This window comes from Bacillus sp. AF62, from assembly GCF_050312695.1.
GTDB classification, from domain to species: Bacteria; Bacillota; Bacilli; order Bacillales; family Bacillaceae_G; genus Bacillus_A; species Bacillus_A cereus.
On the sequence record NZ_JBNPJZ010000045.1, the window covers coordinates 1 to 51,262 of the forward strand.

A 51,262-nucleotide genomic window follows, 5' to 3' on the forward strand; every position below is an offset into this window, starting at 1 on the left:
GTTACTTGTATAATTATGTATCATAGAAAATATCCTTTTTTGTACAGATTATACCATAGATTCTAAACAGGTTCTAAGCGCATTTAATCCCTCTTCTTCCTTTTTCTTCTACTTTATCATGCCATCCTATATAATAGGAATAGAATTTAAAAAGGGGAGTGCGAAGGTGACAAAAACGAAATGGCTAGTAGGTGGTGTCGTAACGTCTTTAATGACTGGCACTTTATTTGGCTGCGCACAAGATCTTCCCCCAAAACCGAATGATAATAGTTGTTCTGATTGGGATTGGGATGATGAACTTGGGGTATGGCAGTGTGATGATAGTAGTTCAGGTTATCGTGGGCATTACTTCTATGGTGGGCGATACTATCAAAATAAATCCACTTTTAAAAATTCATCGGCGTTTAAATCGTATCAATCGTCTGCTGAATTTAAAGGTGGAATTGGAAGCGGTTCAAAGGGAGGATTTGGGGGCTAAAATATGTCGCAATACATAAGGGATCGAAAAGAATTTTATTTAAAATATCCGAATTTTTGGTCGGATTTATATGAATGTGAGTATAGTTTGTTTCATGTTTTTTCTATAACAAATCAGACTTTGGACCAATTACACTTAGCGACTGAACGAATGGGGAAAATATTTTTTAAGACTGCTAGACTGCTGCGTAATTTAAGTGACGAACAGCTTCTAGATCTTGGCTTTCCATCCGCGAGTTTATCATTCATTAGAATGAAAGGGCTTTATCCTGAATCTGTAATTTCGCGATTTGATTTTGCTGTAACAGAGGATAATAAAATCAAAATGCTTGAGTTTAATAGTGATACACCAACTTTTATTGTGGAATGTTTTCAAATGAATGGGAAAGTATGTGAAAATCTAGGCTATGATGATCCAAACTCGGATCAAGAACGATTGCTATCTTCTGGTGTAACGAAAGCAGTAATGGAAGCGACAAAGGGATTAGATAATCCAAATGTTGTTTTTACAGCACATCATGAGCATATCGAGGATTGGAATACCACTATGTATTTAAGTCAGCTATGCCATGTTGAAAATAAAGTAGTGCCAATGTCAGAACTTAGAATTACAAAGGATGCTCTAGTCGATAAAGATGGGGCGAAGATTGATGTTTTATATCGCCAAACATATCCGATAGAAGATTTAATTGAGGATCAAGATCCTGAAACAGGAGATTTGGTAGGTGTGGAACTGTTACAACTTGTAAAAGCCGGAAAGCTTTTTATAATAAATCCTTTGTCAGCATTTTTACTTCAGCCAAAATCAATTCAGTGTCTTATTTGGGGGTTAGCAGAAGAAGAGGTCTTTTATACAAATGAGGAACAACAGTGGATTAAAGAATATATGTTACCTACATATTTAGAACCAGATTTATTTTTAGGAAAAGGTTCTTTCGTTCAAAAACCTTCATTTGGGAGAGAAGGAGATACAATTACGATTCGCGATAAAGACGAAAATATTATGCTTCAAAATGCACACGAAACGTATAAAGCGTCACTGCCGATATTTCAAAAGTATACCGAACTGCCAGTCGTATCCTTGGAAACAGAAAAAGGGATCGAGAAGCTGTCATATGTGTTTGGTTCGTTTTTAATTGCTGGAAAAGCGAGTAGTATCGGTATTCGTGCGGGAGAAAAGATTACAGGAAATGAATCGTACTATTTACCGGTAGGTATAAAAAGGAGGGGGAAAAATGATTAATTTTTTATTATATTTAGCAGTAACACTCGGCCTTTTATGTATAGGTCTGTTCTTGATGGAAGTGACAACGAAAGTAAAGGAATTTAAGTTAATGGCTCAAGGAAATAAGGCGGTAAGCTATGTGCTTGGAGGACGATTACTTGGGTTAGCTGTTGTTTTATATTCGACAGCAGCTAATTCAATTTCACTTCTTGATATGATTTCGTGGGGAGCAGTTGGGATTTTGGCTCAAATTATCGTCTTTTATTTAGCTGAGTGGCTTACACCACGCTTTAATATAAACAAAAGTCTCGAAGAAGATAATCAAGCAGTCGGTCTTTTTCTTATGTTTTTATCGCTTTCAATTGGGATTGTAATCGCTGGTTGTATAACTTATTAAAAACTTTACGTTTAAACGTAAAGTTTTTTATTTTATCCCGCTATTTGCCGGGCAGCCCGATTGGTGAGGGCTAATAATCAGTGGGGGATGAACAAAACCCCCACTGATTAAAGTTTCACTTTATATACGTTAGTTTGCCATACCTTTTGAAAAAATTGTAGGCTACGGTTGACATCTATTTTAAATAAGAGTAACATTTTCAATGTAATGAAAATAAGTCTCTGTTAGGTGAGGCTCCTGTATAGAGAAATGCTACTGCCCAAAAATGTCGAGAGACGCCAATGGGTCAACAGGAATGATCGAATTAAGGTTTTTCTTAACGTAGCTGGTAATGTACCTATGCTATACAGTGCTAAAACTCGGTGAGGGAGAGGTCCGTAGATTTCTAATTATATTAGAAATCGTTTATTTGTGTATGTAATGGCCGCTACTCTCTTAAGGGTAGGGGTCTTTTTTGTTACCAAGCTATGAGTAATTTCATAGTATAAACTATAAAATTAAACGAGGAGGTGAGGAGCATGTCAAATTCTGACTCGGTTCCGTTACCCATATACTTCAAATCAAAAATATATGATGTAGGCAGGAAACGATTTGTTCCTCCCTCTATATTTATCACAATGTAGCGTTTATAAAGCGCTAGACACTTTCACAGTAAAGTGGATAAATTGAGAAACAAAGCGTTTCTTCCTATGTTGTAAAGGAGGAGACGATAATATGTTATATGCAAACAAAACTGTGGGTAACACGTCATATAAACTAAATAAAAAATCAATAAAAGAACAAACAATGCTCCAAAAAAATAAAGATTTATTAATTGAAATTGCAACAAGAGATGTAAAATCTGTATTTGCATATTTTAAAACAACAAGAGACGGACTATCAATGAAAGAGGCGCAAAAACGTATTCAAGTATATGGCCGAAATGAACTAACTTCAAAAAGAGCAATTCTTGCAGAAGTAATGATGAAGCTTGGTGGCATGATTCCAGTTTTTTCAAAACAACGTGTGTGTGATGAATTACAACGTGAAACGATTACTGTATCTAGAGTAGAATGTTCTAGTAGTACAGGGCTAAATAGTGAACTGAAAATGATGGAGATACCAGTGCAAGAACTTGTACCTGGAGATATGATTTTTCTTTCGGCTGGAGATGCTGTGCCAGCTGATGTACGTATTATTTATGCAGATGATTTATTAGTGAATGAGTCTGTGTTAACGGGAAACGAAGCGAGTATAGAGAAGTTTGAAAGCTGCTATCACCTTGAACGTAAACGATTTATTCCATTAAAACGGATGAAAGATTATAATCCACTTGAGCTTGAAAATGTATGTTTTAAAGGTTCACATATCGTTAGTGGAAGTGCAAAGGCTGTCGTTGTTTCTACTGGAAAAAATACGTATTCAGGCATATTGCATACTTGTTGTAGTAGAAAGTCTTAATGTGTTAATGGTGCTAAATATACAAAAACAATGTATAATAGACAAAGTTGAGCAAAAACGTAGAATGGTAATCTATTTATATAACCTTACGTGATAACGTGAGGTTATTATTTTTTTAATAGGAGAGGAATTATGAAAAAAGTATTATTAGTTGATGGTATGGCACTATTATTTCGTGCTTTTTACGCAACAAGTGTCTACGGACAATTTATGAAACGACAAGATGGAACCCCTACGAATGGGATTCATGGTTATATGAAACACTTGTTAACAGCTACGCAAGCGATTGAACCAACACATATCGTTACATGCTGGGATATGGGAAGTACGACATTTAGAACAGAATCGTTCTCGAATTATAAAGCAAATCGTGCAGCGCCACCAGAAGAATTAATTCCTCAATTTGATTTAGTGCAAGAAATGACTGCGAAATTATCCATTCCAGTTATTGGTATGAAAGGCTATGAAGCCGATGATTGTATCGGTACGCTTGCAAAACAATACTGCAATGAAGCTGAAGTTTATATTTTAACTGGTGATACAGATTTACTTCAACTTGTTGATAAGAACGTTACAGTTATGCTTCTGCGTAAAGGAATTGGAAATTACGAATATTACACACCGGAGAAAATCATGGAAGAAAAAGGTGTAGAGCCGTGGCAAATCGTCCATGCAAAAGCTTTCATGGGAGATACAAGTGATAATTATCCAGGTGTAAAAGGTATCGGTGAAAAAACAGCGTATAAGCTTATTCAAGAGCACGGAACAGTATCCGCTGTACTAGAAAATGTAGAATCATTAACAAAAGCGCAGCGTACGAAGATTGAAAGTGATTTAGAGAACTTAAATATTTCGTTGCAATTAGCACAAATTCACTGTGAAGTTCCAATTTCATGTTTACTAGAAGAGGGATTACACACAATGGATGAAGAAAAACTTAGATTTGTTTGTGAAGAAATGAATTGGGGAAGACCTGAAATATTAATAAATATGCTATAAATAGTTTGGAAAGAGGGATGTTGCATAAGTCGAAATTTGACTTGGTGACACCTTCTTTTTGTTTTTGTAAAAAGTATTATAGTAAATAAAATTATGTCGAACTCAATTTTAAATATATAAATGTTTCGACAAGATATAATGATAAAAGTTGATGGGAATAGTAATTTTTATAATGAAGTGAATTAATTTCAACATAGTTTTAGAGAGTCTTTTTTTCGTGTTCACAAAGTTGTCAGAAAATAAATGGAATTTTCATATGAAGTTCAAATAGAATTCACAACAATCAATTATTATAAGGACACACAGATAATTCTTTATCTTTTATATAAACCATCCCCCAAGGAGGACAATGAAAATGAGAAAAAAAGTGAGAAAATCTTTTAAACAATTATTAATTGAAAATAAACAATCACTATTAAATAATAAAGAAAATATGAAAGAAATTGAAGAGAGAATTGAGAAACGACATGTAGCATAGAGTGGTGCTAGTAATTAAATAAGATAAAAAAGATAGCCTATATAGGCTATCTTTTTTATTTTATATTGAAAAAACGTTATTCATCTCTTTAATTTTGTAAATATGCCAGATATTTTTATAGTGTTTTTCTATCAATATTACTCATTTTTCGAGGTTGAAATTGGTATATACCAATTTTTGAGATTTCCTATTCATAATATTACAAAAAATGTTACAATACACTCAAATTTATACTATAAAATCATTTTAATATGAAAAATTGGAATGAAAAGAAAGGAGGGGAATATGAATAAAGATGTCGCTTTGAAATGATTAGTATCATTTCATTAGGAGTTGATGTAAAAAGATGAAGAGATACGAAGAATTGGATTCTATAAGAGGGATTTCTTCATTAATAGTAATGATCGGTCATCATTTAATGATTTTTTCAGCATTTCAAAATTACAGTTATGAAGATAATAAACCATTTGTTGTGTATCTATTAAAAGAAACGCCTGCTCGTCTTATTTTTAGTAGTGGTAACGAATCTGTTATTATCTTTTTTGTTTTGAGCGGATTTGTTTTGTATGAATCTATTCAAAAAACCTATAGTAGCTATGGGGCATACCTTTTAAAACGTATATGCAGAATATATATTCCCTATATTGTGGCAATAATTATAGCTATTATATGCCAGGCTACAATTAGTGAATATGGTATTTCTTATTTAAGTGAATGGTTTAATCGCTCATGGACGATTGAAAGTTCTCCAAGCTTAATAGCGCAACATATTTTATTGGTTGGGAAATATAATACAGATGCATATAACGGTGTGATTTGGTCACTTGTCCATGAAATGCGAATATCAATAATTTTTCTGTTAATTTTGATGATTTGTTTACGAAAAACGTTAAGGTGTTCATTACTATTATTGTTTAGTTTTAGTATATGTTCTGTCGTAATATTATTTTTGTTTCGCTCGGGCTTAACATTAACAAGCTATGCATTAACGTTGCATTATACGGTGCTGTTTTTATTGGGGGCACTAGTTGCGAAGTATAAAAATAATTTAATAGTTTTTTATAGTAATTGTACTAAAAACACGAAAATTGCATGGTTTTTATTTGCGATTTTACTTTTTATGTATGAAGGACTTATTGGAGAAATTAAAGTACTCAATAATTTTATATTTCGAGACTACGTAGTGGCGATAAGTGCAAGTCTATTTGTCATATTAAGTTTGTCAATATCAACTTTGTCATCCTTGCTACGCAATAAATACTTGTTATATTTGGGGAAGATTTCTTACAGTCTTTATTTATACCATATTATATCGTTGTTTTCCCTTATATACATGTTCCATGAAATATTACCGTTGCCTATTATTTTAATTTTTTCACTTATATTTTCGTTTATACTTGCAATACTTTCGTATATATATGTAGAAAAATTTGCATTCAGAGTCGGAAAGTATGTAACAAAACAAGTGGATAGAAAGAAGAGAGGGGTATCTGTAAAGAGTGACTTGCAGGATGTTATTCAGAAAAGGGCGGTGAAATAATTGAAGCAAGAAATGAGTATAAAAGATTTTCAACAATTATTGAAAAGAAGATTCGTAACGATTATTTTAACGATGTGTTGTTTAACCGCTTCTTTAGTTCTTATCTCTATGTATGTTTTAAAGCCGTCATATCAATATTCAACGCAAATTCTTGTTGGGAATTTAGATGAGTTTAATAAGGAAAATTCAACAAATAAAACACAAGAAAATAAGCAACTAGTAACATCGTATGTTGATATTTTAAAAAGCCCATTAATTATTTCAACAGTCAAAAAAACTTTGAAATTAGAGCAATCAAGTTATGAATTAGCACAAAAAATCTCGGTAGTGAATACGGACAATTCACAAATTGTAACTGTTACAGTAAAAGATTCTAATCCGAAAGTCGTGAAAGACATTGTAAAGACATTGGCAGAGCAATCACAACAAAGTTTTCAACAGTACACAAATGTACAAGGTGTGAAAGTGTTGACGGATCCTGAGTTACAGGAACAGGCTGAAAAATTGTTTCCGAAATTTCAACTGATCATTCCTATTTCTTTAATTGTTAGTTTTTTTGTTGGGATAGGTTTAGCTGTATTTCGAGATTATTTTGATGAACGTATATACACGGAACAAGATTTAGAGAAAATAACAACAGTCTCTGTTATTGGTCACATAAATGTGAAACCGAATAGAAAACAGAAATCTACAGAGATTGATAAACAATCATCTATATATCGAGGTGAACATGTCGATGTTTAGAACAAAGAAACAGCTGCCATTCGATTTGCATGATGATTTGATGAAAGAGCAGTTTTATACGGTGTATCACGAGCTGAAAAAATCTGGAAAACAACTATTCACAGTTAGTTCAACGAAGGACAGAGGGATTGTTGCCTCGCTTATAGTAAATATGGGTCTAGTGTTTGCAGAAATGAAGAAAAAGGTGTTACTTATTGATGTGAATTTTTCTGACCCTAAACTACATGTATTATTACAAAGTGATCACATGATAACCGTAAACGATATAATAAGCTCTTCCCCCTGCAATTATGAATCTTTTTCTAGTAATTTGTCTAAATACTTATATTGTATTCCTGCAAAAAAAACAGTACACACAGGGACGCCCTTAGTTGCTATGGATGAATTTGATAATGCGATTGTTAAGTGGAAAGAAGATTTTGATTACATTTTCTTTTATTGTTCTGAAGTATTTGATCTTCCTGCTACGCACATTATTGCAGAGAAATGCGATGGAGTGGTCTTAGCGGTTAAAAAGCGAAAAGATTCACTACGTACAGTGCAAAAAGTAATAGCGGATATAAATAGGAAAGAATGTGAATTAATAGGTATAATTTTATATTCTTGAATGTGGGGGTAACGATTCATGATTCGTGAAACAAATCAAGCCAAGTTGTATACGATTCCGGCTCAAGAAAAGCCTAGCATATTGAATCGAAGTGTAAAACGCTTGTTTGATATTATATTTTCACTCATATTGTTACTATTAACGATACCAATTATGTTGTTCTTTTGTATTATGATTACTTTAGAAACATCAGGTGCTCCAATTTACTTTCAAGAACGTTTAGGTATAAACGGGAAGAAGTTTAATGTATTTAAATTAAGATCGATGGTAAAGGATGCTGAAATAAATGGCCCGCAATGGGCAAAAGAACATGATTCAAGAATTACAAAAGTTGGATTGTTCATAAGGAAAACGAGAATTGATGAATTACCGCAACTTTTAAATATTTTAAGAGGAGATATGTCTTTTGTAGGCCCTAGACCAGAGAGAGAGTTTTTTTATAATGAGTTTGATACGTTTATTCCAGAATTTAAGGATCGTTTAATGGTAAAACCAGGATTAACAGGATGGGCACAAATAAATGGAGGATATAATCTTGATCCAAAGGAAAAGTTGAGGCTGGACATGGAGTATATTGAAATGAAAACATTTCGGATGGACATCCGTATTTTATGTAAAACCGTTTTAATTGTATTGAACGGTAATGGTGCAAGATAAATATATATGTAAACAAACAACATATGTAAGTAGGTTACTTGCAAAGGAGAACTTGTATGGGTAGATCTATTCTAAACAATATTATCCATCTATTTTATAGTACGATTTTAGCTAACCTTCTTCAGGCCGTCAGTTTAATTGTTTTAGCAAACTTTTTTAACGCACAACATTATGGGATGTTTAGTGTTGCCATAGCAGTGACGTTTGTTATGTTATTTTTTACAGACTTAGGACTTAGTAATACGTTTCTTCGAGAAGGGGCAAAGGATGGAGCAGATTTAGAGAAGATTTTATCATCGTATATAAAAATAAGGATGATTCTACTTATTCTTATTTCTATAATCGGTTATATTGTTATTCATTATATGTATGCGGATAAAAATTTAATTTATATGATGATAAACGTAATGTTTTTCATGTTAATAGGATTAACTTGGCAAAACATAGGAATTGCCTATTTTCAACTGACGGAACGTATGAAGTATATAGCGCTCATTAAAGTTGTATCAGCATCGGTTGTCATTATAATTACATGTTTTTGTATTTTCGGAGAGTTACCGGTGTATGTAACGGCTCGCTTATATGCTTTTGGGTATATGATCGGTGGTTTATTCAGTATATATATCATGAGAAGAAAGACGAAAATGAATATGAAAGTCGTAATTCATAAAGCTTTATTTTGGCAATTAACTCCCTTTATTATTAGCGGTTTTTTAATAATGAGTACGCCACAATTAGCACCTATCTTGCTTAACTATACATTGCCATTAAGTATGGTAGGTGTTTTTGCAGTGGCGTACCGGATGCCGGCAGCTTTATATCAAGTACCAGGGGTAATTGCAGGTGCATTTTTTCCAGTTCTCTTTAAGCATTATAACCAGAATAATATAGAAGAGCATACGAAATTAAATTTGCTTCAAATTAAATCAATGGCGATTGTAGGAATATGTATGACGATCGGTTTATATCATTTAGCACCATACTTTATTTCTATATTTTTTCATGAAGAATGGCGCAATGCAGTAGAACCACTCCAAATATTATCATTTCTTATTGTGCTACAAAGTTTAAATATTGCTATTGCTGACGGTTTAACGACAAGTGGATGTCAAAATAAGAGGACTGTTGTGCAGTGTGTAGCATTGGTGATCGGTGGAGTTATGCTTTATAGCTTTAGTAGTCTTGGTGGAGTGATAGGAGCGGCATACGCTATGGTTTTATTTGAAATAGTCGCTTTAGTGGGATATATAGCGGTAAGTGTAGTGAAGAAAAAAATTGTATTCCAAATTGTAATACCGTATACAATTTATTTTGGTGTAACCTTTATTGGAGTGCAATATATATTACATACATATCATTTAATTGCGCTTGTTCTTAATATACTAATTGTAGTAGCTGCCATATTCCTATATGATTATGAGCTAAAAAAACTTCTTCTTTCTTTTATAAGAAAAATACGCAAAAAGGATTATATTACGAAACAGGGGATATAGCCTATGGAAAATAATATGAAAGTATCGATGGGATGGATTATTCTTCTAATATTATTTGTTATGTTAAGTAAATACAATTTATATATTGGATTTTCATTGAAAATATATATGATTTTTTTAGTCATATATTTTTGTTTAACAATTAAAGACTTTCATATTCAAAAGTTATATTTTCATGAAGTTATATTTTTACTGTTTTATTTCATTTATTGTTTGAGTGGAATTCTTTCTATGTATTTAAATGCTAGTATTCGTATGATTTTTGGCGTGCTACTTGTTTTAGGATGCTATTTTATAATGAGGAATTTATTGGGCAATACTGAAATAGTGGTACTTGAATCATCTATTGCTTATGTAGGAGTAGTATTTAATGTAGTAAGTCTAATACTCTATATAATCGGTTTACAATACTTTAGTTTATACGGTGGAGAAGAGAGAGAAATTTTTGCCGGGTTATTAGTTGATAGAGGATATCCACGGTTAATTGGATTGCTAGATGATCCTAACATTTTTATTTTCTATAATACAATATTTTTTATGTACTATATGACGAATTTACAAAATATAACTAACATCCTAGGGTTAATTTTATGTGTTACGACGAGTTTATTAACCTTTTCAAGGGGCGGTATATTAGCGCTTGTACTTGTCGTATTTGTATATATATGTATATCTAGTTTCACCAAAAAAATAAAAATAATTATGAGTTTAGTATTGTTTAGTGTAGTTATTTTTAGTTTATCGAATAGTGTAATGGGGGGCCAATTAGATGACATATTAAATAAACGAATTTCTGATTTTTCCCATGATAATGGAAGTGGTAGGTTTACATTATGGGAAGCTGCTTTTAAATATTATTTATCCAATCCATATATCGGAATCGGTGCTTTTAACTTTTCGAATTATTATGAGTATCAATTTAATGAAAAATTATATGTACACAATACATTTTTAGAAATTTTGTCTGAATCGGGTACAATTGGTTTTCTTCTATATAGTGCGTTTTTATTCATATTAATGTTCAAGCTAGCGCAGCATACTTTGTTTCGTGAAAAACCATATCTTCTATTGACTATGATTGCATTTTTATTTCAGATGATGTCATTGTCACTCATTATTAACGAAGCGTTCTTTTTATTTTTAGCAGTTGTTGTGAAGTATATTTCAATATATGAAGGAAGGGGAAAGATAGATGGTAAAATGTCTATCAGCACATAACGAGCCGCCTTATGTTTCTGTAATAACACCTTCTTATAATAGTATACGATTTATAGGTGAGACAATTTCATCTGTACAGAATCAATCGTATGAAAACTGGGAAATGATTATCGTTGATGACGGTTCAACCGACCAATCTGCCGCAAAAATTAAAGAGATAATAGAAGGAGACTCACGAATTAGGTTATTATCATTAAAAGAAAATGTTGGTGCTGCTAAAGCTCGGAATTTAGCGATCCAAGAGGCAAGAGGAAGGTATATTGCCTTTTTAGATAGTGATGATATATGGTTGCCGCATAAATTGAAGACACAATTGTTATTTATGGAAGAAATGAATATAGCTTTTTCATATGCGTCGTATAGTTTAATTGATGAAAATGGTAATGAACTAAATTGCGAAGTGAGTGTACCAAAATCTGTTGACTATCATTATTTAGTAGGAAATACAATTATCGGTTGTTTAACAGTGATGATTGATCGTGAAAAAATTCCATATGTCGAAATGCCTAGTATACAGCCGGAAGATACAGCGTTATGGCTGAACTTATTACATGAAGGGTATGAAGCAAAAGGGATACAGCAAGTGTTAGCAAAATATAGAATTGTTACAAATTCTGTTTCTAGAAATAAAATTAGAGCAGCTTTCCGGTATTGGAAATTGTTAAGGGAACAAGAACGACTGAATTCGATGCAAATTTTTTACTATTTTAGTAAGTATGCTTATCATGCTTATAAAAAAAATAAAATCAATGTAGTTGGGAAGACGCAATTATGAATATACTGTTGATGACAGATAAATTGATAACTGGCGGAGCCGAGAGCTATTTCTGTAAATTGGAAAGTAATTTGCGTTATGATGATTTTAAGATTTATACAGCTGCAGGTGATGGAGAACTATATGAATCTCTTACTAGAAAAGAAAATTTTATATTACTTAGTCGATGGAATCATTTGAGAAATATTTATTATTTACGAAACGAAATTTGTAAACGAAAGATAGAACTTATTCATGCAAATAGTTTGCGAATGGTATTATATGCTTTTCTAATTCAAAAGTTTATTAAAAAAAAGATGAAAATTGTTTATACGAAACATAATGTAACGATATTAGAAAAGAAAATGCCAACGCTTTTTCGTTATTTCATGAATAAATATGTAAACAATATTATTACAGTAAGTGAGTTTGAAAAGAATAATTTAATTTCAATTCATGTAGCAGAAGAAAAAATAAATACAATTTATAATGGTGTCGATATTGAAAAGTTTTTATTCCAGCAGAAGAAGAAAGAATCTACATATAAAATAGGGATATTAGCTAGATTATCCAAAGAGAAAAACCATCAACTATTTGTCAAAATTGCAAATGTGTTGAAAAAGAGAAATGATTTTATGTTTTATATTGCTGGTGATGGACCAGAGAAAGAATCGATTATGAAAGAAATAGAAAAATATGGATTGCAGCAAAGGGTGAAGATGCTAGGGAATATTTCAGAGCCGCATGAGTTTATAGGGAATATGGATGCCTTACTTTTATTATCTTTTCGTGAAGTGTTTCCAATGGTAGTAATTGAAGCGATGGCTACAGGGACACCAATTGTTTCAATTGATGTTGGCGGAATACATGAAGCGGTAATAGATGGAGAATCAGGCATTTTGATATCTGAATATTGCGAATCTGAATTCGCAAGTGCACTTGAAGAACTACAAGGGAATGAAGAAAGGGTAAATGATATTAGATTGAAAGCACGAGAGAAAGCAGTGAGGTATTTCTCGTTAACTAAAATGATAGAAGAAACGAAAAATATATATGAGTTAAACAAATGACCGGGTAGGTCGTTTGTTTTTTTTATTATAGAAACTTTTAAGAGAGAACTCACATATTATATGAAAAAAGGTAATATGAGGAGTGAATTTATTTTGTCAGAATATATTTCTTCCCAAGAAGATTGTGCGCCAGAAAGTAGCGTTCACATTGATTGTTTTGGCGCAGTTCCAAACTCGGGAAATGATAGCTCATTAGCAATTCAGCAAGCTATTGATTATTGTGTAGCGAATCGAATTTCGACGGTTAGAATTACAGGGGTAAATACGTACAAAATTGTAAAGCCGATTGTTATTAAATCAAACGTAAGATTAGAGTTAGATCCTACCGTAACGCTGCAAATTGATGGGGATTTTAATGCATTTGAGCTACAAAGTAACGCTTCGATAGTTGGTGGTACTATTCAAGTTATAAATTCATTGTTTCAATCTGCTGTTATTTATGTTTCTGGTTCACAACAAATCGAAGTACCTAATCAATCTGTTATATCAAATATAAATATAATAAATACAACTCCATCGTATAAAGGAAAAGCTATACATTTTTATTGTCAAAAGGCATGGGATTATATTAGTTTCTTTCAAGTTAAATTTATTCAAATTAAAAACTTTCAAACTGCAATATATTTGAAAACAGAGTATATAGATGATATCAATACACCTTGCTGGATTAACGCCAATGTATTTCAATCTATATTTATTGATGGATGTGTGTATGGGATTGAAGTAGATGGAAATAGTGATTTGCCAAATGAAAGTTCAGGAAATACGTTTCATGATATTCAAGTGCAATGTAGACAACAAACGAAAAAAGCAATTCGTTGCTCAGGTGCGTATAATACATTTGATTGTATGATTTGGGATACGTACCGGATGAGTAGTGAACAGATTGTCATTGAATTTTCTTCTAATTCGCATCGTAACTACCTTTTTTCAAATTTACTTTCTACAACTATTGTAGATAAAGGACAATACAATGTTTGTAAGTCTACCTATGAAGAATCTCTTCGAATTCAGTTACCGATTACGTTAAATAAACCACATTTAATAGGGAATCAAGATGATATTTTAGTAAATGCTCAGCAGAAGTATACGATTAAGCAAGTAAGTGGGAAAGTGCCTTACGGGGGGAATCTCGCAAATTGCTTTAATTTAATAGATGAACAAAGTGTAAACTATATTGACGTTCCAGATAGTAATCCAGTTGTAATTGAACTGGATTTTACGAAAAAACCAATACAAATGTTAAATTGTTTTGGAATGTATTTTGGGTGGGGAGAGAGCCCAAAGAAAATTAAAATTGAATATGCATTAAGCGCAACTGGAAGTTGGGTTATCGCGTTGGATGTTCCGTTAAATGTTGGCGATACAATTATATCGAATATGAAGGCGAGTCAGATATATAAAGTTAGAATTACATTAAGTGGTTATTCTCAAGATCATAAGCGTTTTCGAATTAATCGTATTTTTGCAAGGTCTTCTATGGAAAACGGGAACGCTTGGTTAGCGACAACTGGTGGAAGAATGTTTGGAGATATTGAAATAGAGGCAAGTAAAGGTATAATCATGAAGACTGCTAGTGGAGTGAAATGGAAAGTTACTATTAATGAAGCTGGCCAACTTATTACGACTAAGATAACTTGAGATGTTGTTTAATTGTATATCCTTGGACGAGTTACAACGTAGTGGGATATAGGTAATGAAAAAGAGATTGTAATTTGGTTTCAACCAAACTACAATCTCTTTTTTGTTTCAATTACTTCCACCAAATCCAAGTCCAAAGGTAATTTCGTACATTTCGAGGAGTAATGCGAATGAAGCGTTCACCGTCAAAGAAGCAATTTAAATTTGGAAGTGTTTCATCTGGATTTTCTGGAACAAAAGTGACGATGTTTTCGTTACTTGTAACGGTTACTGTAATTGGTGGGTCGGTAGGCGAGACTTGAAGTTGTAACGAAATATTGGCCGTATTTTTAAATTCATTATTAACAGGTGGACTTATTACTTGTACTGTGAATAATACGATAATTGTTTCGTTTGGTTCCAAATTAGTGGCAACTAGGAAACCGATATTCGGATTCGCTAGTGGAGAGCGTTCACCGTTAATAAAGACAGTGCCGTTTATAAATTGTAAACCTGCTGGAATGGTATCTTGTAAAGAAATATTTGAGAGTGAAATTTTGGAAGTATTTGTAATGCGTACCGTGTAATCAAAATATTGATTTAAATAAGCTGAGCTGACGGAAGCATTTTTCGTGACTGTTACAGTTATAAATTGAATTGGTATACGAACGATATTTGAATTAACAATGAAAGTAATAATTGGATCCTGTGGTGTCAATTGAAAGGCAGCGGTAACTGTTGCAGAATTTATAATTGTACTGTTTGAAGGAATAGAAGTTACGAGAACTTGAAATGTTATAGTTGCTACTGAATCTGCAGGTAAAGAGCCGATATTAATACCAGTGTCTGGACGAACATTTGGAACGGGAGTACCGTTAATTGTTACGCTGTTTTCTATAAATGTTGTACCAGCTGGAATTGTGTCTATAACAGAAGTACTGATTGTCGGAATTGGGGAGTGATTAAATACCGCTAATGTGAATGTAATGATATCTCCTATAACGACAATAGATTTGTCAGCTGTTTTTTCAATGTCAACCATCGGATCAACGACTGTCGTTGTAACTGTATTTGTTTGCTTTGTAACTGTATTTGTTTGCTTTGTAACTGTATTTATTTGCTTTGTAATCGTGATAGGTGATTGGATTGGACCGACAATAGGCGTATAGGAAATAGTAGCATCGTTATTGATTGTAGATTGAAGAGTAGAAGAAGAAATTGTCACTTGGAATGTAATAATAACAGATTCATTTGGAGCAAGATTTCCTAACGTAATACCATTTTCCGGATTCGCATTAGGTTGATTGATTCCATTAATCGTAACACTACCAATAACAAATGTCGTATCTGCTGGTGCTGTGTCTACTAAAAGAAGGTCTTCGATAATGATATTACCATTATTAGTAATCGTGATGGTATACGTTAAAGTTTGACCGGGTAAGGCACTTGTGAAATCAACAGCTTTTATCGCAATGACATTATCATTTTGGACAGTAGTTGTGACGGTGTTTGTTGTAGTCGTATTTGTAACAGGTACGTTATTTGGGTTGACTATATAGTTAAAAGTAGTAATTGCGTTGTTGTTTAGTTCATTTGGTGTTGGAATAGAAGTCACAGTTACTTGGAATGAAACGATAGCGTCTCCACCTACAATTATAGTACCAATTGGTATGCCGCTTACTGGATTCACTCCTGGAAGAGTTTCTCCGTTTACAATGACGCTATTTTCTATAAACGTAGTACCTTGAGGAATAATATCTTGAATGATTACATCATTTACTGCAACATTACCGGTTTGATTTAGTGTAATCGTATACGTTAACGTATCACCAACCGTTGCAAATGCAAGGTCAACAGCTTTATTACTATTCAAATTTGCGTGATTAATTTCTGTTGCGGCAGCTGATGAAATAATAGTTTCGGTAATAGGTGGTCGATCTGGTACCGTGTATTCATATTCAATTGTACTCGTGTTAGTGATTGGATTTGTTTGTGGAATCGAAGTAACCCGTACTTGGAATAGAATGGTTGCTGTCGTATTAGGTGGAATGGTATCAATTTGTATACCGTTAAGAGGGTTGTCATTTGGCCGAGCGTTGCCGTTCACGATAACACTATTCTCTATAAAGCTCGTATTTGCCGGGATAATATCTGTAACAATAATGTTTTCGACTTGTATATTTCCGTTATTTATGATGGAAATTGTATAAGGGATGATAGTTTGTAAGTCAGCATATTGGATAGGTGTTGTTTTTGTCGCAATTACATTAGCGGAAATAACTTCAGTGAAGGTAATATTGCTAGTCGATATTTGTTCTTCCACGTTTATTGTATAACGAGAAGTTGATTGATTTTGAACATGACCGCTAGCAGGAAGAGCTACGACGGTAACAGAAAATGTGACTGGGATAGAAATGTTAGGAGCAATCGTTCCCACAAGTATACCTACACTTGGGTTGGCGTTAAGCTGAGGAATGTTATTTACTAAAACGCTACCGCCAATAAAGGTTGTTCCATCAGGTATATTGTCTGTAAATACAACAGCAGTGGCATCCGTATTCCCTGTATTCGTTAAAGTTGTTGTATAAGTTAAAATGTCACCAATCGTTACAGAGGTTAAATCAACAGTTTTAAGTGAAACGATATCAGCATCATTAATTTGAACGAAAGTAGTATTGGAAGTAGTAGATTTTTGAATTGGTGCAAAGTCAGGATTGAAAATAAAGTCGTAGGCGATGTTTGCAGTATTAGGTGTTGGATTTACAGTAGGTAAATTCGTAACGGAAACTTGGAATGTTATTGTAGCCATTTGACCTGCTGCGACATTAGGAATGGAAAAGCCGATATTCGGATCTGCTGCAGGAAGTACAGTATTATTAACTATTACACTTCCTGGAATAAATACTGTTCCATCTGCTATAGTATCTGTAAAAAAGATGGAGTTAGTTGTAGCCGATCCATTATTTTGAATGAATACTGTATATTCAATGGTTTCATCAATAGTAGCTAATACAGTATTAGCAGATTTTGTAGCAATAAGAATAGCATCAATAAATTGTATGTTTGTAGCATTGGAAGAGGTCGTTTCTGAAATTGGTGGTGTGCTTGGGTCTGGTCGATACTCATAGTGAATGACGGCGATATTATTAATGTTATTTTGTGGCGGTATAGAAACTACGCTTACTTGGAACGTAACAATAATCGTATTATTTGGAAGAATTATATCAAGATTGATACCGGTAATTGGATTTTCGTTAGGTCTTGGTACGCCATCTACAAGAATGCTATTTGGAACGAATGTGGTGCCAGAAGCAATTGCGTCAAGTAGGAGAGTATTTGTAATAGGTATTGTACCGGCGTTTGTAACTGCGACTGTATATGTGATGATTTGACCGATACGTGTAATGGATCTGTTAGCGGATTTAATTGCACTAACATTTGCCGTTCGCACTTCAGTATTTACTGCATTTGATAACGATCTACGCTGAATAATTGGAGAACTAGGGTCAATTTGGTATTCGTACGAAGTGTCTGAAATATTAATGACTGTATTGCCCTCTGGTATATTTGTAAGTTGTACTTGGAATGAAATAGTGACTGTTTCATTTGGTTGTATCGTGCCGAGAGTTACTCCGTTTTCAGGATTCACGCCAGGTTGAATTACATTATTTATTGCTAAGCTATCTTCAATGAATATAGTACCTTCTGGAATGTTATCAATGAACACGATATTGTTAGCCGGAACGGTTCCTATATTTTGAAGTGTATTTGTGTAGGTAATCATTTGCCCGATTGATACGAAATTTACATCCGCACTTTTAACAGAAATAATATTTGCATTTTGAAGTGATGTTGTAACAATGTTAGAATTTGCAGAGCGATTTACTGGTGGGGCTGTAGGAATACTTACATATTGGTAAGTTGCTGAAGATTGATTTACAATTTCAGTTTCATTCGGTGGATTATTTGTTTGCACTTGAAATAGTATCGTTTTGGAACTGTTTGCTGGAATTGTTCCAATTGGTATTCCGTTTTCAGGATTTACACCTGGCTGAAGGACACCGTTAATTGTGACACTATCGGGAACGAATGTAGTCCCAGTTGGAATAGAATCTGTGAAATCAATATTTATTGCGTCAACATTACCGATATTTTTCACTTCAGAAATATAAAGTATAGTTCCACCGATATCTACAGTTGTTGGATTGGATGTTTTTGTAATTGTCAATTGTGCTTGCACGAAATTTGTAATGACGATATTACTAGTAGATGTTTCACTAATAGGCGGTTGCCCTGGGTCTGGTTGGATTGTATATGTTGTATTGGATTGATTTGTAATCGATTCTTGCGAGAATGAATCGTTAATAAGAATTTGGAACGAAATAAGATGAGTAGCGTTTGCTACTAGGGTAGGCAAAGTAACACCTACATTTGGATTGGCACCAAGTATAGTTGTTCCATTAAGTGTAAAACTATTTTCTACGAATGTAGTATTTTGGGGAATAGTATCTGAAAATATGAGATTAGTAGCTGGAATATTTCCGGTATTTTCTAGTGTTATTGTGTAAGTCAAAATATCACCTGTTGTTGCTTGCTGTGCATTGACTGCTTTTAAAGAAAGGATAGTCGCATCCGAAATTTGTGTGAAAGCAGGATTAGACGTAATTGTTCGAGAGATGATAGGAGCAGTTGGATCGGCGATAAAAGTGTAGTCAATACGGGCTGTATTAGAAATTGGGTTCACGCTTGGAATAGATTGAACGATAACCTGGAATGTTACAGTGACGATTTCTGACGGTGTGATGGAGTTTAATGGTATTCCTACGTTAGGATCAGCATCTGGAACGGAAACGCTATTAATAGTTACGCTATTCGGAATAAAGGCAGTTCCTTCGGGGACCAAATCTGTTAAAGTAACTGTATTTGCAGTAGTATTTCCGTTATTTTGAACGACTACTGTGTAAGTGATTGTACCGTCAGTAGATTGTACGAGAGAATCTGTACTTTTAATTACGGATAACGATGCATCAACAACAGCTGTATTAACCGTATTAGTCGAGGATGTTGCTGTAACAGGAGGTTGACTTGGATCGACAATATACGTGTAACTTGTAAGTGCTTGATTTATAATTGCTCCTTGTGGTGGAATAGAACTTGCAAGAAATTGGAATGTAATAGTAGCGGAATCACCTGGTGCGATAATACCAACGGGAATACCGAGAGTTGGACTTGCATCTGGAAGTGAAATCCCGTTGAGCGTAACACTATTTGGAACAAATAATGCTCCTTCAGGAACTCCGTTAATGAGTAAAACAGAGTTTGCAGGGAAGTTTCCAGTATTCGTTAATGTTGCTGTATACGTAATTACATCCCTGATAGACACAATTGAACGATTTGCTTGTAAAACAGTTGTAACAGTCGCGTTATTAATTTGTGTTGAAGCGCTATTAGAATTTATCGTGCCTGTAACAGGAGGAGAGGCCGGATCAACGATGAATGTGTATTGAATAGATGCTACGTTTGTAATCGGATTTGAAGGTGGAGTTGATGTAACTATGACTTGGAAAGTAACGGTTAAGGAACTATCCGAGCTAATTGTTCCGATATTCACTCCGTTATTTGGATTTGCACCTGGAATTGTACTCCCATTTACAGCAAAACTATTTTCAACAAAGGTTGTTCCTGCTGGAACTGGGTCTGAGAAATTTACATTCGTAGCGTTTGTATTGCCGCTATTTTGAATCAAAACTGTATAAGTGATCGTATCTCCAATATTTGCAAAGGCTGTATTAGCAGTTTTTACAGCTGAAAGTATTGCTGTATTAATAGAAGTAACGAAGACATTCGTTTCCACATTGCCAGGTTGAGCCAGTAATGCATTGCCTACGTTATATTGGAAGTTAACAAATCCTAAGTTTTGGAGTTCAGGTGTGAACGTTGTTGGATTACTTACGATTTGTACTTGGAATATGATTGTAACAGTTTGATTTGGATTGATTGTATTTATGCCAACACCGTTAATAACCGAAGCGGATGGTAATGGAGTGCCATCAACAATAACTGATCCTGCAACAAATTGTGTCCACGATGGTAAAGGGTCTGAGAATATAGCGTTGTTAGCAGGAATATTGCCTGTGTTCGTAATAGTCGTTGCATACGTAATCGTATCGCCAATCGTTGCAAAAGTTTTATCTCCTATTTTAATAGTATTTAAAATAGCACTTTCAATTTTTGTTGTAACGTTGTTAGAAATAATATTTTTTGAAACTGGAGGATTAGCTGGATTAACGATATGTTGAAAGCTAACGCTAGCTTGATTAGTAATTGGATTTATAGGCGGAATTTCATTGGCGATAATGTTAAATGCTACGATGACAGATTCGTTTGGCGCGATATCACCGATTGGAACGCCTGTAATGATATCTGCATTTGGGATGCTAGTTCCGTTCAGTGTAAAGCTATTCGGTTCAAAGGAAGTTCCGTCTGGAATAAGGTCGGTAAAAATAACATTCGTTGCACTCACATTTCCGCTATTTGTAATTGTAACGGTGTAGGTAATATCCTGCCCGATATCTACCGTAGATACATTTGAATTTTTTTGTGCAGTAAGGATAGCGCTATTAATTTGTGTTGTCGTTGTATTAGATTGATTGGAAGTTGTAATAAGTGGCTGGCTAGGATCAACGACATAATGATATGTGGTAGAAGCAGAGTTAGAAATGGGATTAAGTGTTGGAAGTGTAATAACAGTTGCTTGGAATGTAACGATTGCCGTATTACCACCATTAATGGAACCAATATTTACACCAGTTGATAAATCGGCGTTTGGAATGGTTTGCCCATTAGCTGTGAAACTATTTGGAACGAAACTTAAATTGCTATCAAGAATATCGATAATAGTTACATCAGTTGCGGTCACATTTCCGGTATTAGGAAGGTTAAGTGTAAATGTTATTGTATTACCAACATCCGCAAAAGTAAGGTTTGCTGTTTTGGTACTAATAATAGTTGCGTTGTTTATTTGAAGGAGTGTAGTGTTGGAAGTAGTTGCACTTGAAACGGGAGGATTAACAGGATCAACAGTAAATTCATACGTCGTTGATGCTGTATTTGGTGCTGGGTTATTAGGGGGAATATTGTTTACTGTAACTTGAAAGACGATACTATATATTTCATTTGGTGGAAGTGTTGCAAGTAATACACCTGTATTTGGATCCGCGTTAGGTTGTAAAACGCCATCGACAGTTAATGTGTTAGGAACAAATGTGAGTCCACTTGGTAATGTATCTGTGAATACAATATTAGTTGCATCGGTATTGCCTACATTGGTAATAGAAGTAGTATAAAAAGCAGTTTGCCCGATATCTGCAAAGGATACACTTTCATTTTTCGTCATAGACAATATTGCTTCGTTAATTTGGGTTGAAACAGGATTACTAATTGAAGTTTCTGCATCAGGTGGTGAGACTAATTGATACGATGTTGATGAGAAATTTACAATTGGGTTTTGGTTTGGTAATGATGTTACAGTAACTTGGAACGAAACTGTTACTGTAGTCCCGGCTGTTATTGTCCCAATATTCACACCGTTCGATGGATCCGCCCCACTTTGAGGAACTCCATTAATAGAAAATGTGTTTGCAATAAATGTAGTGACGCTTGGCACTGTATCTGTAAATATAACATTTTGTGCAGATGAGTTTCCATTGTTTGTTAAAACGACAGTATAAGTGAGTGTGTCTCCAATACGACTAAAGGATTTATCGACTTGTTTTAATGAAAGAATGTTAGCTGTATTAATCGTAGTAAACACTGTGTTTGAAGTAACGTTTCTTGAAACAATCGGTGCATTTGGATCAGCGATAAATGTGTAAGAAGCAGTAGCGGAATTGGCTACAGGATTTTGGTTTGGTGTAGAAGTAGCAGTAACTTGGAATGCGATAGATATTGAGTTGTTAGGAGCAATTGATCCGATTGTTATACCTGTATTAGGATCGAGTCCGATGTGTGTACTGCCATTGATTGTGACACTATTCGGAATGAAAGTTGTGCCGTCTGGAATAAGATCAGTGAAAGTAATATTAGTTGCATTTGTATTGCCATTATTCGTTAAAATGGTTGTATAGGTAATAGTATCACCTAGTGTAACAATTGTTTGATCGACCGATTTTACCATCGTTATCATAGCATCTAGTACCGGGTTTGTAACGATATTCGTGGAAGTAGAAGTTGTAATAGGAGTTCCGTTTGGATCGACAGTATAAGAATATAAAATTGTGTCATTACCCATAATTGAACTTGAAGGGGGAACAGAAAGAACATTTGCTTGGAAAGTAACGGTTACTGTTTTACCAGGAGCGATATTTGGTATAGTTACTCCAAGTGCTGGTTGCGCACCAGATTGCTGAACCCCATTTATTTTGACTGAGTTTGGTATAAAGGTAGTGTTAGCTGGAATTGCGCTCGTGAACGTTATATTCGTTGCAGTCGTATTTCCTGTATTTGTAATAGTTGTTGTATACGTAATCGTATCTCCAACAGAAATGATAGATTTATCAACGCTTTTTTTGGTCGTTAATATTGCACTATTAATTGTTGTCGAAACAGCATTAGATACGTTCGTTTGTGTTACGGCAGGTTGGCTAGGATCAACTACATGTGCAAATTGTACAGAACTAAAATTAGAAATTGGATTTATACTTGGAATGTTTGTAACAAGTACGTTGAGAGTAATCACGGCTGTTCCATTTGGGTTTATATTTCCAATCTGAATCCCGTTAGATGGATTTCCGATTTGCTGTGTACCAGAATCGTTTGTAAGAGTGCCAGATATGAATGTCGTCCCATCAGGTAAAGTATCCGTGAAAATTATATTTTGTGAAGTGACATTTCCAGGGTTACTTAATGTAATTGTATAAGAAATTGTATCACCAATCGTTGCGAAAGTTTTATCTACAGATTTGATTGCCACAATTTCCCCAGAATTTATTTGTGTCGAAACAGAATTAGATGTCGTATTTCGTGAAACAAGTGGTAAATTAGGTCCTGTCATAAATTTATAATCAATAGAAGCGCCGTTTACAACCGGTGAGTTTGGTCCGCCTGGTCCAATTGTGAAAATTGGATTTGGAATGCTAACTACTTGCACACGGAAGGTAACATTTATAAAATCTCCTGCAATAATATCCCCAATTGGTATCCCGTTCGCTGGATTTACTCCAGGTAATAAAACTCCGCCTACTCGAACGCTATCTTCTATAAATACTGCGTTATTTGGAATCGGATCTGTAAAAATGATATTCGTAGCAGTTGTGTTTCCTACATTTTCTAATAAAACTGTATACGTTAAAAATGAATTTCCAGGTGCTATGTCAGAAAATAGCCGATCCACACTTTTCGTTGCTTGAATAATCGCTTCGTTAATTTGAACTAAAGTTGGATTACTTGTAGCTGTTTCTGTCACCGGCGGCTGGGTAGGATCAACAATGATCGAGTATGTCGTGCTAGACTGGTTCAAAGTTGGATTTGTAACTGGTATTGAGCCAACGATAGCTTGAAAGCTAATTGTTGTCGTTCCTCCAACTGGAATTGAGTCTAAAGAAATCCCGCTATCTGGTCTAAATCCAAGTTGTGGGATGGTATTAATTTGTATGCTATCAGGAACGAATGAAAGTTCAGGTGGTAATATATCGATAAAAACAGGTGTGTTTGCGGTAGTATTTCCGCTATTGATGAGGGTAGTTGTATACGTAATTGTATCTCCAACAGCAGCAAAAGCACTGCTTGCAGTTTTTGTTGCGATAACAGAAGCAGTATTTACTTGTGTAAAGGTTTTATTAGATTGAACTGTTCGTGAAACTGGCGGTTCATTTATATCTACAATAAAGCTATATTGAAGCGATGATTTATTCGGGATTGGATTAGGATTTGGAAGTGTTGTAATGTTTACTTGAAAACTGAGTGTAGCAGATGCATTTGAATTCAAGTTACCAATATTGATACCGTTTTGTGGATTTGCATTCGGAACGGTTACACCATTTATCTTAAAGCTATTTGGGATAAAGGTAGTACCGTTTGGAATTGTATCAGTAAAAATAATGTTGTTCGCAGTAGTATTTCCGTTGTTTGTAACAGCTGAAGTGAATGTAATTGTATCACCAATTGTAGCGAAAGTTGTACTAGCGCTTTTATTTATTACTAAAGTAGCGTCAATAATTGGTGTAACTGTTGTATTTGTTACGGTGCTACCAACAGCAGGAGATTGGTTTGGATTCACGGTATATTCATAATTTACAAGAGCATTATTTGTTAATGTGCTACTAGGTGGTATCGCTAAAATTTGTGCTTGAAAAGTAATGAATACAGTATCTCCTGGCGAAATATCTGCCAAGTGAACACCAAGTGATGGATCTAATCCTGGTTGTGGAACATTATTGATCGTTACGGAGTTTTGGATAAATGAAGCTCCTGCGCCAAGCCCATCTGTTAAAACAGTTGCACTAGCAGGGATATTACCTGTATTTGTTACTGCAATCGTATAAGTAACAATATCACCAATTGCAGCTGTCGGTGTATTCACAGACTTAGTAGCGACAATAGTAGCGTTATTAATTTGAGTTGTTATTACGTTACTTAACGTATTGGCGGATGCTGGAGGTAAGTTAGGATCTACGACATACTGGTACGTTGTATTACTTTGGTTTGGGATTGGATTTGGATTCGGGATAGAATTTACTTGTACTTGGAATGAGATGATTGTATTTGCATTCGGATTTATTGGGTCGATTGCAATTCCGCTTGCTGGATTGACATTAGGCAGTGTATTCCCATTTACAGTAACACTATTAGGAATAAACGATGTCCCGTTTGGAATTACATCTGTAAATATTACATTTGATGCAAGTGTGTTCCCATTATTCGTTAAAGTAGTCGTGTACGTAATAATATCATTTACGTTAGCAAACTGTTTATCTGCAGATTTAGTAGCGGCAATTGAGGCGTTATTAATAGTTGTCTGTACAGTGTTAGAAGCAACCATCTGCATCACAGCAGGTTTGGATGGATCATACGTATATTGGAATGTTGTGCCTGATTGATTTGTAATTGGGTTTACAGCAGGGATAGTTGGTACAAAAACTTGAAATGCAACGGTGCGTGATGAATTCGCTCCTATCGTACCAATTGAAATGCCGGTGGCAGGATTTGCGTTAGCTACAGGGACATTATTAATCGTTACAGTATTAGGAATGAAGAGGGTACCCGCTGGAATGATATCTGTAAACGTTACATTAGCAGCAGGGATATTCCCGTTATTTGTTAAAATAGTTGCATATAGTATGACATCACCAACATCAGCGAAGTTTGTGCTTGTGAGTTTTGTAGCAACGATATTAGCAGTATTAATTTGTGTAGTTACTATATTGCTAGCAGCGTTTCTAACGAGAGCAGGTAAGTTTGGATCAGCGATAAAGCTATATTGAAGTGAAGCGCTGTTTTGAATTGGGTTTGGTGAAGGTAGCCCATTTGCACTTATTTGAAAAACAATCGTTGTAAAACCACCTGAAGGAATGGAGCCGACTTGAAGACCGGTACTAGGGTCTGCACCTTGTTGTAAAGTACCACCTATAAAAATACTATTTGGTACGATAGTGGAGCCATTAGGGATTATATCGGTAACAATAACATTATTTGCTGTAGTATTGCCAAGATTAGCTAAAGAAATTGTATATGTGATTGGTTGCCCGACGTCGGTGATAGTTAAATCTACTTCTTTGACAATAACAACATTTGCTAAATTAATTTGTGTACTTACAGTGTTACTTACAGATGTTTCTATAGTTGGTGGATCGCCCGGATTTAGAATAAAGCTATACTGTGTACTAGATGAATTTAATGTTGGATTTTGTGTTGGTAAAGAGGTGACGGTTACTTGATAAGAGACGGTAAGTGAACCGTTAGCAGCAATGGAAGGTAGTGGAACACCTATATTTGGATCTGCGTTATTTTGAAGTACACCATTAATAAGAAAAGTGTTTGGAATAAAGGTAGTACCGTCTGGATTCGTATCTACGAAAGTAGGGCTATCAGCAGAAACACTTCCTGCATTCGTCAAAGTAACAGTATAAGTTAATGTATCCCCTACGGTAGCGAACGCTCGATCCACTGTTTTGGCTGAAATGACATTTGCATCGTTTACTTGAGTAAATGTAGTAGTTGAAGTAGTGTTCTTACTTACAGGTAAAGCGTTTGGATCAACGATAAAGTTATAGGAGATGGAAGCGCTATTTGAAATAGGATTTGGATTTGGAATGCTAGTTATTACTACTTGGAATGAAGCTGTAATTGTAGTATTAGCATTGATGCTACCAATATTGATGCTAGCTGGTGTAACGCCTGGCTGAGTAACACTGTTAACTATAACGCTGTTTGGGATAAAGGCGGTTCCGTTCGCAATTGAATCAGATAGTAATATATTGTTCGCTGCAACATTTCCATCGTTAGTAAGAGCAAAGGTGTAAGTTAATACATCGCCAACTTCCGCAAACGTTTTATCTACAGATTTATTAACATGGAGATTTGCTAGTCTAATTGTTGATGTAACAGAATTAGAATTTGCTGTTTTTGAAGTCGGTGGCAAACTTGGATTTACAGTGTAAATATAAGAGGCGAAAGCGTTATTAATAATAGGGTTTTGGGCAGTAATGTTAATGACTGTTACTTGAAAGGATAAGGTAAAAGTAGCTCCACCAGGAATTGTGCCGATAGGTAAAGCAACGAGAGAATCTACATTCTGCAAAACTCCGTTTAGTGTTACAGTACCAAGAGTCAATATCGTACCGTTTGGAAGTGGATCTGTTAGTTGAACGTTATTAGCGGCTGCATTTCCACTGTTTGTAATAAGGATTGTATAACTTATCGTTTCGCCAATTGTGGCAAATTGTTTGTTAGTTGATTTTGTTAATGTTACATTCGCATTGTTAATTTGAGTGGAAACGAGATTAGAAGAAATGTTTTTTGTAACGGGAGATTGGCTAGGGTTGACGGTATATTGATAAGAAGCGCTTGATCCGTTAGATACGACATTTGACGCGGGTATTGTATTTACTACTACTTGAAATGCAATATTTTTTATTGTGCCGCTTGGGATGGATCCAATGTTCACGCCGGTAGCAGGGTTTGCGCCCACTTGTGTCGTGCCATCTATTGTTAAACTGTTTAGAACGAAAGTTGTTCCAGTAGGGATGACATCTGTAAAAATAACATTGTTCGCATTTGTATTACCTGTACCTGTAAAGGAAACGGTGTACGTTAGTGTATCACCAATATCTGCGAAATTTTTATCTACTGCTTTTGCCATTGTTACAGTCGCGTTATTCACTTGAGTAGATACGATATTGGTCGTATCAGTCCCACTTACTGCAGGTTGATTTGGTACAGGAATGTATTGATATGTTGTTGTTCCACTATTTAATATTGGGTTTGTTTGAGGGATAGAAGGAACGAGCACTTGGAATGAAATAGTAGTAGTGGAATTTGCGGCAATTGAACCAATTGTTATACCATTAGCGGGATTTACGCCAGCTTGAGTAACTCCGTTCACAGTTACACTCCCTGGAATGAAAGTAGTCCCGCTAGGAATCGGATCCGTATATATCACATTCGTTGCAGCGATATTTCCTATATTAGCTAAGGCAATACTGTAAGTTAATGTTTCACCAATATCGGTAAAAAGTTTGTTAACTGATTTTGTTCCATTAATATCTGCAAGGTTAATTTGTGTTCCAGCAGAGTTACTTGTTGCAAGACCATTAAAAGTTGTTCCTCCGGCGATTGGTGTATATTGAAATGTAATATTAGCAGTGTTAGAGATAGGGTTTTGACTTGGAAGAGAAACGACAGTAGCTTGGAAAGTTACTATACGAGAAGCACCATTATTAATTGTTCCAAGAGATATACCAGCCGCAGGATTTGCATTTGTTTGTGGTACGTTATCTACTGTTACAGTGCCGGGTATAAAAGAAGTACCATTAGGGAGACTATCTATAAAAATAGCGTTATTGGCAGGAAGAAGCCCGGTGTTAGGGATAGTAACTGTATAAGTGAGAATATCTCCAATTGCAGCAACACTTTTATTTACGCTTTTCGTTGCTTGTATATTAGGGGAGTTTATATTAATTTGTAAGCCGACTGTATTTAACATATATGCATCTCCGTTAGTAGTTAAACGGATTGCAGCGGATACTTGTGAGTTTGTTAAATAAGGAGAAATATCAATAGAAGTAATATCCCAGCCCTGTCTTCCTGCGGAAATGTTTGTACTTGTAGAAGCACTTTGATTTCGCGTTCCAAATGTCCCAGTTGTATCTAAGTTTCCTGCAGCATTATTAACTTGAGAACCAAAGAAATTATTTATAGCATTGTTTGGTCCAGATAAAGCATTTAATGAACTGAAATTTGGTCCAAATAAAGCTTGATCCCCGGTTAAATCTGCATCTCCTTCGGTAGAACTTAAAAATAATCTCCCGCTTACTGGTCCTCCTGAAGGTGTTAAAAATCCAGAAACAGATACATCGGCACTACCAGTTTCTGCAGAAACACGGTTACCAGCTACATAAATGGTTAAGTTTCTTGCTGGCAATGTCCCGTTTTGATAAGCGACGATAAGCGTCCATCCAGCCGAATTAATTGTTCCATTAGAAGCATCTATAGGATCTACAAGTCCAGGAACCGCTCCTGTAGTATAGGAACCAGCACCTCCCCCTTGAATAAGAGTTGTTACGTCTGCTGAACGAGTGTAAAAGCCAAATGTAATAGAGTTTGAAACGAAAGTTTGATTTGAAGCCGTAACAGCTGAAGGAGTAATCGAGTATGTTGAAATAGGTGTTGTAAAAGAAACTGGGTTTCCTAATACACTCGTAATGTTTTGATCACGAGATAAATAGTTTCCACCCCAAACGAGTTCTGCGTAAAGAATAGTACTACCAGCAGGGATATTTAAAATAGCGGTAGAACTATTTTGTGTATAGTTTAACGTTGTACCAGCAGGAAAAGTAGTTACTTGTAAAGCAGTATTCGTAGTTGCGAATGCACCAATTGCCCCGATTGTACCAGCACGGTTTTGATTACTAATTTTACTTAAGCCTAAAGTATTTCCTGTAATAGCGAGTGCGCCGTTAGTGGTGGTAGAAAATCGATTCGTAATGGGCATGTTGTCACCTCATTTACAATATAGTCTTGGTCAAAATAACATATGTGTGTGACAAATAAATGGAAACATGTACAAGTTGATTTCGTAATAATGATTTAAATGTCTAGATAAGGGGATGGAGTATGAGTGAATTAGAAATTAGGTTGGAGCGTCTTAGGGAAGAACAAATAGGCGATATTGTACCATTATCTTCTTATATTGGTTGGGATTATAACAGGGAAGAAGTTGAAACAATTTTTAACTCAGGTATTGTATACGGCGTATGGAATGAGAGAAAGGAACTTATTGCTAGCGCAGCAATAATATTATATGGGGAGGCGTTGGCATCTATCGGAATGGTAATTGTACATCCAGATTATAAGGGAAGAGGAATTGGAAAGATGATAACAGATTCATGTATTAAGAGTGTACTAGCTCATACTCCCATTATGTTGATTGCTACGGATGAGGGAAAGCCTTTATACGAAAAGTTAGGATTCAGGGAAGTAAGCTATGTTTCTAAATATATATGTAACTCGTACAATGCGAATAATCATTGTATAGAAAATGAAGATTATATGATGAATTATGAAGAGTGTGATTTAGAAAAAATAATAAAAATAGATGAAAATGCGTTTGGAACAAATCGAAAGGTGTTTTTAAAGAAAAGGATTATGCAAAGTGAACAATGCAATGTTGTGAAAGATAAGGAACAAAATGTACTAGGATATGGTTTGAGTATACAAACGCCAGAAAATAAAATAATAGGACCAGTCGTTGCTAAAAATAATGCGATGGCAATGAGAATAGTACATGATTTAGCAAGAGGGCATAATGGAAAATTAAGAATGGATGTACCAGAAGGAAAGAACGATTTTATGAAAGAATTAGAGATTGCTGGTTTTAAAAAGGTGAATACACCACCAATTATGATGAAAAATAGTAATCGGTTATTAAAAAGAAATGGTGAACTATATAGTATTGCAGCGCAAATTTTTGGATAAAAAAAGAATCCTTTTAAATGAAGGATTCTTTTTTTATCCCGCTATTTGCCGGGCAGTAAGACTCCCACCCAAAAAATTCAGCGGAAGCAAAGAAGTTAGGTGGGGGATCAACAAACCACCACTGATTAAAGTTTCACTTTATCCAATTTAATCACGATATTGGTCATGAGTTGGCTGAAAGAGGTCTTCCTCGATATCTCTCACCATAGAAAAATTATCAACGTTATAATGACCGTGTAAAGTTTTATTGTGATGACCAATAATTTGTTCTGCAGACAATACGTTAGAATCAGTTGTTGAATGCCCGTTTTTAATTAATGTAACGTCAAATCCTTGTACAGTTGCTGTCCTAACGGCAGTGTCGATACAATGTTCTGTTTTACATCCGCCTATAACAATATGATTAATGTTTTCTTCTTTTAAAAGTTCAAGTAAAGAAGTGCCGTAGAATGAATTGGTTGCTGCTTTATTAATAAGGATTGCAGATTGGGGTACTTGAATTTGATTATGTACTTCAAATCCTTCGCCACTACCAGAAGCAACATCGATATCTCTTACGAAAACAATAAGAGCATTTGAATCTATTGCTTTCTGCAGTGCTATATTTAGTGTAGATAATAGCTCGGTTTTACGAAAAACTGCATTTTCTTGCTCATTTCCATCAATTAATTCTTGTTGAGCGTCGATAATTAATAGTGCTTGTTTCATCGTGTCTCCCCTTTAATATGAAATAAGTTCCACTTTACATATTTCTTCAGATTGTTAGAAAATCCTCCATTGTAAGCGAAGTAGAAGATTGATTTACAAAGTTGTCAAAGAAATTTCATTCTCATAGTGTGTAAAAACATGTATGATAGGAGATGGAGAATTTTTGAGTAGGTGGGAATAACATGCAAACAGTAGAAGATTATCTTTCATTCTTACATACGAAAGGATTTAAATTATCAGAGGAAGCGCAAGGGTTTATTATGTTCGGACAAGGATATACTGGTGCGTCTGATGGGATTGTGAACGCAGCAATAGAAGCGACAATTAAACATCAATTGCAGTTTGATGGTAGTTATTTCGTTGCGTTATTAGAACGATTGAAAGAAGAAGAAATTACAGATAAAAAAAGCGCTAAGGCTTTTATGCGGAAGTTACAAGCGTAACTTCACGCAGCCTGCGCTTCTTTTTTTGTTTTGGAAGGTAATTCAACAAAAATCATGCCTAGGAAAATACATAGACATCCGATAATAGCAGAAATAGAAAGTTGTTCATTTGCAACGAGAACGCCTGTTAAGGCAGCAAAAACGGGCTCCATTGCGAAAATAATTGCTACTCTCGTTGGAGAAGTGTGTTTTTGTGCCGAGGTTTGAATGAAAAAAGCAATAGATGTTGCAAACAGGGCAGTTAGAAAGAGTGCGAATAAAAAGGATTGATTCGTCCATAGTGATACTGAAAATAACTTTTCCCAATCTTCAAACAAGAAAGCGCAAATAGAAGAAAATATACCAACAGCTAATACTTGAGATGTGCTTAATAATAAAGGTGATATTTTTTTAGAAAAGAAGCCGTTAATAAGAATATGGGCAGCGAAAGCGACTGCACAACCGAGAACAAGTATATCTCCTATATTTAATTGGAAAGAATCAGCAGCTGTTAATAAGTACAAACCTGTTGTAGCTACAGCAATACCAAGTACGATGAAAATGGTAGCTTTTTGTTTTAAAAAGATAAATGATAAGATTGGGACCATAACAATGCTTAGCCCAGTTAAGAAACCTGCTTTTGAAGATGTTGTATAGAGTAAGCCAAATGTTTGCAATAAATAACCGACAAATAAGAAAAAACCAACGATTATCCCTGCCGTGCTACTATGTTTTATATCTTGTTTTGAAGTTTTTTGTGAGAAAATAATTTGAACGAATAATAAAATAATTCCAGCGAATAAAAAGCGAATACCATTAAACGTAAATGGACCAACGAAAGACATAGCGTTTTGAACGACAACAAACGTAGCTCCCCAAATAAAAGAGACAAATAATAAAGCAAGAGGAGCAATCCACTCTTTTTTCACACTCATACCCCCGTTAATTTTGTAAGATAGCTTTTCTAGCTAATTCATCAGCTACTTTATTTTGACTACTTGGAATCCACTTAATAAAAAAGAGATCGAAGTTTTTTATGTACTGCAGCGCTTCATCTAAAAGAGGTGCAAATATTTTATTTTTTGCGTATTCCTTTTCAACAGCCCGTTCGACAAGCTGGGAATCTGTACGAAAAGAGACAGTGCTATAATTATGCTCGATGCAATATTTTAATGCTAGAAGTAAAGCGCGGTATTCTGCTTCATGATTGGACATTGTTCCAAGTGGTAATGATAATTGTACAGGTGGCTGAACGCCTTTAATAAACACTCCTGCACCAGAAGGACCAGGATTTCCTTTTGATGCACCATCAATATATACTTCAATCAAAATGAGAAACCTCCAAATTATAAGATTATCCCCTACTTAAATGCTTTTTGAAGTAGGGGATAGAGTAGTTATCCGATTGTGATGCTATAACGACATGTAAATGTTTCATTCGCTTGTAAAGATTGAATTCCCTTTTTGTCCTTGAAATCTTTTGCTGGATTTATTTCATCAGCGATTCCATACCAAGGTTCAATACATAAGAAAGGTGCGTTATCCCCTGGTGTCCATACGCCGACAAATGGGAAGCCATCAAATTCTACTTTTACAAATTTATTATGTTTATGAGAACGAATCGAAATTTCATTCGTATTCATATTTTCAAAAATAAGCGCATCATTTTTGAATAAATCATATGTAAGTGGCAATTCAGTTGTATTTTCAGCGATTAATTGCTTTTTGTTTGAAAGATAAGGTCCTTCTAATACGCTTGTTTCTAAGCGTTCCGAACCATTAAACGATAAATGATAATCTGTAAATGATTCACCGTCCAATAAAGGGAAGTTGAAGCCAGGATGTGCTCCGATTGAGAAGAACATCTCTTTTGAAGTAGGATTGTTTACTTCATATGTTATATGAACGCTTTGTCCATTTAGCTCATAAGAAACGAGTAATTCGAATTCGTATGGGTATTTTTTTAATGTTTCTTCATTACTAGTAACGATATAAGTGATTTTTGTTTCGCTTTGTTCTTTCACAGAGAAAGTAAGATCACGAGCGAAACCGTGTTGTGTTAATGAATATGGTTTACCGTCTACGTAGTATGTATTATCTACTAATCGGCCGACAATTGGGAACAAAATTGGTGCACGGCGTCCCCAATAAGTAGAATCACCTTGCCATAAATATTCTGTGTTGTCTTCTTTTAAGCGAACGCTCTGTAATTCTGCACCTTTGTCAGAAATGGAAACGATCACTTTTTCATTTTGAATTGTTGCTGTCATGAAGTGAAACCTCCTAAATCTTTCATATGTTTCATTATACGTTGTCTAAAAGGAAAAAGGTAGTTTATGATAGGAATCTATTGACGAAAGAGGGGCTACCACGTAAAATATAATCTTGTTGCTTAAAAAACGAATAACGTGGTTCGAAACCATCCCACGTAAAAAAACTAAGGAGATTTTGTCATGAATATTAGAACTTTAGTCGGTAATGGTATTTTAGCGGCATTATATATTGCTGTTTCTATGCTTATTCAGCCATTTGGCTTTACGAATGTACAATTTCGTATTTCAGAGATGTTTAATCATCTCGTTGTATTTAACAAGAAAGCAATTTACGGAATTGTATTAGGTGTATTTTTAACGAATCTCTTTTTCTCACCTATGATCGCTTACGATTTAGTATTTGGAGTAGGGCAATCTATTCTTGCGTTAGTTGCAACGATTATTTCTATGCGATTTATTAAAGGTGTTTGGGCTCGTATGATTTTTAATACAGTTATCTTTACAATTACAATGTTTATGATTGCAATTGAACTTCATCTTGCATTGGGTTTACCATTTATGTTGTCTTGGTTAACTTGTGCAATTGGTGAATTTGTTGTCATGGCGATTGGTATGCCTGTAATGTACTGGATTAATAAGCGAGTACAATTTGAAAGATTTATGTAATAGATGAAAGAGCTATTCCTATAGGGATAGCTCTTTTTGTATGTAATCATATTGAATATAATGCTGTGACTCTAGATAAAATATAATAAAATAAAGTGAGGCTTCAATTAGCCGGATATATATAAGAAGTCTTACATAAGGGGAATGTAGTATGAAATATAAAATTCATTGGTTGTATAAAACGAAGCGTGGATTGCAGACGGAATTAACAACAGAGTATATGAACATAGAAGAAGTACTTCAATTTGCAGAGGATTTTGAGAAAACAGGAAGAGCTAAGGAACTTTTATTTTACGATGAAATGGACGCAGAATGGTCATTAAAAGAGATGAAAAAGTTAAGTAAGCAAGTAGAGGAAGAGCCCCAAGAAATACTAGTTTATTTTGATGGGGGGTATGATGTGCAAACGAAAGAAGCTGGCGTTGGTATATGTGTGTATTATAAAAAAGGAAATACAAACTACCGCATTCGCCGCAATGCATATATAGAAGGTATATATGATAATAATGAAGCGGAATATGCATCATTATTATACGGTATGAATATACTCGAGGAACTAGGGATTAAGTATGAAGCAGTTACACTTCGCGGAGACTCACAAGTGGTACTGCAGCAATTAGCCGGAGAATGGCCTTGTTATGATGAGCATTTAAACCATTATTTAGATCAAATTGAACAAAAGGCGAAGCAAATGAAATTAAAACTTGTATGTGAACCGATATCTAGAAAACAAAATAAAGAAGCACATCAATTAGCAACGCAAGCATTAGAAGGGACAGTCATTGATAGTCATAAAGAAATAACCGAATAGAGAGGTGCAAAGGTGGATAAAAAGCAACTCATTACAGAGGTAAATGACTTATTAGAAACATATTGTGAAGGATGTTTCTTGCGAGAACATAATCGAAAGACAAATAGTAAATATTATGCTCATTCATTTTGTATAAGACAATGTACAGTTGGAGAAACATTGAAAAAGTATGGAGAACAGTTGTCATAAAAAAACATCCAGAGAAAATTCTCTGGATGTTTTTTAGTGCTTTGCTTCGTTTAATTGCTGCTCGCATTTGCTTAGTTTCTTTTCCTCGTTCATTAAAAATGGTTCATCTAAATCTACTGCAACAGATTTCATAATTTCAAGCTGTGAGCGAGCTGCTTCTACTGCAGTAGTAGCATGCTCTAATGTATCTGGATCCATTGAAATTGTTGCTGATCCTACCATTTTTTGTGCTGTTTCTACACGGAATTTTACTTCTTCAAAATCATTTACTTCTGATCCCATTGTTACTGCCTCCTTTGTATATTGCGCATTTCACATAGTTTTTGCTCTGTAAAACGGAAATATACAAAGGAATAATAAAGGAGGTTACCAAGTAAGGTAACCTCCTGTTATATGTTGGATTAAAGTTTTACTACGTTAGCAGCTTGAGGTCCGCGGTTACCTTCAGTAATGTCGAAAGATACTTCTTGACCTTCTTCTAAAGCTTTGTAGCCGTCTCCTTGAATAGCAGAGAAATGTACGAATACATCGTCAGCGCCTTCCATTTCGATAAATCCAAAACCTTTTTCGTTGTTAAACCATTTTACTTTTCCTTGCATGTTATAATTCCTCCTAAAAGCGTTTACTATTTTCATTTAGTGAAATTCATTTAAAAAATAATATAAACTAAAAATGCTATATTCTTGAATATTCTGCTAAATGATTAATTTAAATATACACGAATTGGGAGAATTTAGTCAAGTAAGCGATTTTATTTTTTGTATTTTTAAATAATTTTTCAGTCAAATTTTTAAATAGGTATAGGACAGGCCGAGTATGTAATATTCTTAATTGAATGCTATACATAATGAGGTGAAAGAATGAATAAGTCTTATTTATTAGATAATGAAGGAATAAGAACGAGAACCGACATACCGGATTGGGTTGCAAAAGAATTTGAGATTTTTTCAAGTGTCGTGTTAGAACCAACTTTTCCATGTTATTTCGGTTTAACAGCTTTGAAAAAGAATGAACTTCGTTATTCATTTCTTTCTCATAATGATTGGAGTCATTTGCCGCATACAATGTTATCTTTTTTAGAGTTAATGAAAGAGAGGCCGATTGTAAGAAGGGGCTTTTTCCTTTTTATAGAACCGGAATGTGAAGAACAATCACTCGAATATTACCGCGATTATTTTTGGAAAGTGCTACAGTATTTGCATGAAAACGATGATCAAGCATGGCCAAAGCAAATTCCTGAAGAGCCAGACCATTATTTATGGGAATTTTCATTTGGTGGTGAGCCAATATTCGCATTTGGAAATGCGCCAGCTTATAAACAACGAAAAACTAGACATTTAGGGAATGCTCTCGTTATTGGGTTTCAGCCACGCACTATTTTTGATGGATTAGAGGGAGATCGTCCTAAAGGAGCATATTCAAGACAAATGGTCCGTGAGCGAGTTGAAAAGTGGGATCAATTGCCGAAACATCCTAACATTAGTCATTATGGTGACCCAGAGCATCGTGAATGGAAACAATATTTCATAGGAGACGATGTAGAACCAATAAAAGGGAAATGCCCGTTTCTTCATAAGATAAAAAAGTAAGAGCCATCACCTAGATGGCTCTTTTGTATATTTTGGATAAAAAAGGGTATTTTATTATGAAAGCTAGTCTATTTTTTCAAATTATATCATTAACTAGTAATAAAGAGAGTAGAAAGGATAGAGCGATGTTTGGAGCAATTATACAGCAAATCGTATTAGGTATTTCATTAGCTGCACCAGTAGGGCCGATTAATATTGAAATGTTAAAACGAGGAATTGAACGTGGGTTTTGGCATGCTTGGGTTGTTGGAATTGGTGGAATGACTGCAGATGTTTTATTTATGTTACTCATTTATTTCGGTTTATCTTCTGTGTTTATGTATACATATGTACAAGCCTTCATGTATTGCACGGGTTTTTTCTTGTTATTTTATTTAGGATTTCAAAGTGTAAAACAAGGAATTTTCCACTCGAATATGGAATATAAAAAAGAAGAGGTAGGTGGCCTTAAACAATCGTTTATGGCAGGATTTTTAATTGCGATATCCAATCCATTAAATCTTGTTTTTTGGTTTGGTATATACGGAAGTACACTTAGCTCATTACTTACGAAGGTAACGAAACAAGAAGCTTTTTTGTACAGTCTTTGCATTATTGCTGGCATTATTTTATGGAATTTAAATATTGCTTTTTCTGTACATTTTGGAAGAACTTTATTAAAACCAAAAGCACTTGGCTACATAACAGCTGGAGCAGGTATTATTTTAGTAGGTTACTCTATACATTTTGCATACAAAGCTTTACAGTTGTTCACATAAGATTGAAGGGGAGATTTTTATGTATCGAACCACTATTGACGGAAAAGAAATTATCATTACGTTAGCGCCAAAAATCCGAAAAGAAATTACTGATAGAAATCCACTATATGAAGCGGTATTTCATAATGCTGCAAGATTGCTACAAACAAAGCAACCGACGTTTGCAGTAAATCATGAAATATTTGGTCTCATTATTGGAGAAGTGCAAAGAGGAGAAGTAACAGTGTTTGCAGTGGAACATATTATTCCGAAGCAAAATATATTTGGACCAAATAATTTTTTCTCGACAATAGAACAGCAGGCAAATTTGTAAAGTGAATAGAATAAGAATAGAAAAGAAATAGTCGTAACGATATGTTGCGGCTGTTTTTTGGGAAAAGGGGGAAACAAGATGAAGAAAGTGGGGAAAGAGTTCTTTTTACAACATGATATCGTTATTATGTATAGCATTCTATTTATTTTCATTATTATTTTAAAAATGCAATTTTTCTCTTGGATTGGCATGTTAGCATGTATGTTTGGGATTGTTTTCTATACACTTAATGAATATATGACACATCGTTTTTTATTCCATATAAAGCCACCTAAAAACACATTTCTATTAAAAATGTTAAGAAGATTACATTATGATCACCACGTATATCCAGAGGATTTAAAACTTTTGTTTTTACCTGTATGGTTTAGTATACCTAGTTTTACTATTTATTTGCTTATAGCATATGGTATTACAAAAAGTGTTACTATTACACTTTCATTTGGAATCGGAATGATTATCATGCTGCTCGTTTACGAATGGAAACATTATATTGCCCATAGACCGATTCGTCCCGTCACTAAGTTTGGAAGATGGCTAAAAAAACAACATATATTACACCATTATAAAAACGAAAAGTTTTGGTTCGGTGTTTCAAATCCAGTATTCGATTTTATATTTGGAACACTTAAAGACGGAAAAGATGTTGAGTTAAGCGAAACAGCTCGTAATTTGGAAAAGGAAAAAAAGACAAAAGTAGTGCGTTAAGCACTGCTTTTGTCTTAATGAAGAAAAAAAGTAAGGTGTCACTTTATTTTGAAAAAGTATATTAAAAATTTGGGGGAAATTGCCGAAAAATGTCTATCGAAAAATCTTTGCATGAATGTATGGATTGTCTAAAATGAGTATAAGTTTCTGAATATTTATAAAATTTAGTCTTTAGGTATGCAAGGGGGAAGTGTATTTCAAGTAAGAGAGGGGATCGGTTAATGAAACGAGATGATACGTCAGCACGTAAGTTGCAAAATGAGGTGAATTATACAGAGGTTGTTCAGTCGGAAGAATTTCAATTGTTATTAAATACGAAAAAGAAGTTTATCATTCCAATGAGTATTTTCTTTTTTAGTTTTTTTATCGCATTACCTATTTTAACGTCGTATTCAAAGGTGCTTAATACACCTGCATTTGGTGACGTTACATGGGCGTGGGTATTTGCTTTTTCCCAATTTCTTATGACATGGGCACTATGTATGATTTATAGCAAAAAAGCAGAGTCATTTGATGAAATCTCCCAAAAAATTCTGCAAGATATGCAAAAAAGGAGGGGCTGAACTTGAATACTACTGCATTTGCACTATTTTTAATTATTGTTCTTGGTACGCTCGTCATAACATATTTTGCATCGAAAAAAACGAAAAATGCGAGTGAATTTTATACGGCCGGAGGGGGATTAACTGGTTGGCAAAATGGTTTGGCCATCGCTGGAGATTACATGTCTGCTGCTTCATTTCTTGGTATAGCCGGAGCAATCGCATTAACTGGGTTTGATGGATTCTTTTATAGTATCGGTTTTTTAGTTGCTTATTTAGTTGTACTGTATCTTGTGGCAGAACCGCTTAGAAATTTAGGAAAGTACACTTTGGCGGATATGATTGCAGCACGCTTTGATGCGAAAAAAGTTCGCGGAGTTGCAGCTCTTAATACGATGACGATTTCTATCTTTTATATGATTGCACAATTAGTTGGCGCGGGTGCACTTATTAAATTATTATTAGGGATTGAATATACGACATCTGTATTAATCGTTGGAACACTTATGACGGTGTATGTTATTTTTGGAGGTATGACAGCAACGAGCTGGGTACAAATCGTAAAGGCTGTATTACTTATGGCTGGTACGTTTATTATTTCTGTTATCGTTTTCGCAAAATTCAACTTCAGCGTGACTGAAATGTTCGCTCAAATGAAAACAGCTACACCTTTAAAAGATTCATTTTTAAATCCAGGTGTAAAGTATAAGGATGGTCTTGATACACTTTCTTTAAATTTAGGGCTAGTACTTGGTACAGCTGGATTACCACATATACTTGTCCGATTTTTTACAGTACGTGATGCAAAAACTGCACGTCAATCTGTCGTATATGCGACGTGGTTAATTGGTGCATTTTATATTATGACGATTTTCTTAGGATTTGGTGCGGCAGCGTTTGTAGGAAATGAAGCGATTATTAAAGCAAACCCAGCTGGTAATATGGCGGCACCTTTATTAGCCAAAGCGTTAGGTGGAGACTTCTTATTTGCTTTCGTATCAGCAATTGCTTTTGCAACGATTTTGGCTGTAGTGGCAGGTCTTGTATTAACAGCAGCATCAGCATTCGCTCATGATTTTTATAATGAAATCATTCGTAAAGGAAAATCAACGGAAAAAGAGCAAGTATCCATGGCTCGTTATGCATCTATTGGAGTAGCGATACTATCTATCATACTTGCATTATTTGCCCAAACATTAAACGTAGCATTTTTAGTATCATTAGCATTTGCAGTTGCAGCGAGTGCAAATCTACCAGTAATTTTATTTACAATATATTGGAAGCGTTTTAATACAACGGGTGCTATTTCGGGTATGATTGTAGGTCTCGTATCAGCAATTGTTCTCGTAGCGTTGAGTCCGAATGTTTGGAACCCTGTAGCTGGAAAAGCTATTTTTGTTGGGGAAGCGTTATTCCCATATACGACACCAGGAATTATTTCAATTCCACTCGGATTTCTTGCAGCATATTTAGGAACGGTTTTATCTAGTAAGAAAGAAGATGAAGCGAAATTTGATGAAATTCTAGTGAAATCTAATACTGGTCATGGCATTAGCGATGCGTCTTCACATTAAATAAAAGAGGAGCTTTTCGATAGATAAGAAAAGCTCTTTTTTCTTTTGTCATTTTCTTGTAAATATTACTGATTTGTAAGTAGGATTTGTCTTAATTTTGTGGAATGAAAATAGCAGGGAGAAATTTAAGTCATCATGGCACCAGCGCAGCTTTTGTGAAAAATAAGTTGTTATGGAAGGTGGAAGTAATGATGAAAACGAAGCAAACTGATGAATTATTAGCAAAAGATGAGCAATATGTTTGGCACGGAATGCGTCCTTTTAGTCCAAATAGTACAATGGTAGGGGCAAAAGCTGAAGGGTGCTGGGTTGAAGATATACAAGGAAAAAGATATTTAGATGGTATGAGTGGCCTTTGGTGTGTGAATAGTGGATATGGAAGAAAAGAGCTCGCAGAAGCGGCTTATAAGCAATTACAAACATTATCATACTTTCCAATGTCACAATCCCATGAGCCAGCTATAAAGCTTGCTGAAAAGTTAAATGAGTGGCTTGGGGGAGAGTATGTTATTTTCTTCTCAAATAGTGGTTCAGAAGCGAACGAAACAGCTTTTAAAATAGCAAGACAATACTATGCTCAAAAAGGTGAACCACATCGTTATAAATTTATGTCACGTTACCGTGGGTATCACGGGAATACAATGGCGACAATGGCAGCGACGGGACAAGCGCAGCGTAGATATCAATATGAGCCGTTTGCTTCAGGTTTTTTACATGTAACACCACCGGATTGTTACCGTATGCCTGAAATTGAAGGACAGCATATTTATGATGTAGAATGTGTGAAAGAAGTCGATCGTGTTATGACGTGGGAATTAAGTGAAACAATTGCTGCGTTTATTATGGAACCTATTATTACAGGCGGGGGCATATTAATGCCACCACAAGACTATATGAAAGCTGTTCATGAGACGTGTCAAAAACACGGTGCCTTGCTTATTAGTGATGAAGTGATTTGCGGTTTTGGACGTACAGGAAAAGCATTCGGATTTATGAATTATGATGTGAAGCCAGATATTATTACAATGGCAAAAGGTATTACGAGCGCATATTTACCATTATCTGCAACAGCTGTGAAAAAAGAAATATATGAGGCTTTTAAAGGTAAAGGAGAATATGAATTTTTCCGCCATATTAATACATTTGGTGGAAATCCAGCAGCTTGTGCATTAGCACTTAAAAATTTAGAGATTATGGAAAATGAAAATTTAATTGAGCGATCTGCACAAATGGGTTCCCTTTTATTAGAGCAACTAAAAGATGAAATTGGGGAACATCCACTTGTTGGGAATATTAGAGGAAAAGGTCTATTAGTTGGGATTGAATTAGTAAATGATAAAGAGACGAAAGAGCCAATTGATAATGATAAAATAGCAAGTGTTGTAAATGCTTGTAAAGAAAAGGGCTTAATTATAGGACGAAACGGTATGACAACAGCAGGATATAATAACGTTTTAACATTAGCGCCGCCTCTTGTTATTTCAAGTGAAGAGATTGCTTTCGTTGTTGGAACGTTGAAGACAGCGATGGAGCGTATTTAATAAATAGAGAGAGGAGCGAGCTGTAATATAAGGCTCGCTCTTGTTTAGTAGGAGGGGACTTTTAATGGAGAAATATGATCCTAACAAACATTATCACATCGGATATTATGAAGACGGATATGATTTAGAAGTGACGGCGTACAAAAGAATAAATGAACCAGTTTGGGATGCTTATATTCCGCACTATGAGGCAGACGATTTTTATAAGAAAGTGGAGGGAATGAAGCTAGGTAAATATATAGATGATTATGGCATTATGGTGTATTCATTTGGGAATGATATTGATGATGAAGCACGAATTATTTTTGAAAAATGGTTAAAAAAGAACGGGATTGTTTAAAGATAAAACAAAAAGGAGATTGCTATCTTATAAAATAGCAATCTTCTTTTATTATAGTAAATTTATTTACTTGCTTTCATTGCTTTATCTTTTGCACCAAAAGTGTATTTTAACATTGGTGGTGTAATCATTGTAGTTAAAATAACGACAATAACGATTGCTGTAAAGTAATCTTGTGCCAATAGACCTGAAGAAAGTCCTGTTCCTGCGATGATAAGTGCAACTTCACCACGAGAAACCATTCCAGCACCGATAATTGCAGAAGACTTAGCGTCAAATCCAGTCATTCGTGCACCGAATCCACAGCCGATTAATTTCGTTAATACAGCGATAACAGTTAATGCTAAGATGAACCAAATTTGATTGCCGATACCGTCAAATGTAATATTCATACCGATACTAACGAAGAATACGGGAACGAACATAGCGTAAGCAATTGGTTCTACTTTCTTTTCTACTTCATGTTTGTAGTTTGTTTGAGAAATTGCAATACCAGCAGCGAAAGCACCGATAATACCAGCAATTCCTAATAATTCGCCGAAATATGCGAATGAGAAACAGATGATAAGAGCCGCGCTCACGATAGACTCAGATACGCGCAGTGGTGATAACCAGCGCATAATCGTAGGAACACCTTTCCATCCGATTAAAATAATAGAAGCGAAGAATACTACTTTCTTCAAGATAACCATTGTTAAGTTAACATCATCAGTACCTAAGAAGCTCATTGCAAATGCTAATAAAATAACAACAAGAATATCATCAAATACAGCGGCTCCAAGCATCGTCGTACTTTCACGTGTTTTCATTTTACCTAAATCACGAAGTGTTTGTACGGAAATACTAACACTTGTCGCACATAGAAGTAATCCTAAGAATACAGCGTTTCCTTGTTCCATTCCCATCACAAGACCGGAAATGTAACCACCTACGAATGGAAGAATGATACCTCCGAGTGCAACTGCTAAAGAAGAATTACGATTTGCGTTTAATTCTTCTAAGTCTGTTTCAAGTCCAGCCATAAACATTAAAAGAATAACTCCGACATTACTTAATTGAGTTAGAAGCTCTGAATTTTCAATCCAACCTAATACAGCTGGACCGATAACGATACCGACAATTAATTTACCTAGTACAGAAGGTTGACCTAATCTAACACTAAGATCACCAGCAAGCTTTGTACTTAATAAAATAAGTGCAATTTGAAAGAAAAATTCGAATTCCATCCGATCCTCTCCTCGTCATTTTTAATTTTATCATACGATTTCTCGGAATTTGCCTAATGAAAATATGTAAAACCCATTAAACAAAAGGGTCTTATTACAAGTTCTTTTGAACTCGTAATTTGAACCTGTAATTAATATATAATAAAATTTATTAAAAATCAATGAAAAAATAGCAGATTTTCATGATGGAATTTGATTTAGGTATGAAGGGAATGGCTATATAATAAGAAGAAATAAGGCAATATTTTTAATGAATTGGAGAAGGAAACATGTTATTAAATAAACGCTTTACAATTGGAGAAATGGCAAAAATGCATAATATCGCAGAATCTACATTGAGGTATTATGATGAAAAAGGAATTTTTCATCCGTCCATTGTTGATCCTCAAACGAATTATCGTTATTATACAATCGATCAATTTTCACTGTTAGATACGATTAAATTTTTACGCCAGTTAAATATTCCGTTAAAGGAAATTAAGAAATATATTGATGAAAGAAATCCAACATACGCACTCAATTTACTGGAAAAACAACAAGAAATGATGCTGAAGAAACAAAGAGAAATTGAATATGCCTTAGCAAAAATGGAACATAGAATTCATTTAATTAAGGAAGCAACAAAAGCAAAAGCTGAACAAATGGTAATTAAAGAGATTCCGCAGCGGAAAATTACAGCAATTGCGGTTGCTCCAAATACGACGGATGATATGTTTGAGTACTACATCCATTCGTTGCAAAAAAATATGAGGCAAATGGATGATAGTTTATTTTCTGGAGATATTGGTGTAACTGTTGCGAAAAAAGGATTAATGCAAAATGAGTTTCAAGCATATAGTAGTGTTTTCATTCTTTTGGATTACATGCCCTTTCAAGTGAATAGTTCAGATGAAATTAAAGCAGGTATATTTGCCTGTGTATATCACCACGGGCCATATGAAGAAACTGATGAAACATATAAGAAATTAATAAAATATATTGATCAAGAAGGATATGAAATAGATGGAGATTCGATTGAGATTGCATTAATTGATTGGTCTGTAACAGAAAATCCAGAGGAGCAAGTAACAGAAATTCAAATTCCTATAATGAAAAAACAAAGCAATAAGTTATAGGACTCGTATAATTACAAATGAGCATCAAACGCAATAATTAAGTTACCTATTTTTTAATTCACTATTGACCTTCAAGTTACTTGAAGGTTTAAACTGAGGAAAGAGAGTTGAAAAAAGGAGCATATTAGAGTATGGAAGCAACAGAAAAATTAAGAGAAAAACCCATAAAAAGTTTATTTATTTCTTATTTAATACCAGCTGTTCTAGGAATGGTATTAATGTCAGTTAATATTGTAATTGATGCGGTCATGATTAGTAGAGGAGTTGGGGCGAACGGTTTAGCAGGAGTAAACGTGGCTATTCCAGCGTTTTCGATTTTTTTCTCTATTTCATTATGGATCGGAATGGGCGGGGCAACGTTATATTCCATTGCATTAGGTGAAAATAAACGAGAAAGAGCAAGGTCTATTTTTACTCAATCCATGACGGTAGCAGTTGTTATCGTAGGTGTTTTAGCGGCTATTTGTTTATGGAGAATAGAAGATTTAGCGTACTTATTTGGTGCAAATGAAGTGATTTTACCATATGCGTTAGACTATTTACACGTATTATTAACATTTGGAATGATATACGTTTTAGAAAATATTTTAAGTACATTTATACGAAATGATGGAAATCCTAATTTAGCAATGGCAGGTCTTGTTGTAACGGCTGTATTAAATATAGTATTTGACTATATCTTTATTTTTATCTTTGGATGGGGGGTAACAGGTGCTGCTTCAGCGACTATTCTTTCGGCAGCGATTGGTTTCCTTGTATTATTAACTCATTTCTTTAGAAAAAGTAGTATTTTAAAATGGACGAAATTCCATTTTGAATGGGATACTGTCAAACAAATTATGGTGATTGGTTTCCCAAGTTTTACAGCAGAAAGTACGGTTGCAATCGTAACGATTGGTTTTAATATCGCATTCGTCCAATATGCAGGAGAAGTAGGAGTAGCTTCCTATGCGATGGTGAATAGTATTCATGCAATGGCATTACTATTATTCTTCGGTGTAGGTGCTGCATTGCAACCGATTGCTAGTTTCCATTACGGGGCAAACTTATCAGAAAGATTGCGTGAAGGATTGCAGTTTGCTGTGAAAATTGCTGTTGTACTTGGGGGCATTGCGATAATTGTCGGATTATTCTTCGGGAAATATATCATTGGTCTATTTGATGTCCAATCTCCAGAATTATTGGAGTTAACATTAACGGGTATTAGCTTATTCTTTATTCAATACGTATTTTTAGGCTATAACATTGTGTATGGAGAGTACTTCCAATCAGTGCGACAAACGAAGAAATCAGTACTGATTATAATGAGCCGAGGGTTACTATTTATCATTCCATTGTTATGGATTATGCCGAAATTATTTGGGATAAACGGAATTTGGCTCGTTATGCCAGTTGCTGAAGTAATGACAGCAATTATCGTATTTACGATGAATCGTATGAAACATCCTGTTCCATTAAATATGGCAGGAGAGAAAGAAGCGATATGATGAAGAAAATCCCCTTAAGCAATTAAGGGGATTTTTTTATTCCTTTAAACTAATCGCAAAAGATCCATCCGTTTCTTGAACAGAAGCGAAAGCAACGTTTTTAATATTTGTAATTCCTTTTTCTTTTAATTCTTTATATAACCATTTTTCATCTTTATGGATTAACTTTAAGTTATCGTATTGAATTTGTGAATCGACGATAAGTGCAATTGGTAATCCAGCATACTTAACATCTATGTTTAAATCTTTTGGAGTTAATGGTACAAGTTCTCTTTTTGGTAAAATACTAATAGCTCCGTTCGCTTCTAAAATGGCGTATTCAATTTCATGAACACTCGGATATCCTGCAACGCGAAGATTAGAAAGTAGTTCGGCAATGGGATATCTACTTTTTTGTAAGTTCTCAAAAATAATATCACCATGTTTAATTAAAATGATAGGGTGTCCGAGAATAAAACGATTTAGTTTGTTGAATAGGCTTAATTTTGTAAGGAGTAAATGTAAACATGTAATAACAACCATACCAAGAAATGCTTGTAAAGCACCAGAGACGGGTATGGCCTGGAAAGCTAAATAAGATAAAAAGATTATAGCCCCAAAATCATGAGGAGTTAGTTGTGCTAACGCGGATTTACCGAGTAACTTAAGCGATAGTAAAAATAAGATGAAAAAGAACGACACGTTACATAAAAAGAGAAGCAATAGAGACACTCCTTGGTGTAAAGTTGTACTTACTATTCCCGAAAGTAATATAAATATTACCTTTCAGAGGATAATTTAGGGTTTATTGGAATTTGTCTGTATACAAACAAATAAATGGATATTATCATGAAGGAAGTAAAAGAAAATAGGAGTATATGAGTATGAGAAAGAAGAAAATAATAAAGTGTATTTTAGTTGTTATAATGATTTGCGCCGTATATGCGGGGTTTTTACAATATCACATTTATAAGCATGGACATATGAATGCAAGTGAAGATGCTGAGTACATAATTGTACTAGGATCGAAAGTAAATGGAACGAAACCATCTTATTCATTGCAATATCGTATTGATAAAGCAGCTGAATATTTAAAATCACATGAGAAAACAATCGCTATCGTATCTGGAGGACAAGGAAAAGGTGAAGACATTTCAGAAGCATTAGCAATGAAACAAGGACTAATAAAACAAAACATCGCAGAAGACCGTATTATAATGGAGGACAAATCTACGAGTACAGATGAGAATATTACATTCTCAAAACCGTTAATTCCAGCCGATATGAAAAAAGGTATGATCGTAACAAACGATTTTCATATGTTTAGAGCGAAAAAAATAGCTGCCAAACAAGGTTTACAATTAGAAGGTCTTCCGGCAAAAACACCGAGACCAATCATCATTCCATCGAATGTACGAGAATATTTAGCCATTACACAGTATTGGTTTATGAATCGAATATAGTGAAAGTGATCCCGTCTGAAACTTCAGACGGGATTTAATTTGAGGAAAATCTTACAAATATGTCACGTTAGTGAAAGGTAAAGCGATAGTTTCTAGAATGATTTCCTGACATAATGAAAGTAACAAAAACTATTTAGAGGTGAATCGGATGAAAGGAAATAATATTTTATCTTCGTTATGTTACTTTAGTATCTTTTTTGCACCATTTTTACTACCAATTATCGTGTACTTTGTTGCAGAAGATGAAGTGAAGTATCACGCGAAAAAAGCATTTTGGTCACATGTTTTCCCATACGCAATCTTATTTGGAGGACTAGCAGTATCAGGAATGTACGGTTTAGGTTTCAATCAATCTGACGGTGCTGGAATTGGAATGATTATCACATATACAGTGTTCATTCTTGTAGGAATTTACTACTTCATTTGGAATATCGTAAAAGGTATTAAAGTCTTGAAAACGGCGTAATAAGACAAGAAAAAATTTCATTTAAATTACCGTTAATATAATTTCATTTACCGTATTCATAGACGTTTTAAAAAAAGAGCAATTCAAAAAGAATTGCTCTTTTTTTGCTTATAAGTTGTGAATATTGAAAAAGATGTGTTAATTTTTCATTATGAAGAGAAAAAGGAGTGATTTTCATGAATGAGATAATACATAAGATAGAGCAACACGTTTCAGTTCGTAAATATAAAGAAGAATCAATTCCGAAAGATGTAGTAGAAAAAATGGTGCACGCTGCACAGCATGCGGCTTCATCACATTTTGTACAGGCGTATTCTGTCATATATGTAACAAATCAGGAATTAAAGGCTAAATTAGCAGAGTTATCCGGAAATCGCCATGTGAAAGACTGCGCAGCATTCTTTGTTTGTTGTGCAGATTTAAAACGACTTGAAATTGCATGTGAAAAACATGGTACAGAGATAAAGCATGAAGGGGTGGAAGACTTTATCGTTGCGACGGTAGATGCTTCACTTTTTGCGCAAAACTTAGCGTTAGCAGCAGAGTCATTAGGATACGGTATTTGTTATATTGGTGGTATTCGTAATAATTCGAGAGAAGTGAGCGAATTGCTTCATTTACCAGATAAAGTATATCCTGTATTCGGAATGACAGTCGGTGTACCAGATGAAGAACATGGAGTTAAACCACGCTTACCGGTAGCAGCGGTTCTTCATGAAAATGGATATGATGAAAAGAAATATGATGAATTATTAAATGAATATGATGAAACGATGAACTCGTATTACAAAGAAAGATCATCAAACAAGAAAAGCGTAACATGGACGGAATCAATGAGTTCGTTTATGTCTAAAGAAAAAAGAATGCATATGAAAGAGTTTTTAAGTGAAAAAGGATTAAATAAGAAGTGAGTAAAAGGGCAAACCTGAATGCGGGTTTGCTTTTTTTGAAAGGAGAAATACCTAAGATCAGAAAGTTGTCTATTCTTTCTGATCTTAGGTATTTCGTTTGTTATCATATACATAGAAATAAAAGTTAATAAATTTTTACAAAAGTGATAGAAAATGAGAATGAAATACCAATAGTAAGTAAAGGCAGCTGCTAAAGGGGAACTGAGGAAGGAAGATGCATATGATTTTCGATTCTGAAGAGGATTTAATTATAGCTATGAAAAAACATGATCAAGATGCTTTGAAAGAAGTGATTGATCAATATGGAAAATTAATTTTATACATTATTCATAAATCATTAAGTACCCCTACTGAAAAACAATATGTGGATGATTGTTATAACGATGTATTTACTGTTATTTGGTTTAATATCGACCAATTTGATACAGAAAAGGGAAACTTAAAATCTTGGATGATTGGTATTACTAAATTGAAGGCATTGGAATATAAAAAGAAAGTATATAAAGAGAATAAAATCGATAAGGACGTAGAAATAGATACAAGTGTCCATGATAGGTATGAAATAGAACAAGAAGAAGAGATTATGGAAATTGTTCAAGATTTAAATAAGAAAGATCGATATATCTTTTTAAAGAGGTATATTGATGGGTATTCCATTGACGATATTGCAAAAGAATTAAAAGTAACGGCAGATTATATATACAATCGAATTTCTCGTGGGAAGAAAAAACTTCAAAAACTGTGGAAAGGGAGTGTGTAATATGGATAAAAGATTATTATCGATGTTAAATGAGCTCCAATATTCAGAGGAAGAAATTACACGTTTAGAGAAAGAAGCGAATGAATCTATAAATATAGATAAGTATTATGTGAAAAACGGGGAGTTATTGAAGAAATTAACGGTGCAAATGTTGGAAGAATCAGTTCGGAAAGAGTTGCAAGAAGGAGAGGAAATACAATGTGAAATATTAGTGGAAGAAGGAAGTCTTGTAAATTCTAAAGTTATACCTAATATATTAACCACAGGTGCTACATTTTATTATTACATTGTTTTAACTAATACAAGGTTACAAATTATAGCGTTAGATTGTTATTTTAAAAAGTTAAATGAATACAGTGTATTAGTAAACTCAATTCAAGCAGTTTCGCAACATAAAAAAATGAAAAATGTATATGGAATTAAAATAAATAACAATTGAGGGTGTTGCAAAACTAAAATAAATATGCAATGTTATGAATCAGAAAAACTAGCTGAACATGCAATAGATAGC

General features: G+C 34.5%; 43 protein-coding genes, 1 pseudogene and 2 riboswitches. Of the genes and pseudogenes, 35 read left to right on the top strand and 9 right to left on the bottom strand.

What is annotated here, in order from left to right; genetic code table 11:
- The first annotated feature begins 166 nt into the window (after positions 1-166).
- The 15 genes from ACQRBL_RS07660 (at position 167) to ACQRBL_RS07730 (ending at position 14,740) form a co-directional block, all read left to right on the top strand.
- Entirely contained in the window at positions 167-478 is a 312-nt protein-coding gene (locus ACQRBL_RS07660; protein ID WP_000169030.1) for a hypothetical protein, read from the top strand.
- A gap of 3 nt (positions 479-481) precedes the next feature.
- The gene (locus ACQRBL_RS07665) at positions 482-1,720 is read left to right on the top strand and encodes a glutathionylspermidine synthase family protein (RefSeq protein WP_023521524.1); all 1,239 of its coding nucleotides are present in this window, start codon (positions 482-484) and stop codon (positions 1,718-1,720) included.
- Positions 1,713-2,099: a DUF350 domain-containing protein gene (locus ACQRBL_RS07670; protein WP_000606862.1), complete on the top strand. Its 387-nt coding sequence runs from the start codon at positions 1,713-1,715 to the stop codon at positions 2,097-2,099. The genes ACQRBL_RS07665 and ACQRBL_RS07670 overlap by 8 nt, the downstream gene beginning before the upstream one ends.
- A gap of 213 nt (positions 2,100-2,312) precedes the next feature.
- Positions 2,313-2,478: riboswitch (M-box (ykoK) riboswitch) on the top strand.
- Between the two features lie 335 nt (positions 2,479-2,813).
- Positions 2,814-3,539: a cation-transporting P-type ATPase gene (locus ACQRBL_RS07675; RefSeq protein ID WP_097919833.1), complete on the top strand. Its 726-nt coding sequence runs from the start codon at positions 2,814-2,816 to the stop codon at positions 3,537-3,539.
- A 132-nt stretch (positions 3,540-3,671) separates the two neighbouring features.
- Complete coding sequence (locus ACQRBL_RS07680; protein WP_000757069.1) at positions 3,672-4,538, top strand: 5'-3' exonuclease; 867 nt, start codon at positions 3,672-3,674, stop codon at positions 4,536-4,538.
- Positions 4,539-4,893: 355 nt separating this feature from the next.
- Complete coding sequence (locus ACQRBL_RS07685) at positions 4,894-5,016, top strand: FbpB family small basic protein (protein WP_229181744.1); 123 nt, start codon at positions 4,894-4,896, stop codon at positions 5,014-5,016.
- A 346-nt stretch (positions 5,017-5,362) separates the two neighbouring features.
- On the top strand, positions 5,363-6,556 hold the full coding sequence (locus tag ACQRBL_RS07690; RefSeq protein ID WP_411996290.1) for an acyltransferase family protein: 1,194 nt from the start codon (positions 5,363-5,365) through the stop codon (positions 6,554-6,556).
- Positions 6,557-7,300 (top strand): YveK family protein, encoded by a 744-nt coding sequence (locus tag ACQRBL_RS07695; protein ID WP_000807062.1) that lies wholly within the window; start codon positions 6,557-6,559, stop codon positions 7,298-7,300.
- On the top strand, positions 7,287-7,907 hold the full coding sequence (locus ACQRBL_RS07700) for a CpsD/CapB family tyrosine-protein kinase (RefSeq protein ID WP_043924638.1): 621 nt from the start codon (positions 7,287-7,289) through the stop codon (positions 7,905-7,907). Before ACQRBL_RS07695 ends, ACQRBL_RS07700 begins: the two co-directional genes overlap by 14 nt.
- Before the next feature lie 18 nt (positions 7,908-7,925).
- Positions 7,926-8,564, top strand: coding sequence for a sugar transferase (locus ACQRBL_RS07705; RefSeq protein WP_000617654.1), 639 nt, complete (start codon positions 7,926-7,928; stop codon positions 8,562-8,564).
- A 56-nt stretch (positions 8,565-8,620) separates the two neighbouring features.
- On the top strand, positions 8,621-10,057 hold the full coding sequence (locus ACQRBL_RS07710) for an oligosaccharide flippase family protein (protein WP_023521530.1): 1,437 nt from the start codon (positions 8,621-8,623) through the stop codon (positions 10,055-10,057).
- A gap of 3 nt (positions 10,058-10,060) precedes the next feature.
- Positions 10,061-11,275 carry an O-antigen ligase family protein gene (locus tag ACQRBL_RS07715; RefSeq protein ID WP_411996289.1) on the top strand — a complete coding sequence of 405 codons (1,215 nt, stop codon included), beginning with the start codon at positions 10,061-10,063 and terminating at the stop codon, positions 11,273-11,275.
- On the top strand, positions 11,250-12,050 hold the full coding sequence (locus ACQRBL_RS07720) for a glycosyltransferase family 2 protein (protein WP_000237685.1): 801 nt from the start codon (positions 11,250-11,252) through the stop codon (positions 12,048-12,050). The genes ACQRBL_RS07715 and ACQRBL_RS07720 overlap by 26 nt, the downstream gene beginning before the upstream one ends.
- On the top strand, positions 12,047-13,099 hold the full coding sequence (locus tag ACQRBL_RS07725) for a glycosyltransferase family 4 protein (protein WP_001023702.1): 1,053 nt from the start codon (positions 12,047-12,049) through the stop codon (positions 13,097-13,099). Before ACQRBL_RS07720 ends, ACQRBL_RS07725 begins: the two co-directional genes overlap by 4 nt.
- Positions 13,100-13,192: 93 nt before the next feature.
- Positions 13,193-14,740, top strand: coding sequence for a hypothetical protein (locus ACQRBL_RS07730; RefSeq protein WP_000006059.1), 1,548 nt, complete (start codon positions 13,193-13,195; stop codon positions 14,738-14,740).
- A gap of 112 nt (positions 14,741-14,852) precedes the next feature.
- Here ACQRBL_RS07730 and ACQRBL_RS07735 read toward each other — a convergent pair whose 3' ends face one another.
- The gene (locus ACQRBL_RS07735; protein ID WP_411996288.1) at positions 14,853-29,927 is read right to left on the bottom strand and encodes a DUF7507 domain-containing protein; all 15,075 of its coding nucleotides are present in this window, start codon (positions 29,925-29,927) and stop codon (positions 14,853-14,855) included.
- 122 nt (positions 29,928-30,049) lie between these two features.
- Here ACQRBL_RS07735 and ACQRBL_RS07740 point away from each other — a divergent pair, with 122 nt between their 5' ends.
- The gene (locus ACQRBL_RS07740; protein WP_071730814.1) at positions 30,050-30,910 is read left to right on the top strand and encodes a GNAT family N-acetyltransferase; all 861 of its coding nucleotides are present in this window, start codon (positions 30,050-30,052) and stop codon (positions 30,908-30,910) included.
- A gap of 147 nt (positions 30,911-31,057) precedes the next feature.
- Here ACQRBL_RS07740 and ACQRBL_RS07745 read toward each other — a convergent pair whose 3' ends face one another.
- The gene (locus ACQRBL_RS07745) at positions 31,058-31,618 is read right to left on the bottom strand and encodes a cysteine hydrolase family protein (protein ID WP_000806310.1); all 561 of its coding nucleotides are present in this window, start codon (positions 31,616-31,618) and stop codon (positions 31,058-31,060) included.
- A gap of 182 nt (positions 31,619-31,800) precedes the next feature.
- On the opposite strand from ACQRBL_RS07745, the gene ACQRBL_RS07750 reads away from it, so the two are divergent.
- Positions 31,801-32,061 (top strand): DUF6123 family protein, encoded by a 261-nt coding sequence (locus ACQRBL_RS07750; protein WP_001195212.1) that lies wholly within the window; start codon positions 31,801-31,803, stop codon positions 32,059-32,061.
- A gap of 2 nt (positions 32,062-32,063) precedes the next feature.
- Here the strand turns inward: ACQRBL_RS07750 and ACQRBL_RS07755 are convergent, their stop codons facing one another.
- The 3 genes from ACQRBL_RS07755 to ACQRBL_RS07765 form a co-directional block, all read right to left on the bottom strand.
- On the bottom strand, positions 32,064-32,969 hold the full coding sequence (locus ACQRBL_RS07755; RefSeq protein WP_000712599.1) for a DMT family transporter: 906 nt from the start codon (positions 32,967-32,969) through the stop codon (positions 32,064-32,066).
- A gap of 13 nt (positions 32,970-32,982) precedes the next feature.
- Positions 32,983-33,369 carry a reverse transcriptase-like protein gene (locus ACQRBL_RS07760; RefSeq protein WP_000573877.1) on the bottom strand — a complete coding sequence of 129 codons (387 nt, stop codon included), beginning with the start codon at positions 33,367-33,369 and terminating at the stop codon, positions 32,983-32,985.
- A gap of 68 nt (positions 33,370-33,437) precedes the next feature.
- Positions 33,438-34,310, bottom strand: coding sequence for an aldose 1-epimerase family protein (locus ACQRBL_RS07765; RefSeq protein WP_023521584.1), 873 nt, complete (start codon positions 34,308-34,310; stop codon positions 33,438-33,440).
- Between the two features lie 132 nt (positions 34,311-34,442).
- A riboswitch (PreQ1 riboswitch) is annotated at positions 34,443-34,487 on the top strand.
- Positions 34,488-34,493: 6 nt separating this feature from the next.
- On the opposite strand from ACQRBL_RS07765, the gene ACQRBL_RS07770 reads away from it, so the two are divergent.
- From ACQRBL_RS07770 to ACQRBL_RS07780, 3 genes are all read left to right on the top strand, one after another.
- Complete coding sequence (locus tag ACQRBL_RS07770; protein ID WP_001026474.1) at positions 34,494-34,979, top strand: QueT transporter family protein; 486 nt, start codon at positions 34,494-34,496, stop codon at positions 34,977-34,979.
- 151 nt (positions 34,980-35,130) lie between these two features.
- The gene (locus tag ACQRBL_RS07775; RefSeq protein WP_000875548.1) at positions 35,131-35,790 is read left to right on the top strand and encodes a ribonuclease H family protein; all 660 of its coding nucleotides are present in this window, start codon (positions 35,131-35,133) and stop codon (positions 35,788-35,790) included.
- 12 nt (positions 35,791-35,802) lie between these two features.
- The gene (locus ACQRBL_RS07780) at positions 35,803-35,979 is read left to right on the top strand and encodes a zinc-finger domain-containing protein (RefSeq protein WP_000358801.1); all 177 of its coding nucleotides are present in this window, start codon (positions 35,803-35,805) and stop codon (positions 35,977-35,979) included.
- A 33-nt stretch (positions 35,980-36,012) separates the two neighbouring features.
- Here the strand turns inward: ACQRBL_RS07780 and ACQRBL_RS07785 are convergent, their stop codons facing one another.
- Both ACQRBL_RS07785 and cspB read right to left on the bottom strand, forming a co-directional pair.
- A complete protein-coding gene (locus tag ACQRBL_RS07785) occupies positions 36,013-36,261 on the bottom strand; it encodes a DUF2564 family protein (RefSeq protein WP_000534400.1) in 249 nt (82 codons plus the stop codon).
- 119 nt (positions 36,262-36,380) lie between these two features.
- Positions 36,381-36,578 (bottom strand): cold shock-like protein CspB, encoded by a 198-nt coding sequence (gene cspB / locus ACQRBL_RS07790; RefSeq protein WP_001161731.1) that lies wholly within the window; start codon positions 36,576-36,578, stop codon positions 36,381-36,383.
- Positions 36,579-36,839: 261 nt separating this feature from the next.
- Between cspB and ACQRBL_RS07795 the strand changes: the two genes are divergently transcribed.
- The 8 genes from ACQRBL_RS07795 to ACQRBL_RS07830 all read left to right on the top strand — a co-directional run bounded on the left by ACQRBL_RS07795 (position 36,840) and on the right by ACQRBL_RS07830 (position 43,344).
- Positions 36,840-37,568: a YqcI/YcgG family protein gene (locus ACQRBL_RS07795; RefSeq protein WP_063546956.1), complete on the top strand. Its 729-nt coding sequence runs from the start codon at positions 36,840-36,842 to the stop codon at positions 37,566-37,568.
- 14 nt (positions 37,569-37,582) lie between these two features.
- Positions 37,583-38,326 (top strand): LysE family transporter, encoded by a 744-nt coding sequence (locus tag ACQRBL_RS07800; protein ID WP_113304022.1) that lies wholly within the window; start codon positions 37,583-37,585, stop codon positions 38,324-38,326.
- A gap of 19 nt (positions 38,327-38,345) precedes the next feature.
- A complete protein-coding gene (locus ACQRBL_RS07805; RefSeq protein WP_000286361.1) occupies positions 38,346-38,639 on the top strand; it encodes a hypothetical protein in 294 nt (97 codons plus the stop codon).
- Between the two features lie 78 nt (positions 38,640-38,717).
- Positions 38,718-39,347: a sterol desaturase family protein gene (locus ACQRBL_RS07810; protein WP_063546957.1), complete on the top strand. Its 630-nt coding sequence runs from the start codon at positions 38,718-38,720 to the stop codon at positions 39,345-39,347.
- A gap of 221 nt (positions 39,348-39,568) precedes the next feature.
- Positions 39,569-39,910 carry a DUF485 domain-containing protein gene (locus ACQRBL_RS07815; RefSeq protein ID WP_000817367.1) on the top strand — a complete coding sequence of 114 codons (342 nt, stop codon included), beginning with the start codon at positions 39,569-39,571 and terminating at the stop codon, positions 39,908-39,910.
- 2 nt (positions 39,911-39,912) lie between these two features.
- Complete coding sequence (locus tag ACQRBL_RS07820; RefSeq protein WP_001098240.1) at positions 39,913-41,463, top strand: solute symporter family protein; 1,551 nt, start codon at positions 39,913-39,915, stop codon at positions 41,461-41,463.
- Between the two features lie 191 nt (positions 41,464-41,654).
- Positions 41,655-43,004 (top strand): aspartate aminotransferase family protein, encoded by a 1,350-nt coding sequence (locus ACQRBL_RS07825; protein ID WP_000850962.1) that lies wholly within the window; start codon positions 41,655-41,657, stop codon positions 43,002-43,004.
- 64 nt (positions 43,005-43,068) lie between these two features.
- Positions 43,069-43,344, top strand: coding sequence for a DUF3986 family protein (locus ACQRBL_RS07830; protein WP_061660304.1), 276 nt, complete (start codon positions 43,069-43,071; stop codon positions 43,342-43,344).
- A gap of 62 nt (positions 43,345-43,406) precedes the next feature.
- On the opposite strand, the gene ACQRBL_RS07835 is transcribed toward ACQRBL_RS07830, so the two are convergent.
- On the bottom strand, positions 43,407-44,570 hold the full coding sequence (locus tag ACQRBL_RS07835) for a cation:proton antiporter (protein WP_411996287.1): 1,164 nt from the start codon (positions 44,568-44,570) through the stop codon (positions 43,407-43,409).
- A gap of 269 nt (positions 44,571-44,839) precedes the next feature.
- On the opposite strand from ACQRBL_RS07835, the gene ACQRBL_RS07840 reads away from it, so the two are divergent.
- Both ACQRBL_RS07840 and ACQRBL_RS07845 read left to right on the top strand, forming a co-directional pair.
- Complete coding sequence (locus ACQRBL_RS07840; protein ID WP_000925940.1) at positions 44,840-45,685, top strand: MerR family transcriptional regulator; 846 nt, start codon at positions 44,840-44,842, stop codon at positions 45,683-45,685.
- A gap of 131 nt (positions 45,686-45,816) precedes the next feature.
- Complete coding sequence (locus ACQRBL_RS07845; protein ID WP_000388396.1) at positions 45,817-47,172, top strand: MATE family efflux transporter; 1,356 nt, start codon at positions 45,817-45,819, stop codon at positions 47,170-47,172.
- A 36-nt stretch (positions 47,173-47,208) separates the two neighbouring features.
- Here ACQRBL_RS07845 and ACQRBL_RS07850 read toward each other — a convergent pair whose 3' ends face one another.
- Complete coding sequence (locus tag ACQRBL_RS07850) at positions 47,209-47,874, bottom strand: DUF421 domain-containing protein (RefSeq protein WP_000923922.1); 666 nt, start codon at positions 47,872-47,874, stop codon at positions 47,209-47,211.
- Positions 47,875-48,035: 161 nt separating this feature from the next.
- Here ACQRBL_RS07850 and ACQRBL_RS07855 point away from each other — a divergent pair, with 161 nt between their 5' ends.
- From ACQRBL_RS07855 to ACQRBL_RS07875, 5 genes and pseudogenes are all read left to right on the top strand, one after another.
- Positions 48,036-48,614 carry a YdcF family protein gene (locus ACQRBL_RS07855; RefSeq protein ID WP_001227658.1) on the top strand — a complete coding sequence of 193 codons (579 nt, stop codon included), beginning with the start codon at positions 48,036-48,038 and terminating at the stop codon, positions 48,612-48,614.
- A gap of 148 nt (positions 48,615-48,762) precedes the next feature.
- The gene (locus tag ACQRBL_RS07860; RefSeq protein ID WP_063546959.1) at positions 48,763-49,080 is read left to right on the top strand and encodes a DUF4870 domain-containing protein; all 318 of its coding nucleotides are present in this window, start codon (positions 48,763-48,765) and stop codon (positions 49,078-49,080) included.
- Positions 49,081-49,256: 176 nt separating this feature from the next.
- Complete coding sequence (nfsA, locus tag ACQRBL_RS07865) at positions 49,257-49,991, top strand: oxygen-insensitive NADPH nitroreductase (RefSeq protein WP_411996286.1); 735 nt, start codon at positions 49,257-49,259, stop codon at positions 49,989-49,991.
- 214 nt (positions 49,992-50,205) lie between these two features.
- Positions 50,206-50,751, top strand: a complete 546-nt coding sequence (locus ACQRBL_RS07870) for a sigma-70 family RNA polymerase sigma factor (RefSeq protein WP_003274080.1) — start codon at positions 50,206-50,208, stop codon at positions 50,749-50,751.
- Between the two features lies 1 nt (position 50,752).
- A pseudogene (locus ACQRBL_RS07875) lies at positions 50,753-51,184 on the top strand (sigma-70 family RNA polymerase sigma factor); the annotation flags it as partial.
- Positions 51,185-51,262: the final 78 nt, after the last annotated feature.

Bases quoted from the DNA above. Each gene is read 5' to 3' on its own strand.
- ACQRBL_RS07665 (WP_023521524.1), top strand. From the start codon at position 482: ATGTCGCAATACATAAGGGATCGAAAAGAATTTTATTTAAAATATCCG.
- ACQRBL_RS07670 (WP_000606862.1), top strand. From the start codon at position 1,713: ATGATTAATTTTTTATTATATTTAGCAGTAACACTCGGCCTTTTATGT.
- ACQRBL_RS07675 (WP_097919833.1), top strand. From the start codon at position 2,814: ATGTTATATGCAAACAAAACTGTGGGTAACACGTCATATAAACTAAAT.
- ACQRBL_RS07680 (WP_000757069.1), top strand. From the start codon at position 3,672: ATGAAAAAAGTATTATTAGTTGATGGTATGGCACTATTATTTCGTGCT.
- ACQRBL_RS07685 (WP_229181744.1), top strand. From the start codon at position 4,894: ATGAGAAAAAAAGTGAGAAAATCTTTTAAACAATTATTAATTGAAAAT.
- ACQRBL_RS07690 (WP_411996290.1), top strand. From the start codon at position 5,363: ATGAAGAGATACGAAGAATTGGATTCTATAAGAGGGATTTCTTCATTA.
- ACQRBL_RS07700 (WP_043924638.1), top strand. From the start codon at position 7,287: ATGTCGATGTTTAGAACAAAGAAACAGCTGCCATTCGATTTGCATGAT.
- ACQRBL_RS07705 (WP_000617654.1), top strand. From the start codon at position 7,926: ATGATTCGTGAAACAAATCAAGCCAAGTTGTATACGATTCCGGCTCAA.
- ACQRBL_RS07710 (WP_023521530.1), top strand. From the start codon at position 8,621: ATGGGTAGATCTATTCTAAACAATATTATCCATCTATTTTATAGTACG.
- ACQRBL_RS07715 (WP_411996289.1), top strand. From the start codon at position 10,061: ATGGAAAATAATATGAAAGTATCGATGGGATGGATTATTCTTCTAATA.
- ACQRBL_RS07720 (WP_000237685.1), top strand. From the start codon at position 11,250: ATGGTAAAATGTCTATCAGCACATAACGAGCCGCCTTATGTTTCTGTA.
- ACQRBL_RS07725 (WP_001023702.1), top strand. From the start codon at position 12,047: ATGAATATACTGTTGATGACAGATAAATTGATAACTGGCGGAGCCGAG.
- ACQRBL_RS07735 (WP_411996288.1), bottom strand. From the start codon at position 29,927: ATGCCCATTACGAATCGATTTTCTACCACCACTAACGGCGCACTCGCT.
- ACQRBL_RS07740 (WP_071730814.1), top strand. From the start codon at position 30,050: ATGAGTGAATTAGAAATTAGGTTGGAGCGTCTTAGGGAAGAACAAATA.
- ACQRBL_RS07745 (WP_000806310.1), bottom strand. From the start codon at position 31,618: ATGAAACAAGCACTATTAATTATCGACGCTCAACAAGAATTAATTGAT.
- ACQRBL_RS07750 (WP_001195212.1), top strand. From the start codon at position 31,801: ATGCAAACAGTAGAAGATTATCTTTCATTCTTACATACGAAAGGATTT.
- ACQRBL_RS07765 (WP_023521584.1), bottom strand. From the start codon at position 34,310: ATGACAGCAACAATTCAAAATGAAAAAGTGATCGTTTCCATTTCTGAC.
- ACQRBL_RS07770 (WP_001026474.1), top strand. From the start codon at position 34,494: ATGAATATTAGAACTTTAGTCGGTAATGGTATTTTAGCGGCATTATAT.
- ACQRBL_RS07775 (WP_000875548.1), top strand. From the start codon at position 35,131: ATGAAATATAAAATTCATTGGTTGTATAAAACGAAGCGTGGATTGCAG.
- ACQRBL_RS07785 (WP_000534400.1), bottom strand. From the start codon at position 36,261: ATGGGATCAGAAGTAAATGATTTTGAAGAAGTAAAATTCCGTGTAGAA.
- cspB (WP_001161731.1), bottom strand. From the start codon at position 36,578: ATGCAAGGAAAAGTAAAATGGTTTAACAACGAAAAAGGTTTTGGATTT.
- ACQRBL_RS07795 (WP_063546956.1), top strand. From the start codon at position 36,840: ATGAATAAGTCTTATTTATTAGATAATGAAGGAATAAGAACGAGAACC.
- ACQRBL_RS07800 (WP_113304022.1), top strand. From the start codon at position 37,583: ATGGCTCTTTTGTATATTTTGGATAAAAAAGGGTATTTTATTATGAAA.
- ACQRBL_RS07805 (WP_000286361.1), top strand. From the start codon at position 38,346: ATGTATCGAACCACTATTGACGGAAAAGAAATTATCATTACGTTAGCG.
- ACQRBL_RS07810 (WP_063546957.1), top strand. From the start codon at position 38,718: ATGAAGAAAGTGGGGAAAGAGTTCTTTTTACAACATGATATCGTTATT.
- ACQRBL_RS07815 (WP_000817367.1), top strand. From the start codon at position 39,569: ATGAAACGAGATGATACGTCAGCACGTAAGTTGCAAAATGAGGTGAAT.
- ACQRBL_RS07825 (WP_000850962.1), top strand. From the start codon at position 41,655: ATGAAAACGAAGCAAACTGATGAATTATTAGCAAAAGATGAGCAATAT.
- ACQRBL_RS07830 (WP_061660304.1), top strand. From the start codon at position 43,069: ATGGAGAAATATGATCCTAACAAACATTATCACATCGGATATTATGAA.
- ACQRBL_RS07835 (WP_411996287.1), bottom strand. From the start codon at position 44,570: ATGGAATTCGAATTTTTCTTTCAAATTGCACTTATTTTATTAAGTACA.
- ACQRBL_RS07840 (WP_000925940.1), top strand. From the start codon at position 44,840: ATGTTATTAAATAAACGCTTTACAATTGGAGAAATGGCAAAAATGCAT.
- ACQRBL_RS07845 (WP_000388396.1), top strand. From the start codon at position 45,817: ATGGAAGCAACAGAAAAATTAAGAGAAAAACCCATAAAAAGTTTATTT.
- ACQRBL_RS07855 (WP_001227658.1), top strand. From the start codon at position 48,036: ATGAGAAAGAAGAAAATAATAAAGTGTATTTTAGTTGTTATAATGATT.
- ACQRBL_RS07860 (WP_063546959.1), top strand. From the start codon at position 48,763: ATGAAAGGAAATAATATTTTATCTTCGTTATGTTACTTTAGTATCTTT.
- nfsA (WP_411996286.1), top strand. From the start codon at position 49,257: ATGAATGAGATAATACATAAGATAGAGCAACACGTTTCAGTTCGTAAA.
- ACQRBL_RS07870 (WP_003274080.1), top strand. From the start codon at position 50,206: ATGCATATGATTTTCGATTCTGAAGAGGATTTAATTATAGCTATGAAA.